This is a genomic window from Nitrosomonas sp. (genome assembly GCF_019635155.1).
Taxonomy (GTDB): Bacteria; Pseudomonadota; Gammaproteobacteria; order Burkholderiales; family Nitrosomonadaceae; genus Nitrosomonas.
Genome location: NZ_JAHBZY010000005.1, coordinates 1 through 57,671 on the forward strand (window position 1 = coordinate 1; position 57,671 = coordinate 57,671).

Genomic DNA, 57,671 nt, shown 5'->3' on the forward strand with positions numbered 1-57,671 from the left:
GAGCCAGTCCTGCTTAGGTAAATCGCATTCCTCTAGCTGAAGCACAATTTGAGAGAAGATCAAGGATGAGTTATTGAACTCATCCTTATAAAGAGAATCCAACTCGCACGAATAAATTATAAATATTGAGGAAAAGACTGTGCAAAAAAAACAATTGTGTAGTTCCGATATTAAGAAAATTACGGTTTTTGTAGTACTTATGTTTTTGCTTTCAATATTATTCCAAGTGAATTCGGTAATGGCTCACGCGGCATTAGTCAAATCGGATCCACCGCGCCGAGCGACGCTTACTTTGCCGCCCAAGCATATTCAACTTTGGTTTAATGAAAAGATAGAGGGAGCATATGCATCTGTAACAATTAAGGACTCACAGCACAATGTAGTGACTACAAATAGTCCTGAATCTATTGTGGATGATCCTAAATCGATTGTGCTGAATTTACCTCAACTTGAACCCGGTCGTTATACCGTGCATTATCGTGTTATGTCGGTTGACGGGCATGTCATCGAGTCTAATTTTGATTTTAATGTTAAAAAATAAAATGTAGCAAAAATGCTTGAAGTTATTGCCACAATTGCACGTTGGTTTCAACTTGCGGCAAATCTGATTTTATTGGGTAGCTGTGTTTTTCTATTTATTTTAAGTACAGATAAATCCGCATTCGCAAAAAAATGGCTTGAAAAATTAGAATGTTCATTTCCCTGGCTTGCGATCACTATTCCCATAGGCTTATTGGTCATTGTTTTTACGACTATTCTACAGCTGACTGGAAATATGGGCAGCTTGGAGCAGCCTGACGTATGGTGGAATTTTCTGAGTGAAACCAGAGTTGGGCAAATCTGGATAGGTCGTTTCGCATTTGCAGTTTTACTCCTTATATTCGTAATTTATCTTAGCAAAGTATCCCGTGTTCGCTGGCACTATATGGCCTGTGCTGCGGTTGCGACATTGCCGCTCATTGCAAATTCATTTGTTAGCCATAGCGCTGCTGAAGACTTTTCCCTAATTACCATTGCACCTTACGCTTTTCATCAGATTCTTGCAGGTATATGGTTTGGGGCTTTACCAGCTCTGTTACTCCTATTACATACATCAAGACAATACGAGGATACCCGCACCTATTTATTAACCGCTGGTACAGTAAAGCGTTTCTCCGCAATAGCTTTCCCGACCATGATATTGATTATTCTAACCGGGATTATCGTGAGCGATCGCGTATTCGAAGATCAATATGCTGCTTTGGTTGCTACTCGCTACGGCTGGTTGTTAAGTTCAAAATTGGCTTTGCTTGGAATTATTCTCTTGATCGCCTGGCAAGTTCGTTCACATTGGTTACCTGCGCTGCTAGCTAATGAACAAACAAAAGATAAATTAGCTGACAGCCGGAACAAGATTTGGAAATGGGTGCGTATCGAATTTTTCCTGGCATTTGTTTTGGTACTGTTGGCGACCATTATTTCACATACAACACCGGCAAAGCATACTCCTATTGAGAATTGGCCATTTTCGTTTCGGTTCTCGATAGATGCAACTTGGAGTCAGCCAGGAGTCGCTACACAGGTTTGGATTGGCGCTGCAATCGTAATTCTTGCTCTTGTCGTATTTAAGTGGGGGCAATTTCGTAATTGGAGCAAAAGTCGTTTAATAATTATTCCGATGGTAATTTTGACATCAGGGTTTGCGATGGCGTTACCTCCTCTCACGATCAAAGCTCATCCAGAAACTTATCGTAGATCACCAGTTCCTTTTGATACGATTTCGATAGCTAATGGCGTTAAGCTCTATGGTCAACATTGCGTCGATTGTCATGGTATTCAGGGGAAAGGCAATGGAATTAAATCAAGAACATTATCAACCAAGTTGCCAGATTTACTAATGGAATTACATGTTAATGATCACACACCTGGTGATTTTTATCATTGGATCAGTTACGGAATGGTGAATACCGATATGCCGGGCTATGCTGATAAAATTCCGGAAGAAGATCGCTGGGATTTGATTAATTTTATCCATGCACTATCGAGAGGCTATCAGGCGCGTATTCTTTCGCCCGAAGTTGTGGTTGATAAAGCTTTTGCAAAACCACCGGTTTTTTCATATGCAACACATGATGGCAGTCATGGCGCATTGCAGGATTTTCGCAAAAATCAACCGGTATTATTAGTCAATTTTTCATGGCCGCAATCGCAGCAACGAATAGAACAACTCAAGCTTTTTTACGATAAATTGAGAGAACAGAACATCGCATTATTGGCAGTGCCAACAAGAGAGCTTACTTCTGAGGAATTGACGCAGATCACCGCCGATTTGCCTTTTCCAATTGTGATTCAGGGTGCGGAAGAAATTACGAGCAGTTATGCATTGTGGCGTAGGACTATGAATAATCCGGATATTATTGGGCGCGGCACGGTTCCGGATCACTTGGAGTTTCTGATTGACCGCAATGGTTATTTACGAGCACGCTGGATTCCATCTATTGACAAATCGGGTTGGTCGGATATCAATATGCTGATTCAACAAGTAAGTTTGTTGAATCATGAACGATTGGAAATACCTTTTCCAGAGGATTCTGTTTACTAATAGGCACACTCAACTGAAGCAATGTAACGAGTATTAAACCGTTACATCTGCGTCCATTTACTTCTATCCTAAGATGAGCAATGTTCTGATTGAGATTTAAGGCCGGAAATCAGTATTGCTTGAGATGACTGGTCGGAATCAATTTGAATTTGCATAATGCTGGCATGCTTAATTTCTAATTCCAGCATACGCTCGAGAGATAATTGCAAAATATGGCGGATTATGATTCGGATAACGCCGCTATGTGTTACGAGTAAAACTTTTTTCCCGTCAAATTGCTGTTGAATTGCATACCAAGCCGATAAAACGCGCGCCTCGAAATTGAGTAGATGTTCACCATTTGGCGGTGGGTGGTTAAGCGGATTCTGCCAGAAACTGACTAAAGCATCAGCATCGGTTTGCATCAATTCTGTTGATGACCGATCTTCCCAATCGCCGAAATGGATTTCCTGAATGTGCTCGTCGTAGGCAACGGGAATGGTATATCGTAGACCGATCACTCGGGCAAAATCCGCGCACCGTGCGAGTGGAGATGTGACAATTTGCTGCCACTGGGTGGGATGGTTTTCGATAGCTTGCCACATTTGCGTCCAACCGAAGGGAGTGAGTGGATGGTTGGTGCTGCCACAATAGCGGAATTTGCTTGCGGTTTCACCATGCCGGAGCAGATCAATAAAGGTTGACATGGTTACGATGCATCAATTTTTTGTGAAATCCGCGCTTCGGAAAAAGTCGCCATTTCGTTATGCAACTTGCATGCCATGCGCAGCAGATTGACCGCGACTGCGGCGCCGCTGCCCTCACCCAATCGCATGTCCAAAGCTATTAATGGTTTTCCCTCAATGGCTGCTAGCACAATACCGTGCCCAGGCTCCGCTGATCGATGAGAGAAAATGAACCAACGGATACATCCAGGTGAAATACGCTCGGCAGTTAGAGCTGCAACGGTACTGATAAAGCCGTCGACAAGCATGGGCATGCCGATTTGTGCGCCATGAAGATATGCGCCTGCTAAAGCGGCGATTTCAAATCCTCCAACGTAACGCAGTGCATCCAACGGTGAATGAATATGCGGTTTATGCAAGCCTAAAGCATGCGAAATGATACTGGCTTTCCGCATAACACCAGCGTGATCAAGGCCGCTGCCGGCGCCAGTTAATCGTATCGGCTGTTCATTGAGCAACAGGCAGGCCAGCGCGGTGGCGCTGGCGGTATTACCGATACCCATTTCGCCGCCAATGAATAATTGGTTATCAGTGTGACGGGCGCGTTCAATGGCGTCATAACCGGCAGCCAATGCCATGTTTAGTTGTTCTTGTGACATTGCCGGTTCCCGGGAAAAATTAGCCGTACCCGGTCCCAGAAAATAATGCTTAACACTATCATCCGGTGTTTGCACATCGAGCACGGTTCCCAAGTTGACTATTTCCAGTTCGGCATCCAGCATGCGGGCGAGCACATTGATGGCGCCGCCGCCTTGTTCGAAATTTTTAATCATCTCGCTGGTAACCGATTGCGGAAATGCCGAAACCCCTTCGGTTGCAATTCCATGATCCCCTGCGAATATTGTGATATGTACTTGCTTGACATCAGGCTTGACAGTATTTTGCATGGCTGCCAACCGGATAGCAACTTCTTCCAAGCGCCCCAAAGCTCCGGGAGGTTTTGTAAGTTGCATTTGACGCAGCTGCGCTAAACGGCCTATTTCCGCATTGGGGATGGCCAATGGAGCATTCAACCAATTGTATGCAATGAGTCGAGTCAAGTAGATTCTCCTTTGAGCGCGAGCGGTAATCCGGCGACGGTTAGAATCACTTGATCGCAATGCTGTGCGATTTCCTGGTGCAGCAAGCCGGCTTCGTCGCAGTAGCGGCGGCTTAATTCGCCCATTGGCATGATTCCCAGGTTGGTTTCGTTGCTGACCAGAATCAGTTTGCCGGGTACTGAGCGTAGTGCATTAAGGAATGCCGCGCGTTCGATCTCAAATTGCGTTGTATCCGGATGTATCAGTAAATTTGTCAACCAGAGCGTCAAGCAATCGACTAATAGACAACGCGTTTCATGTGCGTGTTGAATTAATACCGATGCGAGTTGCAAAGGCTCTTCCACGACTTGCCAGTGGCGTGGCCGCCGCGCTTGATGCACGGCAACTCTTGCACGCATTTCTTCATCCCCGATAGTGGCAGTTGCGATATACGTGATTGGAAATCCGCTTTCCGTTGCCAAACGTTCCGCCAAACGACTTTTGCCGGAACGCACACCACCGAGAATCAATGTTTTTGCCGCTATCATGGTGTATTCGGATGCAAGTTGAGTAAACGATACAATTGCGCGGTGTCCAAATATTGATCGACACAATCCGCTAAACGATTGATCTGGGCATCGCGTATGGTATGGTAATCAAAGGTGACGCCAGAGTCATCGGATCCGGCCCAGGCTAATAATTCATTGCACGCGAGGGGCGACTCAAAAATGCCGTGCAGATAGGTTCCCAGTATCAATCCATCGTCGCTGATTGCGCCATCATCTCCATGCGCCAAATGAAAGGCAGGTTGATAATGCGAATGGTGAGCGGAGACTCCCGTATGAATCTCGTAGCCTGTTATGGCGACCCCGTTGGCAGCAAATCTTCCCTGTGTGTTGCGGAGTATTTTATCGGCTTTCAGCGTTGTTTCCATATTAAAAAATGCGAATCCGGATGCGCTGCCGGCTTCACCTTCAAGACCGTCAGGGTCATGTATCAACCTGCCAAGCATTTGAAAACCGCCGCAAATGCCTATCAATTTCCCGCCATAGCGTAAATGGCGATGGATTGCTTGCTCCCAACCTTGTCGACGCAACCAATTCAGATCTGCACGAACGCTTTTCGAGCCCGGTAAAATGATGAGGTCCGCAGATGGGATCGTTGCGCCAGGACCGATGAATTGCAAATGAACATGCGGCTGTAAACGCAGCGGATCAAAGTCGGTATGGTTGCTGATACGTGGTAGTGCGGGAACAATAATGCGGAAATGTTTTTGTTCCGGCGATACCGTAGAAGCGCTGAAATGGGGTAAAGCATCTTCGGCTTCAAGGTGTAAACCCTGCAAGTAAGGGATGACACCCAGTACCGGTTTGCCGGTATAGTGTTCCAGCCAATCCAATCCGGGGTCGAGCAATGCTTTATCCCCACGAAAGCGATTGATGACAAAACCTTGAATGCGTGCTTGTTCGCTTTCATTTAATAGCGCTAATGTACCCGCCAAATGCGCGAAAACGCCGCCGCGATCGATATCGGTAATGAGGATGACCGGGCAATCGACCGCTTCGGCAAAGCCCATATTGGCAATATCATGGGCGCGCAGATTGATTTCCGCCGGCGAACCCGCGCCTTCGGCGATGATCCGGTCGTATTGATTACTGAGCCGTGTGTGCGATTCAAGCACCGCTCTTAATGCCACCGATTTATAGTCGTGAAAAACACCGGCATCCATATTGGCGATGGCATGACCGTGAATGATGATTTGCGCTTTTTTGTCGGTATTGGGTTTCAGCAATACCGGATTCATGTCGGTGTGCGGCGCCAATCCGGCGGCCAAGGCTTGCACTGCTTGAGCCCGACCGATTTCCCCGCCGTCGGCGGTGACGACACTATTGAGCGCCATGTTTTGCGGTTTGAATGGCGCGACGCGGATATCTTGACGCGACAGCCAGCGGCACAATGCCGTGACCAGCATGCTTTTGCCGGCATCCGACGTAGTACCCTGGATCATCAGTGTTCGCGTGTTCAAGGTGGCGCCTGATTACAGATCGATTCCCTTCTGTGCCTGGATACCGGCGCGGAAGGCGTGCTTGACGTCGGTCATTTCAGTGACGGTGTCCGCAGCTTCGCACAGCGCATCGGGTGCGCCGCGTCCGGTAATCACGACATGCTGCATGGGCGGGCGGTTTTTGAGATCATTTAAGACAGTATTCAGATCCAGCCAGCCGAATTTGATCGGATACGTCAGTTCATCGAGGATAATCAAATCGAATGCCGGATCGTTCAATAGGGTTTGCACCACTGCCCAGCCGTGACGGGCTGTTTCCGTATCGCGCTCCAGATTTTGCGTATCCCAGGTAAATCCTTCACCCAGAACATGCCATACCACATGATCCTGCTTGCGGAAAAAAGCTTCTTCACCGGTATCCGAACGGCCTTTGATGAATTGCGCCACGCCGACGCGCATGCCGTGTCCCAGTGCTCGCGCCATCATGCCGAAGGCCGAGCTGGATTTGCCCTTGCCGTTACCGGTTAGGATGAGCAGCAATCCTTGCTCACGGTCCGCGCGCGCAATGGCTGCATCAATCACTTCTTTTTTGCGTTGCATGCGCGCGCGATAACGTTCGGCACGTCCGGAATCGGTCATGTCGTTATCCCGCGGAGGTGTTGCGTGAATTGAATTGCTGGTCAATCAACGTAAACAGCACGTGAATTACGGCAGCGATTCCGGCGTAAAAAAGGAATGTCTCGATATAGAGCGGGAAGTATTTGAGCAATTGCTCACCGAATTCAGCGAAGCTGGTTTCCGCGATGCGGCCAGAGAAGAAATAAAATCCGCCACCGGAGAATAGTTCGCACAGCGTTAAGCCCGTCAGTATGCTGATGAAAAGCGGTGTGATGGTGCGCCATGCGAATTGATATCGTTTTGCGTACCAACGTCCGGCAAACCATAATGATGCATAGGCTGGCAGTAAAAAAAGATAGGCTGGCGTCATGCAAAAATCACTGACGCCACCCCAGGTGGTGGCAGCAATGTCCAACCCCCAGCCCAAAGCGAATAATCCCAGCAAGGGCCATGCGGAGCGTAGATAAATACCGGCCAGAAAGAAAATTGCCCAAGACGCATCGGCGAGGTTATGGATTGTGGCGAAATGATGACTGCGCGTAAGCATCATCAGGATTACAAGCAGCAAGCCAATAGCAATTTGATGGCGAGTGGATAAAGTCAGCATATGTAATACTCCTTTTAAGGTTGATAACGGATCATGGCAAAGAAGCTTCGTCCGGCTTGATTATAAAACGCCGCGGTTTCGTAGTGTTCATCGGAGACATTGTCGATGCGGCCTTGCAAACGCCATTTTGGCGCGAGTAGATATTCTGCGCGTAAATCCAATTTTACGTATGCTGCCAGTTTACGTGTATTCGCTAAGTCGTCATAGCGTTCACCTTCCACCAGTAACATGCTGCCGATGGCATACTTTCCGTATTGGCGGTTTAAATCTAACCGGAATGATTGTTCTGCGCGTCTTGGCAAAATATTACCGCGTTCGGATCCCGATCCGCGATTGACGGGCTCCATCAATGTTAGATTGGTATTGATTTGCCATTCCTTGATTTGTGCGGACACAATACCTTCGATACCGCGAATGCGCGCCTGGTCAATATTGTTCGGCGCAAAAATTCTCGCATCGTACGTGATCAAATTGTCGATATGCGTTTCATACGCATTGATCGACCAGTTTCCCCAACTTGCATGACCGCGGGTACCGAACTCAAAGCTGCGGGAATCTTCCGGTTTGAGAGTAGCGTTACCGAAGCCGGGAAAATACAATTCATTAAACGTTGGTGCTTTGAAAGCACTGCCGAAATTGGCAACCAATAAAAATTTGTCCGCTAATGGATAACTCCATCCGGCATTGCCTGTGACACGGCTACCGAACTGCTGATTATTGTCATGCCGGATCGAAAATTGCAAATTATGCGAAGCAATATTGGCTTGATGTTGCGCGAATACCCCCCAATTGTTACGTGACATTACGGTATAGGCTTCGGTGCTTTTGATGTGGTCGCGCTGATAATCCATGCCGACTGTCAGTTGCTGATCTTTGGCGACAGTGAAAGTATTCAATACCGACACGGTATCACGGGTAGTGTTAAACCGCGTCTGGAAGGTGGTGTTCAGGAAATTGTCGCTATCTTCCCGGCTGCTGCCCGCAATCAAATTGAAATTCCAGAATGTAGTCGGCGCATAGCGGATGACACCACCGACAACCTGTTGCATCAACACGGTTTTGTTGACAAAACTACCATCGAAATATGTTTTTCCGGCGGATTGCATGAAATTGGTTTCGATTTCCAGGCCGTTCTGAAAACGATAGCCGCCGCGCATACTGCCTGCAACATTGCGATAACCATCGCGATCAAAGAGTGTAGGATCGGATGTGTCGACAAAGCATCCAGCGTTGCTGGTGCCGTTACAAGCATTGAAGCCTTGGGTGCCGATGCCGCTGGCGGTCAGATTGAGCCAGCCTTGTGTACCGTTATACGACATGCCGGTTGCACCCTCGAACGTGCCGAAGCTGCCGCCACCGAAATTCAAGTGTTGCCGGAAGCCGCTACCAGTGCCTTTGCGAGTGATGATGTGAATCACGCCGCCGATCGCTTCGGAACCGTACAGACTGGAACGTGGGCCGCGTACGATTTCGACGCGTTCGATTTGATCGATGGGAATATTTTCAAATGCCGTGGTGCCGGAAGTGGCCGAACCGACTTTGATGTTATCGACCATGACCAAGACATGATCGGATTCGGTACCGCGCATAAACACAAACGACGATTTACCCATACCGCCATTATTCGAAATGCTGATTCCTGCAACACCGCGCAGTAAGTCTTGTACCGAACGTGCCTGTTGCTGTTCGATGTCCTTGCGGGAAATAACCGTCACCGAAGCCAACGCGGTGTCTGCTGTTTGTGCTGTCCGGGATGCGGTAATGATAATCGGTTTTTCCTGATGCTCGATAATCGTGGCGAAACTATGAGGGATAGCGCCTATCCATAGCGATAACACTGCCGCTAAACGGCATTTCTGCATGATCAGATTCCTTCGCGCACACCCGCGCGTCGTTAAATTCTAAAATTGGAATGCAGAAGGAATCCGGAATAGGACAAAAAAGCGGTTCTGGAAAGAGTACCGCTCAACTGCCGCATATCGCCCTCCGCAATACCGCTGTGAGTTTACTTCGGGCCGGTCTCCGGACTCATGAGTGGAATGGATTCCTAATCTGCGCCTTCCCGTGTCAAACACAGTGGCATTGTGCGGATTATAAGAGGTTGTTTGAAAAGATAATCTTGTGGCTCTGCTACAAGAATGATCCATTACAATCGACCTCTGCTCATTTACCGTTGCGGGGGCAGTGCCGGCTTTGCACGCCGATTGAATGGGTGCGCACCAGCTTCCCGTTTAACTTTCAAAAAAATAAAATTGAAAGCACCTGAGGTAAGTGGGGCGAAGACTACAGAAATGAAAATTGGGTGTCAAGTTGGATGCTATTTAAAAACCCAACGTTTAGCGTTTAACGCAAACTAATTGTTTGCGGCGTATTTGTTTGCAATATTATTTGTAGCGCCTATCTGTTTCGGTTAGAATCCGATCTTCTTAGGCGCGTAGCTCAGTTGGTTAGAGCATCACCTTGACATGGTGGGGGTCGTTGGTTCGAATCCAATCGCGCCTACCAAAGAAGTGCGGGAAGTGAGGCTTTCAAATTGCCAGGAAACTTTCTGATGTCACTGAAATATAGCAATGGCAACTGCCTCGCGTGGGTAAGTTCACATTTCCTTAGCTGCTCATTCTATCCGCTTATTCTCCCTTTCTTGTTGAGCACTTCTCATTATTCCGGTGGTGATCATTCAAAATTGCCGGCGATCGTTGATCGCCATCCGCGCCACACAAAAAAATCTGATGTTGAGTCAGAATTAAAGTGATTGATTTATAAATTACATTCCTGATAATCTTCTATCGCTGCCGGATTAGTCATGAAACTAATTGGTCTGCCATAACTCCATCGCATAATCGTGAATTTGTAGAGTTGCCTGCATGAACGGGAATGGATGGTATCGACAGTACGGTATCGTAATTTTATTAAGAGCTTTTCAAGCTGCATTGAGAAATTTCATGTGGGCTTTAATGGAGAATAAGAAAATGAATACTTTGAAATCTTTGTTAATTCCGGTTGTGATGATGCTGGTATCGCATGCCTCATGGGCGGAAGAAATCGGAAGTGTCTCAACCAAGTTTAAAATGCTCGGTGCCAACGATAAAATTGTGATTGAAGCCTTCGATGATCCGCAGATACCTGGTGCAACGTGTTATCTCAGCCGGGCGAAAACTGGCGGAATTAGCGGAACAGTGGGAGTAGCTGAAGATACATCGGATGCATCCATTGCGTGCCGCCAGATCGGCCCGATTTCCTTACCGGAAAAAGTAAAAAATGGTCATGAAGATGGCAAAGAAGTTTTCAAGAAGAGTACCTCATTGTTATTTAAATCGTTGCAGGTAGTCCGGTTCTACGATCCTAAACGTAACGTTTTGGTTTATTTGACATATAGTGACAGGATTATTGAGGGTTCGCCTAAAAACAGTATTTCCATTATTCCGGTCACACCTTGGCATTAAATGCCGTGGTATGGATGGCAATAAATAAATTTTCCGAATGATGGTAATAAAGAGTTCCTACTATTATAATTAGCGGTTATTTCTTACCATTAGTTATCGATAGTTAACATTAACATTCATGCAGTTATTTGCTTTCGGCATTAATCATAATACAGCGCCGCTGGGTGTGCGCGAGCAGGTTACATTTCCCGAAAATACAATGGAACATGCATTGCGGGATCTCGTTGGACGCAATCCGATCAAAGAAGCCGCGATTGTATCCACTTGTAATCGCACGGAAGTTTATTGCTGCACGGATCAACCGGAAGAAGCGGTCGTATGGCTTGCCGACTTTCATCATTTGCCGACGCGTGATCTGGATCCTTATTTGTACAAGCTGCCGCGCGAGCAAGCGGTTAAGCATGCCTTCCGCGTAGCCAGTGGATTGGACTCCATGGTATTGGGAGAACCGCAAATACTCGGACAGTTAAAGAATGCGGTTAAATCCGCAGAGCATGCCGGTACGCTGGGTTTATTGTTGCACAAACTTTTCCAGCGAACCTTTTATGTTGCCAAGGAAGTCCGGACTTCAACCGAAATCGGCGCTAATTCCGTGTCGATGGCGGCTGCGGCAGCGCGTCTGGCAGAGCGGATCTTCGGTGAGATCGACGAACAGCGCGTGTTATTTATCGGCGCGGGCGAGATGATCGAATTATGCGCTAATCATTTTGCTGCGAGGAATCCCAAAAAAATTACCGTCGCTAATCGCACGACGGAGCGTGCCGAAGCATTGGCCAGCCGCTTTAATGCGCAAGCGATTACGCTCAGTGATTTGCCGGAGCAATTGGCGTTGCATGATATTGTGGTAACTTGTACGGCAAGCCCATTGCCGATTCTGGGTAAAGGCATGGTCGAGCGCGCCATCAAAATACGCAAGCATCGTCCGATTTTTATCGTGGATCTTGCGGTGCCGCGTGATGTGGAATCCGAAGTGGCTGAACTCGATGACGTGTTTCTTTATTATGTGGATGATTTGGCCGAGATCGTCAAGGAAGGATTGGATTCGCGTCAGAGCGCCGTCGCCCAGGCGGAAACGATCATTGATTTGAATGTGGTCGATTTCATGCGTTGGTTCGCCACCCGCGAGGTCGTGCCAACGATCCGCGCATTACGCGACCAAGGCGAACGATATCGCCGCCACGAACTGGCTCGTGCCAAAAGATTGCTGGAAAAGGGGGAAGACCCCGATAAAGTTATTGAAGCATTAAGTAATAGTCTTACCAATAAATTCCTGCACATGCCTTCCAGTGTGCTGAATCACGCCACGACAGATGAACGTGAAGAATTAGTCGGGTTGATTAACCGGCTATACCAACTGCATCGCCCACAATGAACAAAAACATCACGGACCGGCTCACTCGTTTGAGTGTGCGTTTGGACGAACTAAACCATTTACTGAGTAGCGAATCTGCAACCGCCGATCTGGATAACTATCGCAAGCTGACTCGCGAACATTCGGAAATTGTTCCGATTGTGGAGCTGTATCGCGAGTACCAGCAGTGCGAACAGGACATACAGACAGCGCGGGAAATGCACGCCGATCTCGAAATGCGGGCATTTGCCGAAACTGAAATCCAGGCCGGGAAAGAAAAGCTCGTTAAAATCGAAGCGGAGATTCAAAAACAGTTGCTGCCGAAAGATCCCAATGATGAGCGCAATATTTTTCTGGAAATCCGCGCGGGAACCGGTGGCGATGAATCGGCTTTGTTTGCCGGTAACTTATTCCGGATGTACTCCCGCTATGCGGAAAGAAGAGGCTGGCAGGTGGAAATCATCTCGCAAAGCTTATCGGATATCGGTGGTTACAAAGAGATTATTGCCAAGATTATCGGTCAAGGTGCGTATTCGCGATTGAAATTCGAATCCGGCGGCCATCGCGTGCAGCGGGTGCCTGTGACCGAAACGCAAGGGCGCGTGCATACCTCGACCTGCACCGTGGCGGTGATGCCGGAGGCCGATGAAGTCAGCGAAGTGGTGTTGAATCCCGCAGAATTACGCATCGATACCTTCCGTGCTTCCGGTGCGGGCGGGCAACACATCAATAAAACCGATTCCGCCGTGCGCGTGACGCATTTGCCGACCGGCATCGTGGTGGAATGCCAGGATGGGCGTTCGCAACACAAAAATAAAGCGCAAGCATTGAGCGTGCTCGCTGCACGTATTCACGACAAGCAAATGCGTGCGCAACATGCGGAACAAGCAGCGACGCGGAAATCGCTAGTGGGGACCGGAGAACGGTCGGAGCGGATTCGCACTTACAATTTTCCGCAAGGCCGGGTAACCGATCATCGTATCAATCTGACGCTCTATAAAATGGATCAGATCATGGACGGCGATATCGATGAACTCTGCTCGGCCTTAGTGGCTGAGCATCAAGCGGAATTATTGGCGGCTTCGGTGCAGGAGTAGTGATCGCTTGATTGCCGATCCGGTTTGTTCCTCGATGCAACCCGCAACCATTGCACAAGCATTAGCCGCCGCCAACCGGTTGATTGACCCTGTGGATGCACGGCTACTGCTGGAATATGTACTGCATGTTTATCACGTCTATCTGTTGACACATCCCGAACATCAGTTGACCGAACAGCAAGCGGCAAACTTCTCGCAATTAATTCAAGAACGTGCCAAGGGACTTCCGGTGGCCTATTTGACTGGCGAACGGCCGTTTTATGATTTGACTTTTCATGTCACAAACGCAGTTTTAATTCCTCGGCCTGAAACCGAGCTGCTGGTCGAGTGGGCGCTACAACTCATTCCTGCGGACCGGCCAGAACGAATCCTGGATCTGGGAACCGGTAGCGGCGCAATCGCGATCACCCTTGCCAAGCATCGCCCCCGGTCGTATGTCGTTGCGGTGGACTTATCACCGGATGCTATCACCGTTGCGCGACAGAATGCCAAGACGCTGAACGTAACTAATCTGGAATTTGTAACCGGAAATTGGTTCGATGAACTTTCCAGAGAGAAATTTGATCTGATTGTTTCAAATCCGCCGTATGTCGCAGAACACGATCCACATTTGCAGCAAGGCGATTTGCGGTTTGAGCCGGAAATAGCATTATCGGCGGGTAACGATGGTCTGGCCTGTATCGATCATATTATTGCAGCTGCACCCGGCTATCTGGCTGCTAATGGTTGGCTGCTGTTGGAACATGGATATGATCAAGCGGAAGCTTGCAGAAGATTGCTCCAGCAAGCGGATTTTAATAATATTTGTTCCAAGCCGGACTTGGCTGGCATAATGCGCGTCAGCGGCGGTCAGTTGAATTTTTCAGTGTTGAGCTTATGTAGTGTACCCGGTGCAACAATGAAAGACGCTTGAGAAATCCTGAATCCGGCATCTGTGAAAAACTTTTGGAATGATCTATTGGAGAAACTAACGCTATGAACGTTGAAGATTTAATCGAACAGCAAGTGACCACACACCCGGTCGTACTGTATATGAAAGGCACACCGGATCAACCGCAATGCGGCTTTTCCGCAAACGCGGTGAATATCTTGAAGGCTTGCGGCATTGATAATATTTTTACAGTGAACGTGCTGGAAGACCCTGAAATCCGCCAGGGTATCAAGGATTATTCAAACTGGCCGACGATTCCGCAGTTATACGTCAATGGCGAATTCATCGGTGGTTCGGATATCGTTTCCGAAATGTATCAAAGCGGTGAATTGCAGAGATTGTTTGAGAATCAGGAGTGACTCAGTCATTGATTTTGATCCGGTTTATTCGGCGCAAAATGAATCAACCGGATCGAAGTTTTCCTTAGGAGCATCGCTCGTTAATTTTTAAAAGTGCTCTTAATTGATCGCGGTTGCGATCACCCAATAACGGGCAAATTTCCCTAAAGTAATAAATAGCAACGCCCATAACCAATTAGCGCGCAACCATCCAGCTGCCACGCACAAAATATCACCAATCAGCGGCGCCCACGATAGCAGCAAAATAGGCGCGCCATGTTGGCGTACCCATTCCAAGCCACGCGTTTTTCCTCCCAGTTTTTTATGCAATGCATCCTCATCCGGTAACAGACGGCCAATGAGATACGAACTCATGCCGCCCAAGGTATTACCGATGGTCGCCAAAATCAGCGCTTGCCAGTGCAAATCGGGATACGCCAGCAAAACCCCTACCAGCACCGCCTCCGATCCCCCGGGCAGCAAGGTTGCCGCTAAAAAGCTGCTGGTGAATAACGCAATTAAGCTTGATTGTTCGTCCATGGAGTAGTTTTATGTTTTCTGATTTGATGAAAATATGGCACGACGTGTTAGTGCGAAAGTTAATTATGATTGTTCTGATCGTTTTGTTTCTAGGATTATTTGATTTTTGAAGCAAATAGCAAAATCACAAGGGATGATAATATAACTTTTGCTTATACAATGTCTGTATTAAGCATTTAAAAGTGGAAGTGCCGATATGATCGACCAACTAGTAAAGAGATTTGATTATCTTGAACGAGATATTCAAGTAGTAACATACGTCTTGATTGTTTTCTTCCTTATCTTGGCATGCCGAGCTGCTGTTTTGATAAGCGAAGGTGATTACAATGAGCTTTGGATACTGATTGCTCCAACTATTACAATACTTGCTGCATTACTAGTTGCGAGTGCTTCAAATCGGCTGATTGTGAACGATAGAATCAATCGAATGAATGATCAGAATCAGGAAATTATTAGAACAACTCATCATCTTATTGCGATTTGCAAGGATCTTGATGGAAAAATTTACTATGTGAAATTACTACTTAGTGATAATAGTACTCGACCTTCATTTATACTCGATAAAATTGCAACATCAATTGAAGATCGCTATGAGGTATTGCTTGAGCGGGATGCTTTTAAATATCTTCCAGGAAATTGTGTTGATATCATTACAAGGATTTCTGGAACTATATATGGCATTCGCATGTTAGCAGAAGGGGTGAAACATATAACCCGAGCAAATCCTCTTTTACCTCTAAAAATGGGGGCGGAAAAATCAGGAAATGATCAAATAATTTCTCAGCTTGATAAGCTACTGGATGATATAGAAAGTCTCGTTAATGAACTGTTTAAACTGCGTGAATCAATTGAAAGTAAGTAAACAAATTAGGTTTTTATAATTTAGTTTCTTCCGGGTTTAATTTTTCGTCCTTTGAGCGAAGGCTGGTTGAAAATCAGCAACCTGAACAGCGTTTAATACCTCTCTACTTACGACGGTGTGCTTTATTTTGGTGAGTGATTAGCGCGTTTATCGTGGTGTTACAATTATACTGTGTAACTTTCTGCTACCTTTTGTCCCACCCCAATAAACTGCCGAATATAAGTCACATCTTTTTCAGCTTCCCACAGCGCCAGATACAATTTCTGATCAAGCCCTTGGTCGCCGATTTGAATTTTTCTGAGATTCAAGTCCTTGTTTTTGATGTCGGAGAGCCATTCCGGCAGTACGCACACGCCGCGGTTGAGGGCGGTCATTTGCAGCATGATTTCGAGCGATTCGATGGGTTTCAGTTGTGCCGGTTTGAGGTGCGCGGGGGTGAGGAAATGCGTGAGAATATCGAGCCGTTCCAGCGGTACCGGGAAGGTCAGCAGGGTTTCTTTACTCAAAAGCTCGGGTGTGATTTGCGGCAAATCCGCCAGTGGGTGGTCGGGTGCTGCCAGCAGGACTAACTGATACTCCGCGAGGATTTCGTACGCGATGTTGTCTTTCCGCACCAGGTCGGGGGTGATGAGTACGTCGATGTGGTGATTCAGCAAGCCTTCCAGGCCGGAGAATTGAAATTTCTGCACGATGTCGACGTCGATGCCGGGCATTTGCCGCATGTACTGGCCGATCATGCCGGTAAGCCATTCAAAGCAGGGATAGCATTCCACACCGATGCGCAGAATACCTTGACGGCCTTCGCGGTAGGCTTCGAGCGTTTTTTCGGTTTGCGATAGAACCGGCAGCACTTGATTAGCGGTTTCCAATAACAGTAGTCCGGCTTGAGTCAGGCGCAAATTCCGACCTTCGCGCTCCCACAATTTGACGCCGAGTTTCTTTTCCAGATAACTGATTTGGTGCGATAAAGCAGGTTGGCTCAGACACAGCGCATTGGCGGCTTCGGTTAAGGTGCCATTGGTGTGCAGCGCTTGTATGATTTTGAGGTGGCTGTGTTCGATCATGTATGAGGAAACCTTATTGGAAATTTGAAACTTATCATTATTATTTATTATTTGAGGTTCGTACAATAGCACCACTTTGAATAACGATGAAGGGTGATGAAACAATGGTAACGACACATAACCTTGGATTTCCGCGCATCGGCAGAAACCGTGAACTAAAATTCGCATTGGAAACATACTGGAAAGGCGAGCAAACCGAACACGCCTTATTGGAAACGGCGGATACGCTTAGAAGGCGGCATTGGCAGGATCAGGCGCAATTGGATTGGATTCCGGCAGGGGATTTTTCATTGTACGATCATGTGCTGGACACCAGCTTCATGCTAGGTAACGTCCCCGAGCGGGTTGGTGCTTTGGCGGGGAGCGAATTGGACAGTTATTTCCGCGTCGCCAGGGGCCGCTCGCCAGCGGACAAAGCGGCTTGCGGTTGCGTTCACGCCGGTGAAATGACGAAATGGTTTGATACCAATTACCATTACATCGTGCCGGAATTTGCCAGTGATACGTGTTTTTCTTTGAATGCAGGCCGCTTGCTCGACCAGATTTATCAGGCGCAACGCATGCATCCAAAGGTCAAGCCGGTGATTCTGGGACCGGTCAGCTATTTGTGGCTGGGTAAATCCAAGGATGACAGCGATAAGCTTGAATTGCTCGACGCGTTGCTGGCGATTTACGCGCAATTGCTGAACGAACTCAAGATCGCCGGTATCGATTGGGTGCAAATCGACGAGCCGGTACTGGTTATGGAGCTATCGGAATCATGGAAACATGCGTTGCGGCAAGCGTATTATCAACTGCAAACGACACCGGTGAAATTGTTGCTGACAACCTATTTCGGCCAACTGCAAGACAATTTGCAGTTGGCGTGTGAACTGCCGGTCGCCGGTTTGCATCTGGATGCCGTCAACGCGCCCGATGAAGTCGCCAAAGTGATCGACTGGTTGCCGGTGCATAAAATTCTGTCGCTGGGTGTTGTCAATGGCCGCAATATTTGGAGAACCGATTTAACGGCAGTGCTCGATTGGCTGGAACCGGTGCATGTCCGGTTGCGAGACCGGCTGTGGCTGGCGCCGTCGTGTTCGTTATTGCACGTGCCGGTCGATGCCGCAAGCGAGACCAAACTGGATCGTGAGATTTATTCATGGCTGGCATTTGCAGTGCAAAAACTGGATGAAGTGGCGGTTCTGGCAAAAGCACTGAATCATGGTCGGGAGAGCGTTACGGATATATTGCGGGATAATCGGGCAGCGATCAGCAGCCGCAAACAATCGAGCCGTGTGCATCAGCCGCCGGTCAAAGCGCGTTTGCAGCAAATCACCAATGCAATGGGTAATCGCCGTTCGCCATATCCGCAGCGTGCTACTGTGCAGCAAAATCAATTCCGCTTGCCGTTGTTTCCGACCACGACCATCGGCTCGTTTCCACAAACGCAGCAAATCCGGCAAACACGCCGCGATTTTCGTGCCGGTCAATTGGCGGAAACGGATTATCGCCGGGCGATGCAACAAGAAATCGAACGCTGCGTGCGCGAGCAGGAAGCTTTGGGATTGGATGTGCTGGTGCACGGCGAGCCCGAGCGCAACGATATGGTGGAATATTTCGGCGAGCATTTGGACGGTTTCGCGTTTACCCAATTCGGCTGGGTGCAATCGTACGGTTCGCGCTGTGTCAAACCGCCGGTTATTTATGGCGATGTGTCGCATGGTCAACCGATTACCACCGAATGGATTCAATATGCGCAATCGCTCACCGGAAAGCCGATGAAAGGCATGCTGACAGGCCCGGTGACGATGCTGAACTGGTCGTTTGTGCGCGACGATCAACTGCGTTCGGAAACCTGCTTGCAATTGGCATTGGCGATTCGCGATGAAGTGTCGGCGCTGGAACAAGCCGGTATCCGCATGATTCAGATCGACGAAGCAGCGCTGCGGGAGGGCCTGCCGCTGCGGAAATCGCAGTGGAATACCTATCTGGATTGGGCGATCCGGGCGTTTCGCATCGCCGCCAATGGCGTTGCCGACCAAACCCAAATTCACACGCATATGTGTTATTCTGAATTCAATGACATCATTGAAGCGATTGCGCGTATGGATGCGGATGTCATTACCATTGAAACTTCCCGTTCGGCGATGGAATTGCTCGATGCTTTCGATCGTTTCCAATATCCGAACGAAATCGGGCCGGGGGTATACGATATTCATTCGCCCAATATTCCGTCCGTCGATTCGATCGTGCGGCTGCTGGAAAAAGCTGCACGCCGGATTCCGCCCGAACGGCTGTGGGTGAATCCGGATTGCGGATTAAAAACGCGTACCTGGGAAGAAGTGAAACCGGCGCTCAGCAACATGATCACCGCCAGCCGGCAGCTTGCCAATCAATTGAGCCGCGCGGCTGCCAGCTAAATTTGACTTGCCGGGGTTATTTAGCGATGATATGCAGCATCTTTATCCATCACGGTTTATAAGGAGTAATCATGACAACCAATACCTTGCTCAAACAAAAAATCAGCGCCATCATCAACGAGAGATACTTGCTCAAACATCCTTTTTACGTCGCTTGGACCGAGGGTAAACTGACCAAGGAGCAATTACGTCATTATGCCGAGCAGTATTTCTACAACGTTCTGGCGGAGCCAACCTACCTGAGCGCGGTGCATTTCAACACCCCGCATATGCACTCTGAAACCAACAGCGGCGACATCAGCGTACGCCAGGAAGTATTGCGTAATCTGATCGATGAAGAGCACGGCGAGAAAAATCACCCGGCGTTATGGAAGAATTTTGCGTTTGCATTAGGTGCGAACGATCAGATTCTGGCCAATGCAGCCGCATTGCCGTCCACCGAGAATCTGGTCAACACATTCCGCGACATTTGCCTGAATCGCCCGTTCTATGCAGGTTTGGCGGCATTGCATGCGTTTGAATCGCAAGTACCCGATATCGCGGCAGTGAAAATCGACGGTCTGGCTAAATTCTATGGCATGAACAATGCGGAGGATTACGAGTTCTTTTCGGTTCACCAAAAAGCCGATATTTATCATTCTCAAGCCGAATGGGCCATTATCGAACGTTTTGCCGATACCCCGGAAAAACAAGCGGAAGTCCTGGCTGCAACCAAAGAAGCGTGCGATGCGCTGTGGGGCTTCCTCGATGGTATCCATGAAACCTATTGCAGCAATCTGATTTGCGAAGAAAAAACGGCTGCAACTGTTCACTAAGTAGCGTAAAACCTGCGTGAGTTTTTCGGCAAGTCTGGCTTATCAGACTTGCCGCGACCAACAATCCTTTCTTAGATTAGTCAATATTGCGTTTCTCAAACGCTGTTTCAATCGCATCGATCATCATTGCCGCGACGTTGAATCCGGTTTGCCGGGTAATTTCCTGCATGCCGGTCGGGCTGGTTACGTTGATTTCCGTCAGATAATCGCCAATTACATCCAAACCCACCAGCATCAACCCGCGCCGGGCGAGTTCCGGACCGAGTGATTCGGCGATCTCCCGATCCCGTTGCGATAGTGGCTGCGTCACGCCGGTGCCGCCGGCGGCCAGATTGCCGCGTGTCTCACCGGGTTTGGGGATGCGTGCCAGGGTATACGGAACCGCTTGACCGGCAATCAACAGGATACGTTTGTCGCCTTGTGCGATTTCCGGAATGAAACGTTGCGCCATGATGGTGCGGGTGCCATAGTGCGTCAACGTTTCGATGATGACGCTGAGATTATGGTCGGTGCTATGCACCCGGAATACACTGGCGCCGCCCATGCCGTTGAGCGGTTTTAGGATAATGTCCTGGTGTACGCTCAAAAATTCCCGGATCAACTGCGGTTGACTGGTGACCAAGGTTGGCGTTATGAATTGCGGGAACTGTGCAATGGATAATTTTTCATTGTGATCGCGAATGGCGCTGGGGCTGTTGATAACCCAAGCGCCTTGGGATTCCGCCAGTTCCAGTAGGTAGGTGCTGTATACATATTCCAGGTCGAAGGGCGGATCTTTACGCATCAATACGGCATCGAAAGCTTGCAACGGCGTCGCGATAAGATCGCCGGTCCGGTACCAATGGTCGTTGGCTTGGGGTGTTCCGGATAACGTTAACGCGCGTGAAAAACCGGTTACGATCGTATCGATCAATGCGATGTCGTGTTGGTAGATCACATTGATCAGATGCCCTCTGGCGATTGCCTCGCAGATCATTGCGTAGCTGGAGTCTTTCCCGGTTTTGATCGAATCCAGTTGATCAATGATGAACGCGAGTTTCATGCCGGCACGGGTGTGGCTTGCAGGGAATGCCTGTCCGGGTCGGTTTGTTCAAGTTCCAGTGCGGCGGCCAATAAGGCGAGACGAGCGACCACACCGTAGGCATAAAAGCGGTTCGGGATGATATTGGGTTGTGCGGCATCCGCTTCCAGACAGGAGGTTTCAAACGCCAGCGGCACAAAATGCATGCCGGGTGCATTCAAGTTTTCATCGATGCCACGCCCCGTATGCACCCGGTAAAAACCACCGACGACATAGCGGTCGATCATATAAACGACAGGCTCCGCGACCGCTTGGTTAATCGTTTCAAAGGTATACACGCCTTCTTGCACCAGTACATGCGATACTTGCATACCTTCTTTGACGACCGCCATCTTGTTACGTTGTTTGCGATTGAGGCTATAGATATCCTCGCCATTTTTAACCGTCATGATGCCCATGCCATACGTGCCGGAATCCGCTTTGACGATCACGAAGGGGTCTTCTTTGACTCCATAATGCTGGTATTTCTTCCGGGTGATTGACAAAATGCGATCAATTGCTGCAGCTACGCATTCAACACCTTGTTTTTCCATGAAATTAATTTCACCGCATGAGGTGAAACGCGGATTGATCAACCAGGGATCGATACCGATCAATTCGGAAAATTCCTGAGCGATCCGATCGTATGCGAGAAAATGATTGGATTTTTTGCGGGTTGACCAGCCGGCATGCAGCGGTGGAATAACGGTTTGTTGCAATCCTTGCAGGATATCGGGAATTCCGTTGGATAAATCATTGTTGAGTAGTACGGCGCAAGGATCGAAGTTTTGGGTGCTCAGCTTATTATCTTTGCGCACAACCGGTTCCAGGGTGATCGATTGACCATCTGGCAGATCGAAGGCTGTCGCTTTTGTCACTTCGGGCAGGAGCGTACCGATGCGTACATGAAGCCCGGCGCGTTGCATGATGTTTTGCAAGGTTGCGATATTTTGCAAATAAAAAATATTGCGGGTATGGTTTTCAGGAATCAGCAAGATGCTATGCGTCTCAGGGCAAATCTTTTCGATTGCGCTCATCATGGCTTGTACGCAAAGCGGAAAGAACTCCGGATTGAGATTGTTGAAACCGCCGGGAAACAAATTGGTGTCAACGGGTGCGAGCTTAAATCCGCTATTGCGCAAATCGACCGAGCAATAAAAAGGAATGGCATGTTCACGCCATTTCTTGCGCAACCAGTGCTCTATCGTTGGCATGGCGTTGATGATGCGATTTTCTAATTCCAGGATGGGTCCGCGCAGCGCTGTGGAAAGATGAGGTACCGGCATGGTAATCAAGATAATTATAAGACTTTCATTATAGCATCTTGTCTTGCATCGATTGTGGACGACCCGTTCCTGCAGTATCGTTACGGCTTTATCTTATCGGCAGCTTTTCAACCATGTTCGATCCATTGCAACCTGTTCTGATTTTGCTGGCTGTTGCCGTTTTGGCTGTCGTGGTATTTCGCTTGTTGCGCTTACCGCCTATGCTAGGTTACCTGCTGGCCGGCGTCATGATCGGTCCGCATGCTTTAGGATGGATCGCGGATAACGATGGGACCCGGCATTTGGCGGAATTTGGCGTGGTTTTTTTGATGTTCAGCATCGGTCTGGAATTCAGTCTGCCGAAGCTCATCGCGATGAAACGCATTGTGTTTGGTTTTGGCACAGCGCAAGTGACTGTGTCGATTGCGGTTGTGATTGCCATTGCGTGGGTATTCCATTTGGATTGGCGTGTTGGTTTGATATTCGGCGGTGCCTTGGCGATGTCGTCTACCGCGATTGTGAGCAAACTGCTATCGGAGCGGGCCGAGCTTAATTCATTGCATGGTAAGCAAGTAATCGGTGTATTGCTGCTACAGGATCTAGCGGTAATTCCACTGCTGATTATGGTGCCTGCTTTAGCGGTTCAGGCAAACGCGGAAACCGATGACTTCACCGCAATGTTAGCGATGGCGATGCTGAAAGTAATCGTTGTTTTAATGTTTGTTTTTTTTATTGGCCGGAAGTTAATGCGTCATTGGTTTCACTTGGTTGCCCGGCAGAAATCATCGGAACTGTTTGTGCTCAATGTATTGCTGATCACATTGGGGCTTGCATGGATCACTCAGATGGCGGGCTTGTCGCTTGCCTTGGGAGCATTTTTGGCTGGTATGCTGATTTCCGAAACCGAGTACCGCTATCAGGTGGACGATGATATCAAGCCTTTCCGGGATGTGCTATTGGGGTTGTTTTTCGTCACCATTGGCATGCTGCTGGATATGCAAGTGGTTTTGGAAAGTTTTGTTTGGGTGTTTGCCATTTTACTGGCATTGACGGTTTTAAAAATCGTAGTTATCGCCGGTCTGTCGCGCTTATTTGGAGCCAGTACCAGTGTCGCGCTCAGGACCGGACTCAATTTGGCGCAAGCAGGCGAATTTGGTTTTGTGTTATTGGCGCAGGCGAACGAATTTGCATTAATTGAAAATTCGGTATTGCAGCCGGTGTTGGCGGCAATGGTGATTTCGATGTTCCTGGCGCCATTTTTCATCGAATATAGCGATGCGCTGATCCAACGGTTTTATAGTTCCGACTGGATGCATCGCGCCATGCAGGTTACTTCGATTGCCGCACAAACCATGGCGGCGCAAAGTCATGTGATTATTTGCGGTTATGGACGCAGCGGTCAAAGCATTTCCCGGATTTTGGAGCAGGAAAGTATTCCTTTTATCGCATTGGATCTCGATCCGCATCGCATTCAGGAGGCAAGCCGTGCCGGTGAGTCGGTGGTGTATGGCGATGCGGCGCGGCGCGAAGTATTGATCGCGGCCGGATTGATGCGTGCAAAAGTGCTCGTGGTGAGTTATTCCAATACCGTGTCCGCGCTGAAAATACTGAAACATGTACAGGAATTGCGTCCGGATTTGGCGGTTGTGGTTAGAACGCAGGATGATGCCCATATTGATTTATTGAAAGAAGCGGGTGCAACCGAAGTCGTTGCCGAAATCATGGAAGGCAGTTTGATGCTGGCTTCGCACGCACTGATGTTTGTCGATGTGTCGACCGTGCGGATCTTGCGCCGTATACGGGAAATTCGTGAGCAACGCTACAATCTGTTGCGCGGATTTTATTATGGTTTGGGCGGGATGGAAGATGACAATGAAAAGAATTTTCCCCGGCTGTTAACGATTACGATACCGCCGGATGCCGCTGCCATCAACAAAACATTAAAGGACATCGATCTTACCAGTTTGTCCGTTGAAGTAACCGCAGTACGGAGGCGTAATATTCGTGGACCGTTGCCGACGGATGCAACGCGATTGGAAGCAGGGGACGTAATCGTGCTGAGAGGAACACAAGAAAATCTTGCGGCTGCGGAAATTAAATTATTACAAGGTTAGACAATATTTTAAATAGAAAAAATGAAATGAAAATTAAGAAATCCCTATTTCCATTGTGACTTTTTGTGAAAAGATTTCAGTCATTTACAGTATTTAAAAATGGACACTGCAGTGAAGAAAGTGTATATTCGCCGTTCCGCCCTTTGCTCTTTTTGAAGGGCAGGTGTTGGCGCAATCAGCGATTGCATCAACAAAATAGAATGGCGCATAAATTAAGCGCAAAGTTCATCATTTATGGAGGGAGATATGATTAAAGCTGTTCAAGCAATTGTTGGTTTAGGATTGCTTTGTTTTGCGGCATCGCAAGTAGCGGTAGCGCAAGACATTTCTAAATTGCCGCGGGTTAAACAAGAATTAGTGGCTCCGCCAAACGTTCCTGTACATGACCAAGTTTCCAAAGGTCCGAAAATTGTTGAAGTAACCATGGAAACCGTTGAAAAATTGATCGAAGTTGCTCCAGGCGCGAAAGTATGGGCACTGACCTTCAATGGTAGCGTTCCTGGTCCGCTAATCGTTGTTCACGAAGGCGACTATGTTGAATTGACATTAAAAAATCCAAAATCAAGCACATTGGCGCATAACGTAGACTTCCATGCTGCTACCGGTGCATTGGGCGGTGCAGGTTTAACTCTGGTTCAACCAGGTGAAGAAGTTGTATTGCGTTGGAAAGCAATTAAACCAGGCGTATTCGTTTATCACTGCGCTCCTGGTGGAACCATGATTCCGTTCCACGTTATTTCTGGTATGAACGGCGCGATCATGGTATTGCCAAAAGGCGGCCTGAAAGACGAAAAAGGCAAACCATACCGTTATGACCGTGCATACTATATCGGTGAACAAGATTTCTATTTGCCTAAAGACAGCAGCGGCAAATTCAAAGAATACGGTTCGCCAGCTGAAGGCATGGCTGATATGCTGGAAGTTGCTAAAGGACTTATCCCGACTCACGTAGTCTTCAATGGCGCGGTTGGTGCAATCACCGGCGATAACGCACTGAAAGCTAAAGTAGGTGAAAAAGTTCTGTTTATCCATTCTCAAGCTAATCGCCCATCTTATCCGCACTTGATCGGTGGACACGGTGATCTGTACTGGGTAGGCGGTTCATTCAGCGATGTACCTCTGACCAGCCAAGAAACCTGGTTTGTACCAGCAGGTTCCGCAGTTGCTGCAGCCTATGAATTCCATCAACCTGGTCTGCATGTATACCTCAGTCATAACCTGATTGAAGCGGTATTACTGGGTGCTGCCGCTCATATGAATGTTGAGGGCACATGGGATGATAGCATCATGACTCAAGTTAAAAAGCCAGCCAGCTTTGATGCAAAAGCCGCAATGGACCACTAATATTTGATTTAGTGTAACTTCAGTTATCATCGAAGGCCTCAACCAATCCAGGTTGAGGCCTTTTGTATTTTCAGGTGCTTATATTCAAATCCTATCATGTCGATTAAAACGCATATCCGCACGGTTCCGCATTATCCGCATCATGGTATCATGTTTCGTGATATTACGACTTTACTGAAAGATCCGGTCGGGTTGCGCACGACGATACAAGAAATTGCGCATCGCTATGACACGATCGCAATTGATAAAGTGGCTGGTATCGAATCGCGTGGTTTTATTATTGGTGCGCCGGTTGCGTATCAGCTAGGCAAGGGTTTTATACCGATTCGCAAGCAAAACAAGCTGCCTGCGGAAACGGTTGGACGAGATTATCAATTGGAATATGGCAGCGACCGGATCGAGATTCATGTCGATGCCATTCAACCGGGAGACCGGGTATTGCTGGTCGATGACTTGATTGCCACAGGCGGTACCGCGGAAGCGGCTGCCGGTCTGATTACGGATATGGGCGGTATAGTGGTTGAATGCTGTTTTGTGATTGACTTGCCGGATGTTGGCGGCCGGGTACGTCTGGAGAATCTTGGTCATACAGTATTCGCGTTATGCGAATTTTCCGGTGGTTAGTTACCCGAAGTGCACGCAACAAAAATTCACCCAAACTCAAGCTTGCCGCAAAGCAGTTAACAATTTTTCGTGAATGCCGCCGAACCCGCCATTACTCATAATTAAAATGTGATCGCCTGGTCGTGCAATGGCCGCGATGTTTTGAATGAGGAGATTCAGATCATCGATGCAATCCGCCTTTTTATTTAATGCGGCCATTGCGGTTGTCGCCCACTGCGAATCCCGCGTAAAGCAAAAAACATGATCGGCCGCTTGCAGGCTGGCAGCGAGTTGATCCTTCCAAATCCCCATTTTCATGGTATTTGAGCGCGGCTCCAAGACTGCAATAATTCTATCCTCATTGACATGTGCGCGCAGACCATCCAAAGTCGTTCGAATGGCAGTCGGATGATGTGCGAAATCATCATAAATCGTAATGTCATTCACCGTGCCGCGTATTTCCATGCGGCGTTTTACGCTTCTGAATTGCGCTAACGCTTCGAGTCCGATATTGACCGATACGCCCGCATGCCGGGCAGCGATCAGTGCTGCGAGCGCATTCATCCGGTTGTGTTCGCCCAATAAATCCCATTGCAGCAATCCTTGATAACCGGTATTTGAATAAACTTCGGTATTAGTTTTCAATGATCGCGTGTGCCAACCGGATTCAGTTCCAAAGTATTCAATCGGCGTCCAACATCCTTGCTCCAACACGTGCTTCAGATTACTGTCTGTTCCATTGACGGCAATCAAACCATTATTGGGAATAATCCGTACAAGATGATGGAATTGTCTTTTTATTGCTTCAAGATTCGGGAAAATATCGGCATGATCGAATTCAAGGTTATTCAAAACGACTGTTCTGGGATGATAGTGAACGAATTTTGAACGTTTATCAAAGAATGCCGTGTCGTATTCATCCGCTTCGATGACAAAGAAGGGGGAAGCTTCGGTAGCATTCGACCCAACCTGGGTTGAAGGTGGTGATAAGTTTCCAACGCATGCTGATATACCGAAATTTTCCGGTATGCCGCCGATGAGAAATCCGGGATTTAAACCGGCGTACTGCAATATCCAAGCCAGCATGGAGCTGGTCGTGGTTTTGCCATGTGTGCCGGCAACCGCGAGTACCCAGCGTTTTCTAAGAATATTGTCCGACAGCCATTGCGGACCCGAAACATACGGTAAGTTCCTGTTGAGAATTTCCTCCATTAAGGGATTGCCGCGCGAAATTACATTACCGATTACAAATAGGTCCGGTTGCATAGTAATTTGCTCGGGTGAATAGCCTGCAATCAACTGAATGCCCTGTGATTCAAGCTGCGTGCTCATGGGCGGATAAACATCCTGATCGCAGCCGGTAACGGTGTGTCCGGATTCGCGGGCAATGGCGGCGATGCCGCCCATGAAAGTGCCGCAGATCCCAAGAATATGAATATGCATGCTTGGATTTTTTGTAAGAATGATTACATCAAGTAAAAAATATGATTGTGAATGCCAATCGTTCGGAATTATAGTTTATCTATTGAGTGCCTAGAGGATGTTTGGGAATATTGTGGTGGTATAAACTGAATCATTCCGCCGGTATTGATCATATTTCTATTTTTTGTAATTCTTTCTTGAAAATATGCGATTAGCCGAACAATCTTATCGTGGACGATTTGCACCCTCGCCGACCGGACCTTTACATTTCGGTTCTTTGGTTGCGGCAATGGGGAGTTATCTCGATGCGAAGTTCCACAATGGTAAATGGCTGGTCAGGATTGAAGATGTTGATTGCCAGCGGGCGATGCCTGGAGCGGTAAGTGAAATTCTAACGGTGCTGGAAAGCTTTGGATTCGAATGGGATGAAGAAGTGGTTTATCAGAGTCGGCGTTCGGATGCGTATCGGTATGCATTGAGTGTTTTGGAACAACGTAATCGTATATATCCTTGTGCTTGTTCAAGAAAGGAAATTGCGGATTCCAGTATCCGAGGGTTAGGCGGTCTCATTTATCCGGGAACATGCCGGGATCATCCGCCTCGCGGAAAAGAGTCATATGCAATGCGAATTCGAGTAACCGATGAAATAATTTTGTTTCACGATCGAATCAAAGGTTCTTATTCGCAGAAACTGAGCAGTGATATCGGTGATTTCGTCTTGCGCCGGGCGGACGGCATCTTTTCTTATCAATTAGCTGTCGTGACGGATGATGCGCTGCAGAATATTACGCATGTCGTACGTGGCGCCGATCTTCTTGACTCAACGCCGCGCCAGATTTTCTTGCAGCGCCTGCTCGGTTTTCCGACGCCGCACTATCTGCATCTACCGGTTGTAACCAATGCATTCGGCGAAAAACTCAGTAAGCAAACAAACGCTGCGCCGATTCAAGTCGAAAACGCTTTGCCGCAACTGATTAAATCGCTGCAATTCTTGGGGCAACCAACACCGGTTGAAATGATGGAAGGTGATATCGCTTCTTTCTGGCAATGGGCTCAACAAAACTGGCGAGTGCATCGTGTTCCAAGTTCATGAAAATGACTGGCCGCGATGAATCGAAGCTATTCAAGCGCTATTTGTGCTAGTCTGTACACTGGATGGATAAGTGACCGAAGCTGTCTTTTTGGAAACATAGAAAGCCCGGCGATGCTGTAATGACAAGGGCTTGTATTTTTCTGTTTGGTTGAGGAAGGAAATATTGTGGTTTTTTTGCCGTTTAGTTTCACGCAACAAAAAAAAATAAAAGTAGTGATTGTAGGCGGTGGCTATGCCGGATTGGCGGCATTAACGAATCTCTTGCAGTTTGCTCCGGATACGGACATCACAATCATTGACCCGCGGTCGTATCATATCAAGATGACGCATTTGCACGAAACGTTCCGGTATCCCTTATCGGATCTGCTGGTTCCTTTTGAAACAATAGAAAAACGTTACGGTTGCCGGCATATTCAGGCATCTTTCCAGATTGATTCGGAAGCTTTACGGATCTGCCAGGATAATAAGCGATTGGTTGTCAATGATGAGATGGTCGATTTCGATTATTTGATCATTGCTTCCGGTTGTGAAAGTAAAGCCATTGATTCTGCCGGAGCTTCGAATATTTTGACGCTGAGCAATTTCACAACTGTCAGCGGTTCCGATTTGCTGCCAAATAGATTGAGTGACTACGATCAGCCGGTGCCATCGATTTCCGTTGTTGGCGGAGGCGCAACGGGCATACAATTTCTTTTTGAGATTCAGCAATTTCTTCTTCGTATTAATAAAAGAGCCAAATTATCTTTAATCCATTCAGGGAATCATGTGCTTGAGCAATTCCCGGCCGGTTTCGGCACCTATGTCGAATCGCGTATGGATGACATGGATATTGCCTTCTATCCAAATATTTATTATTGTGAACAGCAAGTGGATCAAGTTTTATTGATCGACAAAGAAACGAAAGCGCAAAAAATGCTGCCCTCCGATCTGGCTATTTTATTTTTGGGCAAGAAACAGCAACATACTCTCTCTGCCAATGCGTTTGGCCAGATTCTTGTTGATCAGAAACCCTTGCATAACATTTTTACAGCCGGGGATTGCTCGCATTATCAATCACTTGGATCGAATACACTGACGGCGCAATCAGCGGTTCGGAAAGGTAAACTGGTGGCGCGCAACATTCTAAGGCACGCCGGTATCCCAGGATTGCTTGAACCGTATCTTCACCATGAATTAGGATATGTTGTGAGTTTAGGAGCTTCGGATGCAGTGGGATGGCTGGTTGCGGAAAGCAATATGATCACCGGAATGCCAGCCTTAACCATTAAAGAGCTAGTAGAAGCGCAATATGACTTATTATTGGCAGGAATCGATACTTACGTAGTTTAGTGCATCCTGCGGGAGACAAATATGCTTGGTTTGTTCAAAGATAATCCGGTAATTGGCAAGGCCAGTACAATCATTCAGAGTCCGCCCGATAAGCTTTTTGATTTTATTGGGAATAATTTGCTCGTCAATTATCCCCGGTGGTCGCCGGAAGTTAAAGAGTTGGAGAAAATCACGGATGGTCCTATCAACTTAGGAACGATATGCCGGCAAGTGCGAATAGATCAAGGCAATCGCTCGGAATCGACATTTAAAGTCAAAGTGTTCGATAACGGATCGCGTATTTGTTTCGAAGGTGTTTCCAATCCTTACCGGTGCGATTATTTGATTGAGTCGATCAATCCGCTGGACAGCCGCATCACTTTTATTTTCGAATTGCTTCGTTTGGATTTGCACGTTAGGCCATTTGAAAAGTTGGTACGCATCGCGGTTCAAGATGGCACTGAAAGAACAGTCATAAATATTAAAAAATTAATCGAAGCAGATCAGGCCAGTTTAAATTAATCAGACATGATTGTGCCTTAGTAAGCGAATTGTTGGTTAACTTGGAGAAAAATCATGGATTTTATCGTTGAAAAAGACCCTGGACTCATTCCGCAAGTATTGTCCAAGATTCTTGATTCATGTGTAAATGGGGTAACTTTGGCGGATCCGGATCAAGATGACATGCCTTTGGTGTATGTCAACAAAGCCTTTGAACAAATCACCGGCTATACGCTGGAAGAAACGGTCGGAAAGAATTGCCGTTTTTTACAAGGTAATGAACACGATCAAGCAGGTGTTCAGCAACTGCGCGACGCGATAAAAAATAGAAAACCTGTTGAAGTGGTGTTACGCAATTATCGCAAAAACGGTGAATTATTCTATAACCATTTGTTGATCTCTCCGCTCTTCGATTCGCACGGCAATCTGCTTTATTTTCTCGGCGTGCAGTTCGATATCACACCGCGAATTCATGCGGAAGAAGAAATTAGGTCGCTTAAAGAACAGTTAGCTGCACTCAAGAAATAAGTTTCCAGGCGCATGCGCTCATTGTTCGTCAATGAACATGGTAATTCCGAAATGCCTCTGCATCTGATCCGAAGTTTTTCCGGATTTGTCCTTACTTTTTCATAAAAAAACCACTTCGGTGAGTTTCTTACGTATAGCATACCTTGCAGATATTAATTAAGAATAACGGAATGGATGATAGAAGGTGAGTATTGGACGGTTTTTAATTTTTTGGATAAGATGACATTCAATCTCGATGGCGGACATTATGCCTATCCTGTTTTAATATGCTTAGGGAGTTCTAATAATGGCAAAAATTTTGTGTGTTCTTTATCCTGATCCCGAAGGCGGTTATCCACCCTCATATGCCCGCGACGATATCCCGGTCATTACACATTATGCTAACGGCCAGACTGTTCCGAATCCGAAAGGACCGCTGGGTTTCAAGCCGGGAGAGTTGGTGGGCTGTGTTTCCGGTGAGCTCGGACTGCGTCCCTATCTTGAAAAAAATGGTCATGAGCTGATCGTCACCAGTGACAAAGATGCGCCTGATTCGGTTTTCGAGCAACATTTACCCGATGCTGAAATTGTGATCTCCCAACCCTTCTGGCCGGCCTATCTAACCAAGGAACGCATTGCCAAAGCAAAGAAGCTGAAACTGGCATTGACTGCCGGTATCGGTTCCGATCATGTCGATTTGGAAGCCGCGGCACAAGCGGGGGTTACGGTAGCCGAAGTCACGGGATCGAATAGTATCAGCGTGGCTGAACACGTGGTGATGATGGTGCTTTCGTTGGTGCGGAACTACCTGCCTTCACACGAAATAGCCGTTAAGGGCGGTTGGAATATCGCCGACTGTGTGCAGCGTAGCTACGATGTCGAAGGTATGCATTTCGGTGCCATCGCAGCAGGCCGGATTGGTCTGGCGGTGCTTCGCAGGCTCAAACCCTTCGGTCTGCACCTGCATTACACCGACCCGCATCGTCTGAGTCCTGACATCGAGAAAGAATTAGATCTGATGTTTCATCCGGATGTGGAATCGTTGATTAAGGTCGTCGATATCGTCAATCTGCAAATGCCGCTTTATCCTTCGACGGAGCATTTCTTTAATGATGCCATGTTCGCCAAAATGAAGCGTGGTGCATATCTGATTAACACCGCGCGCGGTAAATTGGTTGAGCGTGATGCAGTGGTGCGTGCGCTTAAATCCGGTCATCTGGGAGGATATGCGGGTGATGTATGGTTCCCGCAACCGGCGCCGGCCGATCATCCATGGCGGACAATGCCGTGGAATGGTATGACGCCGCATATATCTGGTACATCCCTCTCCGCGCAAACGCGCTATGCGGCAGGAACGTTGGAGATTCTGGAGAATTATTTCGAAGGTACGCCCATGCGTGAGGAGTACCTGATTGTTGACGGTGGCAAGCTGGCGGGAACAGGCGCTTCTTCCTATAAACTGACTTAGATTTTTTTATCGATCGGCGGATTGCCATCATCTGCATGCGATGCGATGTCTGGAGTTGCCGCATCCGGTGTTGATAGAATTTCTCTAAGGAAACTCTGAGTATCATTCGCGAGCCATCGCTTTAGCGCTATTTGCAGCGGCTTTTCTATTTATTGATCTATCGTTCGATATTGCTTACCAGCTTCATCCGTTCAGCTGACGTGAGCTATCTGGCTTTTTCTAACACTGCAGCAGCATAAACAACACCAAGGGAAAATGGTTTTTTCTTTGTTATGGATCTCATAGCGAACCGTCAATAGAAAGCGTAAAGCGATTGCTTGAATACAGGTTATTTGGTCGGATTTACCGGATTGTTGCGGAAGTATGCGGATTTATGGCGGAGGCGGTGAGATTCGAACTCACGGTAGAGTCACCCCTACGGCAGTTTTCAAGACTGCTGCCTTAAACCAGCTCGGCCACACCTCCTTGTTACATCAACTGCGCATCATACCTTTTAGCGCCGCTTTTGGCTAGTTGCATCAAGCGTAATTTTTTCTCTAAACGAAACAACTCGTAAGAAGATTCCAGAAAAAATCGCTGGATCCGTTGTATTACTGGCAATTAGCCTTTTACCGGTTATGCCGGTTCTTCAGATACAATTTCAATAAACCAGAGCGTATTCCAGAAGGGTAAATAACATGTGGTCGGATCCTGAGGTAGCACACCTTGAAGCGGTACGGATTAGCACCAATCAAGATATGGTGCAGCGTATGCGGCTGGGCGGTTTGTTTTATGTGCTGTGTTGCAGCGCCGCTCTCTTGACGTCTCCGGAACTAACGGTACAGCCCTATATTTTTATTTTTGACGTGCTTTTTATTGTATTGGCAATCTTTCGCCTGACTATTTACCGCTATGCATCCAAATTCAGAAATAATAGCGAAGCGACGCTCGAGTATTCGATTGCCGCAATTTATGTGGCAACAGCTCTGGTCTGGGGGGGCTTTCAGGTCTGGATTTTCTTTTCCGTTGAGGCAATTGACAATGGTGTCGCGCTGGCGATTATTGCCACAGTGGGATTTATCGCGGGCGGCATTGCGGCGACCGCGCCTCGTATTCGGCTGATGCTGGCTTTCGCTGTGTTGATTTATTTGCCGAGTCTTATCGGCTTAGTCATATTTATTCCCGATGAAGGCCGATGGGTATTAATGACGATCGGCTTGGCTTATTTTATTTTTCTGATTCACAATGGTAAGTTGCAGCACCGGAATTATTGGATAGCAAGGGAGCAGGCTGTTTTGTTGCAACAACAAGCTGTCGATTTGGAGCAGGCGCGCGTGCAAGCGGAGAATGCCAACAAAGCGAAATCGGCCTTTTTGGCGTCAATGAGCCATGAGATCAGAACACCGATGAACGGTGTTTTGGGAATGACTGAGATATTGGCGATGACTGCTTTAAATCCTGAACAGAGAAATTACTTGAATGTCATTCGCGATTCCGGGCGGACGCTGCTGCGCGTTATCGACGATATTCTGGATTTTGCAAAAATAGAAGCCCACAAGCTGACGATTGTTAATCGCACCTTTGATCTGAGTATTCTGATCAATGAAGTTGAATTGCTATTTCGCCAGAAAGCTAAGGAGACATCGTTAAATTTCATTGTGACTCGTGATGGTATTGATCAGAACCAGTTGACTGGCGATCCGGACCGGATTAAACAAATACTATTTAATTTGCTCGGAAACGCTTTTAAATTCACGCAGCAAGGCGAAGTTAAACTGTCGGTGCAATGTAAGCCGGTTTCCGGGCAGGATAGCGTGGAACTGGAATTAACGGTAACGGATACCGGAATCGGTATTTCCGCCGAGAATCAAACGCAGTTGTTCCAGGAATTCACGCAAGTGGGTGAATCCGCCCGGCATATCCAAGGAACCGGGTTGGGTTTGGCGATCACGCGTAATTTGCTGGTGTTGATGGGGGGTGATATTTTGTTGACCAGCGAAATCGGTAAGGGGTCTCAATTTTGTGCGCGAATTCCGTTGAAATACGCGACTATTGAAACAGCGGTAGCAAAGGAAAACGATCCGGCGGATATCGAGTCTCAGGCCACCAGCGAGCACCGTTTGCGGATATTGGTGGTGGAAGATAATCAGGTCAATCAGATGATCAGTAAAGCGATGCTGGAGCGGATGCAATGTGACGTGGTGATGGTTGATAACGGCGCTGAAGCAATTCGCGCCTATCAGGCACAGTCTTTCAATCTGATTCTGATGGATTGCAATATGCCGGTGATGGACGGGTTTGAAGCAACGCGGCAAATACGCGTACTGGAGCAACAACAAAACAAGGCGCCGATTCCTATTGTGGCGCTGACGGCACATGCCTACGAACATATCCGGAATGAATGTTTTGATGCAGGAATGAACGCGCATCTCAGCAAACCTTTTAGTTATGAACAATTGGAAAAATTACTGCAGCAATATGCTTCAGTTCATTCGCCGCCACCGGAAAAATTGCCATAGCGGCAATTAATCGCAACGGGAACGGTACATCAATGCGATAATCACTATCTTGCTTGTATATACGCTGCAGTAACGTGTAGCTTGCCTACTTTTTTCATTTCGTTAGAAGCTATGATTTGGAAACCTAATGTGACGGTTGCAACCGTCGTTGAACAAAACGGAAAATATTTACTGGTCGAGGAAGAACCGGAAGCCGGGCTCGGTTTGTTTTTCAATCAGCCGGCGGGACATTTGGATCCCGGCGAGTCGATTATTCAAGGAGCTATCCGGGAAACACTCGAGGAAACCGCGTATACCTTCGTACCCGAGTACTTATTGGGTATTTACCAATGGCATTCGCAGCGAGCCGGGGTTACTTATATCCGATTCGCATTCGGTGGCCGGGCGACGCATCACGATCCGCTGCGAGTGCTTGATACCGGTATTGTCCGTGCGGTTTGGTTGAGTTTTGATGAAATCATGAAGGAAAGCCATCGGCATCGCAGTCCGCTGGTCATGCAATGTATTCGCGATCACCAGGCCGGTAAGCGTTATCCATTGGAATTGCTGACACATTATGAATCCTAATTCGGCGAAGAAATACCGGGTTGTGGTGGGGATGTCCGGCGGTGTTGATTCTTCGGTTGCCGCTTATTTGCTGAGGCGGCAAGGCTACGATGTGGTCGGTTTGTTCATGAAGAACTGGGAAGATGACGATACCGACGACTATTGCTCGTCCCGCCAGGACTTCCTGGACGCAGTGTCGGTTGCGGATGTAATTGATATTCCTATCGAAGTTGTGAATTTTTCCGCGGAGTATAAAGAGCGGGTGTTTTCACATTTTCTCGCAGATTACCAGGCCGGGCGAACCCCGAACCCCGATGTGTTATGCAACGCGGAGATTAAATTCAAGGCTTTTCTGGATCATGCGAATAAACTTGGCGCCGATTACATTGCAACCGGGCATTATGCGCAGGTACGCAAAACCGACAAATCTTTTCAGTTGTTGAAGGGCGAAGATGGCAGCAAAGATCAAAGCTACTTCCTGTATCGCTTGAATCAAACGCAACTGGCGAATACGCTTTTTCCAATCGGGCATCTGTACAAACGCGAAGTGCGAATCATCGCGAAAGAGGCGAATCTGCCCAACTCTTCGAAGAAGGATAGTACCGGTATTTGTTTTATCGGCGAGCGTCCGTTTCGCGAATTCCTCAATCGTTATTTACCGCATGAACCTGGAGAAATCCAAACCCCCGATGGTCAAGTGATTGGCCGGCATCTCGGCTTGATGTATTACACCATCGGACAGCGGCAAGGATTGGGTATCGGCGGTACACGCGATGGTACCGATGAACCGTGGTTCGTGTCCGCCAAAGATATGACTCGAAATGTGCTAATTGTCGTCCAAGGTCATAATCATCCGGATTTGTTAAGATCATCGCTTATTGCAACGGATTTGACCTGGATAAGCGGGAAAGCACCCCATTGTAATTGGGTTTATGCGGGTAAGACCCGTTATCGCCAAGCGGATGCTCCATGCGCAATTAGCGCTTTGACGCAAAAGCACTGTCAAGTTGATTTTGCGCAAAACCAATGGGCTGTGACGCCCGGTCAATCGGTTGTGATTTACGAAAGTAGAGTGTGCTTGGGAGGCGGGATTATCGCCGATGAAAACGCTATTGGATTTTTTTGATATCAAGCATTTTCTCGGCTTGCGGCGCTCATCGACTGTTTTACGGGGTTTTTGCGAGTTATAGCTAATCGCGTAGTAGCTTTGCGATACTTCTTTTTTACAGTAATTTAAGTTCTTATATTATTATTGACTTAACTGCTGCTTCAATTCGATTCGCTATTATAAATAAGGAAATTTTTATGAAAACACGAATAATACTTATGATTCCAGCAATTATCGCAACATTAGGTGGTTGTGCAACAATGTCCGAGTCGCAACGCGGGACGGCTCAAGGATCCGCGATTGGTGCCGGTGCCGGTGCTGCGATTGGTGCGCTCATCGGTGGTGGAAAAGGTGCTGCAATCGGCGCAGGTTCGGGAGCGTTGCTAGGGGCAGGCGCAGGTTATTTATGGTCGAAAAAAATGGAAGAACAGAAACAGCAAATGGAAGCTGCTACAGCAGGTACTGGCGTACAAGTTTCACAAACTGAAGACAATCGGCTCAAACTGAACATTCCCAGTGATATCTCTTTTGATTCTGGCAAATCTGATATCAAACCGGGCTTTAAGCCGATTCTCGATAACTTCGCAACAAGCCTGACTAATAATGCGAACACAATCATCACAATTGTGGGCCATACAGATAATACTGGCAGCGATGCGATTAATAATCCCTTATCAGTTAATCGGGCTGCCAGTACACGCGACTATCTGGTTGGACGAGGTGTATCCATCAATCGTGTCCATATTGATGGTCGTGGTTCTCATGAACCAATTACATCAAATGACACGACGGAAGGAAGAGCGGAGAATCGCCGTGTGGAAATCTTTGTAACGGAACAACAGGCATCACCGGAAGCGTCTCCTGCGTCGCATAAACACTAAGATTTTAAGTCAAATGCCGCTGCCAAGGTCGTGGTGTTTGACTTATATAACAAACTATGTAACTCAAAGCCGGTTTTAATGGCACAATTCAGTTGTGCAAGTTAGACTTGCAGAATCAGGTTGTCTGAAACCTTCTCCGTTACCGTTACTGATTGATAATAATTCCGAAGTTGTTTATTTTTTTATTCCGGTTTTATTTCCTTCCTTGCAAATAAGTTTTAAATCTAAGAGGTTGTAAATTGGGTCGTAAATTTTTTTACTATCTGCCCTTGAAATTCTCAAGCACAATCCCTAATATCAGCACTCATGGTTAGAGAGTGCTAAAATAAGTATTATTAACGATTGATACCCTGATTATTTCGTAATTCCAAGAAAATTATGTGCTGTTACGTGACGGCATAGATTTTAAATCCATTATTTTTACAGGAGAAAACAGTATGAAAATTCGCCCTTTGCATGATCGTGTGGTTGTCAAGCGGTTGGAAGATGAACGTAAAACCGCCTCAGGTATTGTTATTCCCGATTCTGCGGCTGAGAAACCGGATCAAGGCGAGATATTGGCTGTCGGCAAAGGAAAAATCGGTGACGATGGTAAACTGTGTCCAATGGAAGTGAAAGTGGGCGATAAAGTATTATTTGGGAAATATGCCGGTCAGACAGTAAAAGTTCATGGCGAAGAGTTATTAGTCATGAGAGAAGAAGATATCATGGGCGTGATTGAAGGTTAATCGCGTCGGTTCGGCGACTCGCTAAAGATAATGTGTTGTTGAGAGATTAGGAGAGAAAAGTTATGTCAGCAAAAGAAGTGAAGTTTCATGATTCAGCGCGCCATAAAATGGTGGCAGGTGTCAATATTCTGGCCGATGCGGTTAAAGTAACATTGGGTCCTAAAGGTCGCAATGTGGTGTTGGAACGTTCTTATGGCGCTCCCACCATTACTAAAGATGGTGTTTCAGTTGCCAAAGAAATCGAATTGAAAGACAAATTCGAGAATATGGGTGCGCAAATGCTGAAAGAAGTTGCCAGCAAAACATCCGATGTGGCAGGTGATGGAACGACAACAGCGACGGTATTGGCGCAAGCGATTGTTAAAGAAGGCATGAAGTTTGTTGCCGCCGGTATGAATCCAATGGATCTGAAACGGGGAATTGATAAGGCCGTAGGGGCGGCGGTTGACGAATTGAAGAAACTGTCCAAACCATGTGCAACAGCGAAAGAAATTGCGCAGGTTGGCAGTATTTCAGCTAACTCCGATACCGAAATCGGTAAGATCATTGCCGATGCCATGGATAAAGTGGGCAAGGAAGGCGTAATCACGGTGGAAGACGGTTCCGGATTGCAGAACGAATTGGAAGTTGTGGAAGGCATGCAATTCGATCGCGGTTACTTGTCGCCTTATTTCGTTAGCAGCGCAGAAAAACAGATCGCGCTGTTAGATAATCCGTTCATCTTGTTGCACGATAAAAAGATTTCTAATATTCGCGACTTGTTGCCGGTGCTGGAGCAAGTTGCCAAAGCAGGAAAACCACTGTTGATCATCGCAGAGGATGTCGATGGCGAAGCATTGGCTACGCTGGTTGTTAATAATATACGTGGGATCCTCAAAACCTGCGCGGTGAAAGCTCCGGGATTTGGCGATCGTCGTAAAGCCATGCTCGAAGATATCGCGATTCTTACCGGTGGTACCGTAATCGCTGAAGAAGTCGGTTTAACTTTGGAAAAAGCGACTTTGAACGATTTGGGCCAAGCTAAGCGGGTTGAAGTGGGTAAAGAAAATACCACGATCATCGACGGTGCCGGCGATGCTGCCAATATTGAGGGCCGTGTCAAACAGATTCGTACTCAAATTGAAGAAGCAACCAGCGACTATGATAGAGAGAAACTGCAAGAACGCGTGGCTAAGCTTGCCGGAGGTGTTGCATTGATCAAAGTCGGCGCTGCAACCGAAGTTGAAATGAAAGAGAAAAAGGCTCGTGTTGAAGATGCATTGCATGCAACGCGCGCAGCAGTTGAGGAAGGCGTTATTCCAGGTGGTGGCGTCGCTTTATTGCGTACAATCTCGATTGTTAAGAAACTGAAAGGTGACAATCACGATCAAGACGCCGGTATTAAAATCGTGTTGCGTTCTCTGGAAGAGCCGCTGCGCCAAATCGTGACCAATTGCGGTGATGAGCCATCGGTTGTTGTTAATAAAGTAGCTGAGGGACAAGGCAATTTTGGTTACAATGCAGCTACCGGCGAATATGGTGATTTAGTTGCAATGGGTGTGCTTGATCCAACGAAAGTAACTCGCTCGGCATTGCAAAATGCGGCATCGGTTGCAAGTTTGATGTTGACGACTGATGCAATGATTGCCGAACTGCCTAAGGAAGAAGCTGCTCCTGGCGGTGGCATGGGCGGTATGGGTGGCATGGGCGGTATGGGCGGCATGGATATGTAACGAAGCAGTTCATAACTGAGTACCCAACTCTATGATATTAAACAGACCCCGATTATTTTGGGGTCTGTTTTTTTATAGATACTGCTTATTGATCGGAGGAATATCGATGATTTTTCGACTGTTATTTTTGATTGAAAAATAAATTAACGTGATAAATTCTAAATTATGGATGCATTGGAAAATTATTCTGCGCCTGAAGATCTGCTTAAGGATCGGGTGATTCTTGTTACAGGCGCGGGACAGGGGCTGGGTCGCGCGGCAGCATTAGCATATGCGCGCCACGGAGCGACAGTGATACTGCACGGTCGCAAGGTTAAGAAATTAGAGAGTGTTTACGATGAAATCGAAACAATCGGTAAAGCTCAGGCATTAATTTTTCCATTAGACTTCGAACGTGCGGAAGAAAAGGATTATGCCGTGTTAAGCCAGGCAATCGAACAGCAACTGGGGCGGCTTGATGGGATCCTGCATAATGCGGCTCTTCTATATAATTTGAGCCCGTTAGAGTATCAGACACCGGAGCAATGGCGAGTGATATTCCAAGTTAATTTAATCGCGCCTTTTGCAGTGACGAGGGCATGTTTTCCATTGCTTAAAGCATCACCCGACGCAAGTGTCATCATGACCTCAAGCACACAAGGTAATCAACCTGCAGCCTATTGGGGTGGTTTTGCAGTAGCTAAGGCTGGGATTGAAGCATTGACAAAGATTCAGGCAGATGAATGGGAAGCAATGCCTAACCTTCGCATCAATAGCATTGTGCCAGGCATCGTAAATTCACCTCAACGAATAAAAACACATCCGGGTGAACTCAAAAAAATCATGCGGCAACCCGATGACTTAATGAGAACTTACCTGTATTTGATGGGCTCCGATAGCAAGGGAATCAGCGGCAAAACTTTTTATTGTTAGCACACTACCTCTATTAAATGATCGGGCTGCGGTTGGCAGGATTAATAGGTATAATCGCTTAAAATATCGGAAAATGCGAAAGTGGCGGAATTGGTAGACGCACCAGATTTAGGTTCTGGCGCCGAGAGGTGTGGGGGTTCGAGTCCCCCCTTTCGCACCAAATGGGATAATTGCTGAGAGCTTGGCTTTTTAAATGAGTGGTTGTCAGTAAAGAATTGAATATTTCTAAAAATAGTTAATCAGTCAGGAATTTGAATGGGATCAAATGTAGAAAATCTTGGTGCGCTGGAACGCCGTTTTGATATCACGATTTCTCGAGAAGGTTTGCAGAATGAGATTGATGATCGATTGAAACGAATTGCAAAAACAACTAAGTTGCATGGCTTCCGGCCAGGAAAAGTTCCTTTGAAAATAGTCACGCAAATGTACGGAGCGCAAGTACAGCAAGATGCGTTAAATGATGCCGTGCATAAGGAGTTTAAAGAAGCGATCAAGGAGCATAATTTGCAGATCGCAGGTTATCCACGCTTTGAGGAAAAATCATCTGACGGTGATGCTACGCAATATACTGTTAGTGCTACATTTGAAATCTATCCTAAAGTTGTCCTGGGTGATTTAAGTCAACACAACATTGAGCGGCCTAAAGTTCAAGTGTCAGAGGGAGATATTGATAAAACTCTGGAGATGATTTGTAAACAGCGTACGATCTATCAGTTTGTTGACCGAGCGGCAAAATCGAGTGATCGGGTCAAGATAGATTATCATGGCACAATTGATGGAGAGGGCTTTGCTGGTGGAACGGGTAACGATGTTCAATTGGTTCTTGGGGATGGAAAGTTTCTTAAAGATTTCGAGAATTCATTGATTGGTATGAAACCAGGAAATAGTAAATCATTTGATGTCATTTTTCCGGAAGATTATCATGGTAAAGATATCGCAGGAAGAACCGTTACTTTCGAAGTGAAACTTATCTTGCTTGAGGAACCAGTAATACCTACAGTAGATGTTGAGCTTGCTAAATCATTGGGTATCGCCGATGGAGATCTGAAAAAGCTTCGTGAAGGGATACAAAAAGACCTTGAGCGAGAGGTTTCCAGAAGAATCAGAACAAAACTTAAAGAGCAAGTTATGCAAGTATTGCTGGATAGTACTCCACTGGAAGCGCCCAATGCTTTGGTTAATCAAGAGATTGAACGGTTAATGCAGGATGCGAAGAATGACCTTGAAGCACGTGGAATGAAATCCAAAGAGATCCCGCTAGCGGCTGATTTATTTAAAGGAAAAGCAGAGTACCGTATTAAGTTAGGTCTTATTTTGTCAGAGCTTGTTAAAGAACATGCGCTTAAAGCTACATCCGAACAAGTTCGCAGTATTATCGAGGATGTGGCGCAGAGTTATGAGAATCCGGAACAAGTAGTGAAATGGCATTATGCCTCTTCAGAGCGCTTGCAGGAAGCGGAAGCGCTTGCATTAGAAGAAAATGTTGTAAATTGGGCTTTGGAGAAAATAAAGCAAAGCGACAAATCAGTAACTTTTGATGAGCTCATGGGGATCTCCTGAAATGATTCAACTCAATAATGATGTGAGAAATATGGAACCAATGAATCTGGGATTAATTCCAATGGTCATTGAGACGAGCGGAAGGGGTGAACGGGCGTACGACATCTACTCACGATTACTAAAAGAAAGAGTTGTGTTTTTAGTGGGTCCAGTTACGGAAGCAAGTGCAAATTTGGTGGTTGCACAGTTATTATTCCTTGAATCTGAAAATTCAGAAAAAGATATTTATTTTTATATTAATTCTCCTGGAGGGATGGTGTCTGCTGGTATGGCGATATACGACACCATGCAGTATATAAAACCGGATGTTAGTACCTTGTGTATTGGGCAGGCTGCAAGTATGGGAGCATTGCTACTAACTGCCGGAGCGAAAGGAAAAAGACATTGCTTGCCGAACTCGCGCGTCATGATTCATCAGCCGCTGGGAGGTTTTCAAGGACAAGCATCGGACATAGAGATACATGCCCGAGAGATTTTATACCTTAAAGGTCGTTTAAACGAAATTTTAGCAAAACATACAGGACGCCCTGTTTCAGATATTGAAAAGGATACGGATCGTGATAACTTTATGAGTGCAATTGAATCAGTTAATTACGGTTTAGTTGATGCAGTATTGTCGCATAGAGATGAAAGTGCTTCTTAAGTAGTAGGATTTGCTTGTTTCAATTTTATTTAGGATACGGGTCGTTAAACTCGATTACGATGGGAAAAGAATATGCCAGACAAAACGAGTGGTGAAAAACTTCTTTATTGTTCTTTTTGCGGCAAGAGTCAGCATGAGGTGCGAAAGCTCATTGCAGGTCCTTCGGTATTTATTTGTGATGAATGTATTGATCTTTGTAATGACATTATTCGTGAAGAAATGCAGGGTGATGAAGCTACGAAATTAGTTAAATCTAATTTACCCGTACCACGTGAAATATGTCAGATACTCGATCAATATGTAATCGGACAAGAATCGGCGAAAAAGATACTTTCAGTTGCAGTCTATAATCATTATAAACGTCTGAGGAATGTCGTAAAATCGGATGAAGGTGATGATATCGAGCTATCCAAAAGTAATATATTACTGGTAGGGCCGACAGGGTCTGGCAAGACATTACTTGCGCAAACGCTGGCTCGATTGTTGGATGTGCCGTTTATCATGGCCGATGCAACTGCATTAACGGAAGCTGGTTATGTTGGTGAAGATGTCGAAAACATTATTCAAAAATTGTTGCAGAAATGTAATTATGATGCCGAGAAAGCACAGCGAGGTATTGTATACATTGACGAGATTGATAAAATTTCTCGTAAATCCGATAACCCTTCAATAACACGCGATGTTTCTGGTGAAGGTGTACAACAAGCGCTTCTGAAACTGATCGAGGGAACAGTTGCAATGGTTCCTCCGCAAGGTGGTCGGAAGCACCCTAATCAAGAATTTATTCAAGTCGACACCACAAACATTTTATTTATTTGCGGTGGCGCATTTGATGGATTGGATAAGGTGATCAGGGCACGCACTGAGAAAGGTGGAATCGGGTTTGGTGTTGAAGTAAAAAATACTACACGTAGTAATGTAAATAAAGTCTTGCAACAGGTTGAACCCGAAGATCTTGTGAAATTCGGATTGATACCTGAATTTGTTGGACGTTTACCTGTGGTTGCTACATTGGAAGAACTTAATGAGGCGGCGTTAATTCAGATTCTTACAGAGCCAAAGAATGCGCTTGTTAAGCAATATTGGAAGATGTTCAACATGGAAGGAGTTGATCTTGAATTTAGGGAACCAGCACTTAAAGCTATTGCAAAAAGCGCTTTGTCCCGCAAAACAGGTGCTCGTGGCCTTCGTTCTATTTTGGAGGAGATACTGCTGGATATCATGTACGATTTGCCATCGCTAGACAATGTCTCGAAAGTTGTAATTGATCACAACGCATCAAGTAATGATATTAAACCGATCTTAATCTATTCGGACCAACCCAAAGTAGCTAAGCGTTCTAAATGAAAGTCAGCTAGTGAAGTTGTGTAAAAGTTATATTAGGGTATTACTAAGCTTTTTCATAACGTCTTTTACAGAAATTGCGATAAAGGATAATTATTGCGTATTTACACGTCTAATTGCTCGATTATAACCGGTACTTATATGCTAGTGTATTTTGCGTATTCTATGTTTCTCAATAGCGCAAATTTTTCCAAACAGTTATAAATTTTATTAAGCCGATATGAATTCTTTATTAGAAAATTCCGAGCAGTTGATATTGCCGTTGCTTCCCTTGCGAGATGTGGTGGTTTTTCCACATATGGTCATTCCACTATTTGTCGGAAGACACAAGTCGATTAAGGCGCTTGAGTTGGCAATGGAATCAAATAAAAATATTCTTCTCGTTGCTCAGAAAGTCGCATCGAAGGATGATCCTGCTCCTGAAGATCTCTATGAAGTGTGTAGTATTGCCAGCTTACTGCAGATGCTCAAACTTCCCGATGGAACGGTCAAGGTTTTAGTTGAAGGCAATTATCGCGCACGTATTCATGAGTTGATTGATTCCGAGACTCATTATTCAGGAAGGGCTACACGAATCGAAGTTAATGTGGCTGATAATCCGGAAGCGGAAGCGATGCGGCGTGCTATCCTGACACAGTTCGATCAATATGTGAAACTTAACAAGAAGATACCTCCAGAAATCATTACATCAATGGGTGGTATTGACGATGCAGGACGTTTAGTCGATACAATTGCGGCTTACTTACCACTTAAGCTGGAACAGAAGCAGGAGGTTCTTGAAATATTTGATGTTTCGAAACGTCTTGAACATTTGTTAGGCTTGCTCGAAACAGAGCTTGATATTCTTCAAGTGGAAAAAAGAATACGTGGTAGGGTTAAGCGGCAAATGGAGAAAAGTCAGCGTGATTATTACCTGAATGAACAGGTAAAAGCCATTCAGAAGGAACTGGGTGAAGGCGAAGATGGCGCGGATATTGAAGAGATAGAGAAAAAAATAAAAGCCGCTCAGATGCCTAAAGAAGCACTCACTAAAGCGGAATCCGAGTTAAAAAAACTGCGGTTGATGTCGCCGATGTCTGCTGAAGCGACCGTTGTGCGTAACTATATTGATGCACTTGTTGCTTTGCCGTGGAAGAAGAAAAATAAAATCAATCAAGACCTAAAAGCAGCAGAAAATGCATTGGAAAAAGATCATTACGGCTTGGAGAAAGTTAAAGAACGAATTGTAGAATATCTGGCTGTTCAACAACGTGTAAGCAAAATGAAAGCCCCCATCCTTTGCTTAGTCGGCCCTCCAGGTGTTGGTAAAACATCACTGGGACAATCCATTGCACGTGCGACGAATCGGAAATTTGTACGCATGTCGCTTGGAGGGGTGCGCGATGAAGCGGAGATCCGCGGACATCGACGGACATACATTGGGTCCATGCCGGGAAAAATCTTGCAGAATATGAGCAAAGTGGGGATCAAAAATCCATTATTTCTGCTTGATGAGGTGGATAAAATGGGTATGGACTTCCGAGGTGATCCATCATCTGCATTGCTCGAAGTACTTGATCCTGAACAGAACAATACTTTCGTAGATCATTACATCGAAGTGGAATATGATTTATCAGACGTAATGTTCGTGGCAACTGCTAATACCTTAAATATTCCTCCCGCTCTTCTTGATCGCATGGAAGTGATCAAATTATCTGGCTATACGGAAGACGAAAAATTAAATATTGCCACTCGCTATCTGCTAACCAAGCAAATGCATAATCATGGACTTAAAGATAGTGAATTGACCGTTTCAGAGTCTGCATTAAGAGATATTGCTCGATATTACACGAGAGAAGCAGGTGTTCGGGCAATGGAGCGAGAAATTTCAAAAATCTGCCGAAAAGCTGTAAAAGCATTATTACTTAAGAAAGGGAAAGGCAAAGTAGCTGTGACATCAAAGAATCTTGATAAATTTCTGGGTGTGCGCCGCTTTACCTATGGCATTGCTGAAGAAAAAAATCAAATTGGGCAAGTTACTGGTTTGGCATGGACGGAAGTCGGGGGCGAATTATTAACTATCGAGGCAGTGGTGCTGCCTGGTAAAGGGAAGACCATCACAACAGGTAAGTTGGGTGAAGTGATGCAGGAATCCATACAAGCGGCATTATCAGTGGTTCGAAGTCGTGCCCATATATTTGGATTGCCGGAAGATTTTTATCAAAAGAACGATATTCATATACATCTACCGGAAGGCGCAACGCCGAAAGACGGTCCAAGCGCAGGAATTGGGATTTGTGTTGCAATGGTATCGGTCCTGACAAATATAGCTGTGCGGGCAGATGTGGCTATGACCGGGGAAATCACTCTAAGAGGTGAGGTGCTTCCAATCGGGGGGCTGAAAGAGAAATTACTTGCAGCCCATCGTGGAGGTATCAAAGTTGTTATTATTCCTGAGCAAAATGAAAAGGATTTGGCTGACATACCAGCAAACGTAAAAAATCAATTAACGATCCACCCTGTTAAATGGATCGATCAAGTACTTGATTTGGCATTGGAACACAAACCGGAGCTGCTCCCGGCATCTATTTCCCAACCGTCATTGCCATCCGGCCCTGAAGAGCAGATTATCGAAACTGTTATAAAGCACTGAGTGAGAATGTCAACAGGATGAAATCTTGTTGACATTCTTCTAAGTCAATTTGAACTCGGCAAATAACGGGATATGGTCAGACATGCGGCGCCATGGCTGACCATGCAAGAAATTGCAATTGATAACATCGAGACCACGGAAATAAATACGATCCATTGATAATACTGGAAGCCAAGAGGGAAATGTGCGGGCATAAGTGCCATTGGTAGTTTTGAAAACCTCTTTTACGCCCAAATCACGATACAGATAGTGCTCCGCCCGACCGCGCCAGTCGTTAAAATCTCCCGCAATTATTAATGGTTCATCAGATGGTACATGCGAATTGATACGTCTTGCCAATGTGGAGAGTTGATGTTCTCTTTCCAGTCCAAATAAACCGAGGTGTACACAAATGATATGAACTTTCAGGTTGGTGCCGGGGATTTGAATTGTTCCATGCAGCAAACTCCGGCTGGCCGATCGTAATAGTGATACATTGATATTATCCCATTCGATAAACGGATATTTACTTAGAATGGCATTTCCATGATGCCCTGATTTATAAATGGCATTCTTACCATAAGCGAAGTGCTGCCAAACTTGATCTGCTAGAAATTCGAATTGCCGGTTATTTGGCCAATCGTCAAAACGGTTGTCGGAGATATTGCGTTCACCATGAACTTCTTGCAAGAAAACTATATCGGCATTGATATGCCGCAGGGAACTCTTAATTTCATGAAGAATAAAGCGAAGATTACTCGCACTGAATCCTTTATGAATATTATAGGTGAGCACTTTCAGAGATAAGCCGGTCATACGGTTCCTGAGTCATTAATTCTCAAACGGATCAAAAGACCGAGCGAAAAAAAGCATATTTCTCAAAATGGATTATTGATATTGCCGATCGAATTTTTACAATTGCTGTTTTTAATTATAACCGCAAATGGTGCGCCAGTATTGGTACGGTTGCTACTGAAGGATCATTTAGACCTTGCAATAGATTTTGGTGCAAAATTTGTAGACGGCAATCGTATTTTTGGGTCTTCAAAAACCTGGCGAGGAATTATAGCTGCATTACTGGCAACATCGATTGCGGCTTTTCTGCTAGAGCATTCTCTTGAGACGGGTTTTCAAATTGCAGTATTCGCAATATTCGGCGATTTGCTATCGAGTTTCATAAAACGCCGTTTGGGAATGAAATCAAGCAGCAAGGCATTCCTGCTTGATCAAGTGCCGGAATCGTTACTCCCGGCTGTAATGATGAAGCATAGTTTTGCTCTTGCGCCAGTAGACATACTATTTCTTGTTTTTATTTTTGTTGTCATTGATCTTGTAATGACATACATTCTTTATCACTGGAGGATTTTAAAGAATAAATCTTAACTTTCAGGGAAGAGTCATGAATCATACAAAGAATCAGATAATTAATATTCCTAATCTGGTAAGCTTGATTCGCATTTTGACAATACCGTTTTTATTTTACTTTGCGCTTACTCATCAACCTCGTTGGTTTATAGGTGTATTGTTATTCGCAGTATTTACAGATGTACTGGATGGTTTTTTGGCCAGATTGCTTAATCAAATAACTGCGGTGGGTTCACGTCTCGATAGCTGGGGAGATTTCTTTATCTATACCACCATGGCGATTTGTGCCTGGATTTTATGGCCGGAAATTGTTGTCCGGGAAAAATTTTATTGGTCGATCATCGTATTGAGTTTCACGCTGCCAGTGGTTGTCAGTTTCGTCAAGTTCCGCACAATCAGCAGTTATCATACGTGGAGTGTAAAGCTGGCGGTGGCGATATCCGTAGTAAGCTATGTTTTGCTTTTTACGGAACTATTGGATTGGCCGATTAGAGTGGCTGCTATTTTTTGCTTATATGCTGCAATCGAAGAGATTGCTATCACCTTGCTGATTCAGCATGAACTGGTTGATGTTAGAACTGTTTGGCAAGCACTACGTTATAAAAAGAATAACCGGTAGGTATCGTATTAAACTCTGAGGCTGGCTCGAAGCAAGCTTTGTCGACTGATTATTTTTCTAGTGTGATTTTGTTTATGATAAAAAAAGTTCAGGCTAACGAAGTTCGATTAGGAATGTATATCCATGAATTGCGTGGAAATTGGCTGGAGCATCCCTTCTGGAGAAAATCATTTAAGCTGGAACAACAGAAGGATTTGGATAAATTGCTCGGTTGCAGTTTCGACGAGATATGGATTGATACCGCTAAGGGATTGGATGTCAAAAGTCTCGAACGCAATCCGGAGCCCACTAAATCCATCGCAGAGCCTGCGAAGCCGGTCAAAAAACTTCAGGCGCCGGTTTCGATTGAGGAAGAAATGCATGAAGCAAAAAAAATCCATAGTAAAGCGAAAGAAGCGGTCACCAGCATGTTTACCGATGTTCGCATGGGTAAAGCGCTGGAGATCGAGGAAGCAACTGTATTGGTGGATGAAATTAATCAATCCATGGAACGCAATCCGAATGCTTTGTTAAGCTTGGCACGGTTGAAAACTGCTAACGAATATACGTATTTGCATTCTGTGGCGGTCTGTATGTTGATGGTCGCGCTTGGAAGACAAATGGGATTGCAAGGTGAGCAACTCAGGCAAGCGGGTGTTGCCGGATTGCTGCATGATGTCGGGAAAATGGTGATTCCTAGCGAAGTATTGGACAAGCCGGGAAAATTAACCGATGAAGAATTTGCGATTATGAAAAGTCATCCTCGGCGTGGTTGGGAAATTCTCAAGTCATGCTATCAGGTGAAGGAGTCGGCACTGGATGTATGTTTACACCATCATGAACGAGTGGATGGGAAAGGTTACCCGGATAAGTTGTCTGGTGACGCGTTAACGTTGTTTGCCCGCATGGGGGCGGTTTGTGACGTCTATGATGCCATCAGCTCGGAACGTTGTTACAAAAAAGCTTGGTCACCCGCGGAATCTATCCATAAGATGGCTTCATGGAAAGACGGGCATTTCGACGAGACCGTGTTTCATGCTTTTGTAAAAACTATCGGAATTTATCCGAATGGTACACTCGTCAAATTAAAATCTGGGCGCTTGGGTGTGATTATCGAACAATCGAAAAAAAATCTGACAACACCGATTATCAAGATATTTTTTTCCACGCGCGCTAACGCTCATATACCTATTGAAATTATGGATTTATCAAAAGGATCGGATAGCGTTGTCAATGTTGAGGATCCACTCAAATGGCAATTCGATATCAATAAATTGCAGGGAATATAGCTGGTGCAATGAAAATTGCCAGCGATATTTGTAAACGTCTAATGAAAATACCCCGCAATCGCGGGGTATTTTTTTAAGAGCGAGCAACTGGCAGCAGCTAACAAAGCCGCTACGGTGCTTAGCTTAGTAAAACTCAGCCTTCAACCTTACGACGGTGTGCAAATGCACCGACAACACCTAATCCGGCTAATAGCAGCGCGTAGGTTTCAGGTTCTGGAACTAATGATACATTGATACTATCGATCGAGTAATCTCCAAAGGCACCGGAACTATTCATCCCCGTGATCGTTACAGACACCAAGTTCGTCCAGCCGATGGCTTCCGATTGAAAGTCGTTGACTCCACCCACGCCATCGCGTATCCCGTCTAAATGAATGGTGGTGCTGAGTACCCCACCTCCAAACTGATTGCCGGTTAGGATCACGTCAGAGAAGTCGTTTAACGATTCGCTAGGTAACCATAGCTCACCCACTTCGAGTCCGATCAGGTTGAACAAGCTGCCACCCGCGTGCGACATTGTGACTGATCTGCCTAGACCCAATGCTGCTTCGGCTGAGAGATAATTTGAACCGCTTGATACTACTCTCGAGTCAGGGGTATCGATGATATGGAAATGATCGCCAACAAAATTAAAACCATCCGAAGTGACGGCAGTAGAAATGCCATTACCGGTAGGCGCGAGATCGTCAAAGGTGATGGTGGCGGCTTGAGTTATTCCGGACAGGGCGAGAACGGCTGTACCGAAGATGGTTGCGTATGTAATATTTTTCATTTGAATATATCTCCCATTAAATTGTGATAAGACTAAGGATACTAAGCCGAATGTTGATTTTTACGGCGTCGAACGATTGTGCCAATGGCGAATAAGCCTGTTAGCAGCATCAGATAAGTTTCAGGTTCGGGCACAGCGGTAATGCTTGCAATCCAGTCTGCATTTGGCAGTAAATAGGTATCGCCGCCGAGTTCACCGAAAGAGGAATTCAAATCATTGTCAATGTCTCCGAAGCCCAAGCCAAACGTGGCGCCGAACGAATGCACGCCCACCAGTTTGAATTCACCGCCTTCGATAATAAAGCTGGGGCCGCCGGAGTCGCCGGAAGCAATCATTGCTTCATTGGGAAACGGCAAGCCAACGTCACAAGTTCCGGATATGATGCACAACACATCATGTGCTGCGGTACCATCATCGAAGTCATACGCCAAACTGCCGCCGCTCCAAGCGGCGTCATAGACATTATAGCCGTAATGCAACGTGCCAAAAGTACCAGGGATGGCGCCAGTTAAACCGTCTCCGATCAGTCCGTAACCGGCATGCAACACCGGTTGGAAAAGCGGGTTATCGGTTGCGAGTCCGAAACCGGGAATAGAATCAACAGGCGTATCCAGCTTGAGAATCGCGATGTCGTTATTGTCCCCTAGCGAATGTCCATTCCAGGTGGGAAAAACAAAAGCCTCGGAAGAAGTGGTGGTTACCGCGCCGCCCTTGAAAGAAACGGTGGCGGAATTGAGCACATTGTTACCGTTCTCGTCGGTGACACAGTGGGCCGCGGTCATCAGAAAAGCGCCACCGCCCAGCAACGAACCACTGCAGCCAAAATCACCGTCGCTGCGGCTTAACAACAGCTTCGCCACGCCATCAAACGGCGAGCCCAGCGGCGCGATCCAATTATCAGGATCATCGCTGGCAACCATCAATGGTGCATATTCCTTAGCGCCTTCAAGTTCAAGCACCGGTAAAGTCGTTGCCTGAGCCGATACCGATATCCCTACGGTAGCGGAAAATAAAATAACCAAGTGATGTAACTTATTATTCATAATTTTTATTCCTACAGGTATACATTTATTCAGGTAAAAAATCTGTTTATTAAAAAGAGCTATACTTAAAAAAATGATAATCGTAACAAGTGGATCGGATTGTTGTCGCTATATAATGGTTTTAGTTTAATCTATCGTATCATTGCGCTAGCGTTCATAATTAATCCGATACATGAATTGTTTTTTTGTTATCTAAGTAATTGATTTATCAATTAGCTCAATTCAATAGATGGCATTATAACGAATTTCTGAGAAATGAAAATGCATCATTGCGCAATGAAAGAGTCAGTTAAAAAATAACCGATATTTGGACTGCAGCCATTGATCCATTGTCGGCAATCCAAAAAATATAAATTCATGAATGATCATGACAGCCAAAATAACCCCAAATAATCCGATTCAAGATTTACTTAATTTCATCGATCGCAGCCCGAGTCCCTGGCATGCTGTCGCTGCGGTTGAGGCAACCGTACAAGCCTTTCAATTTGTCAAACTCGATGAAACCTTTAAATGGCAGTTGCAAGCAGGCGGGCGCTATTATGTGAAGCGCGATGATTCGTCGATCGTATTGTTTGTGCTGGGCAATCAAGCACCGGCTGAGGCGGGTTTTAAAATTGTCGGCGCGCATACCGATTCGCCGGGGTTTCGCATCCGGCCGCATGCAGCTACCGTGAGCAATGGCTTTGCCCGGCTCGGTGTCGAAATTTACGGCGGACCGATCCTGGCGACATTCACCGACCGTGATTTAAGTCTTGCGGGCCGCATCAGTTATCTCGATGAGCACGACAAGCTATCGTACCGGATGGTGCGTTTTGATCAATCGTTATTGCGCTTGCCGAATCTGGCGATTCATATGAACCGCGGCGTCAATGAGGATGGCTTAAAGCTTCATAAGCAAAATGAATTGCCACTGCTACTCGCGCAGCTAACCGGCGAACAATTACCGCAACCGTATTTTCTGGCATTGCTGGAGCAAGCCAGTGGTATCGCCGCCGCGCGAATCCTGTCGTGGGATCTGGCGGTTTACGATACCCAGAAAGGTGCGGTATGGGGCGCTAACCGGGAGTTCTATGCCGACAGCCAGATCGACAATCTGGCGTCGTGTCACGCCGGGTTGCAAGCGTTGCTTAGCGATGCCGTGATGAGTGATGCACAGAGTACGCTGGTATGCGCGTTTTTCGATCACGAAGAAGTCGGCAGCGAGAGCCATGTCGGCGCCGCCGGCAGTTTCCTTGCCGATACTTTGCAGCGAATTTGCATCGCCACCGCGATGGATCGCGAAGATACCGTGCGCGCCTTGGCGAATAGTTTTTTGATCAGCGCCGATATGGCACACGCTTTTCATCCGAATTTTCCCGCCTCATACGATGCCGATCACCGCGTGTTTGTCAATCAGGGACCAGTGATTAAATCCAATGCCAACCGGCGTTACAGCACCGAAAGCGTATCCGCCGCGCAATTCATCCGTTGGTGCGAAGATGCGGAAGTGCCTTATCAGCGCTACTCGCACCGCAGCGATCTGCCGTGCGGCAGCACCATCGGACCGATTGCTTCAGCGAAACTCGGCATCCGCAGCGTCGACGTCGGTTGTCCGATGTGGGCGATGCACAGTGTGCGCGAGAGTGCCGGAGTGAGCGATCATGATTTCATGATCCGCGTGCTGAAGCGATTTTTCAGCGACTGAATCCGGTGAATTTTTATTTCAACAATGAATGAATATCGACCGGTTCCCATTGCCTGTCAGCATTCATTCGAATAGCGCCGGCTGCTTCGCGTAACAGCAGCGGATAAATTTTATGGCGGACGTCGGACGGGATGTTCTCGGTGTCTGATGAATGCGGGTCGAAATGCAGTTTTTCGATATGACTGTGATAGTGACCGCTAACCGGGAAACCGTACTTGCTTAAATGATGAAACGTATGTTCCAGCTCTTCGTCACCGGCTAGAACCAGCTTATGGATATTCGCCTTCAACCAGTTGACATTGTGTTGGTCATAACCGATCTTGGAATAATCGAGATGATTGGCAAGGCAGAATGACAGAATACGCATGCATTTCTGGCAGGTGCCGCATGGCATGATTCTGTCGCTACCTTTGTGCGCATGGTGGCACGATACCTGCAATTCGAATAGCTCCGGATAATGCTTGGCCAGTGTTTTTTGCACTTGATAACCGGTAATTGAACGGATTGGCGCCCACTGCCGGATACCATAACCGGCATCGCCAAACCAGCGGGTCATGTAGCGGTCGTATTCCTGGCTTTGATCGTAAATCCCCGGAAAGAAATCGACATCGTTGATGCGGTTGCGGCCGTCGAGTATCTTGGTCGGTTCGATATATTCGTTGCCGACGCAGACATTACCGATTTTTTCCTGCTCCATCAACGGCAACGACGAGAAAATGAAATAAGCGAAGCTGAAGAAATGCAGCGGATCGGTGATCGACTTGATGCCGCGGATATTGGTTTCGACCAGCGGTGAATGCCTCACCATGAATGCCCACAGCCGGTCGGCATTGGTCCAGATGCGGCGGGTGCGGATATCGTTCTGCTTGAACGAACGATAAGCGGTTATCGCGGTGCGCCAATGCCCGCCGGATTCGTTGATATATACCGGATAGACATCCATCCCGGCTTCCTTGAGCAAACCGTAGCACAGCAAGCTCTCTTTGCCACCGGACGATAGCACCACTATCTTGTTCGGATCGGTCTCGAAACCGGTCAAGTCGTGCCCGCTGCCGGCAATCAGTCGGGCTTTGCACGAGGCATTGGCTAACGTGACATCCGATTCCGATGCGGCGTATTCCGGTTTGATAAACACCGGGTCTTGATAAAAACGGCTGACAAAAATTTCGATGCTCGTTTTCTTTAACATATCCTCAAAAAAGCGGATTTCCTGCGGTCCGAGATCGAACTCAAACACGATTTCCCGGGTATAAAGCCCATAATTGACCGCCGTAAGACCGCACGTCAGATTGGCGAAGTGCTGCGCATTGTCACTTTCGATGCTGTCTTCGTACTTGTTGCGTAATTCGCAAGCGCTACGCTCGCCGTCTTTCTCCAGGATATAGTGGGTATGGAAGCCATATTTTGTAACAGTGGGTTTCTCGACGATGATTTTATCGAAGCAAATCAGATCGTTCATGATTGTCAGTCCTATGAGCGGTTAAAGTGTTCGCAGTGCCTGTTGGGATTTGTTACTAAACGGCGGCTTGTGGCAGTCGATAGTTTGCATAAAACACCGGATAGGTGATTTTGGTTGACACGAAGCGGCGCAAATGCCGGGCGTAATGCCAAGCATATGAAAAGAATGATCCGGAATGACTTGGTATCGGCGTCGATCGGAAATTCGTCAGCGTTGCCGCTGATAATGTCCGACCAATTCCGTCTGCGCCAGGATATGGCCGTGCATTGCTTGTTCGAGTTTTGCTTTGGTAGGCTGGTGCAGATCCGGCAGCATTGTATCTAAAGCGTAGAGTTTGTGAAAATAGCGGTGCGTGCCAATGGGCGGACACGGGCCGCCGTAGCCGGTCTTTTTCCAATCGTTGAGTCCTTGCAGAGTACCGGTTGGAAGATCTTTTTCCTGGATGCCTTCCGCTAGACCGCTCGCGCTGGGAGGAATATTGTAAAGTATCCAATGGACCCAGGTCATTTTCGGCGCGGCAGGATCGGGCGCATCCGGATCATCGACGATCAGCACCAGACTCTGCGTACCTTCCGGTAATCCGTTCCACGACAACGCTGGTGAGCGATCCGCGCCGTCGCAGGTGTAGCGCGACGGGATCGCGGCATTATGCGAAAATGAAGCTGAAATGAGAGTAAACATGGCTATCATCAAAGCAGACATAATTCCTCCTTTGGAAATACCGATCAATTGCTACGCAAGTAAGGTAACAAATTCAATTATCACATCAAATGACAATGGAGGTAACCGATGCGGGCGATATTTTTTGATTTCGGTTCAATCACTCGCGGTGACATGGATTGTAACGCACTGGAGCGGACGATTTCGCCGTGGCAGTATCATCACGATTCCACCGAAACGGAGGTACTGGAACGGATTTGCGAAGCCGAAGTAGTGGTTAGCAACAAAGTGTTTATCGGGCGTGAAGCCATTGCAAACGCTAAACAGTTGAAGCTGATTTGCGTGGCGGCGACCGGGTATAACAATGTCGATCTGGCCGCGGCAGCAGAATACAACGTACCGGTGTGCAACGTGCGCGGTTATGCTACACCGTCGGTGGTGCAGCATGTGTTGATGCTGATGCTGAACATGGCGCGGCATTTTTCCGACTATCAGGCATTGGTCAAACGCGGTGGCTGGCAGCAAAGCCGGTTTTTTTGTCCGCTCGATTATCCGATCATGGAATTATCCGGGAAAACGCTCGGCATCATCGGTTATGGTGAGCTTGGGCATGCGGTAGCGCAGGTTGCGCAGGCATTCGGCATGCAAGTGCTGATCGCCGAGCACAAAGGCAAGCTTTCGCGTCCGGGCAGAATCGCGTTTGATGAGGTATTGCAGCAGGCGGATTTTATAAGCTTGCATTGTCCGTTGTCGCCGGACACGCATCATCTGATCAGCCGCCGCGAGTTCGAATTGATGAAACCATCGGCGTATCTGATTAACACCGCGCGCGGCGGGCTGGTGAATGAAGCCGATTTGCTGGCATTCTTAGCCAGCGGCCGCATTGCCGGTGCCGCGACCGATGTTGTCCAGGGCGAACCGCCGAGTTATGACCAACCGCTGTTGCGGCACCAACCACCCAATTTGATCATCACGCCGCATATCGCTTGGGCCAGCCGCGAGTCGCGCCAGCGTTTACTCGATCAACTGGCTGGTAACATCGGTAATTTCTTTCAGAACAAACCGTTCAATCAAGTTAGCGATGCGCTTTAGCAATAGCGTTGCGTGATTAACCAAGGAGTCAACCAATGCAGTCATGGATTTTTCTGGCCGTCGCCATCGTCAGCGAGGTGATC

General features: G+C 46.8%; 52 protein-coding genes, 3 tRNA genes and 1 riboswitch (1 of these 56 running past the window's edge). Of the genes, 37 read left to right on the forward strand and 18 right to left on the reverse strand.

The genetic code is table 11. The features are described from left to right. Positions 1 to 139 precede the first annotated feature (139 nt). Positions 140 to 541, forward strand: coding sequence for a copper resistance CopC family protein (locus KF839_RS04765; RefSeq protein ID WP_292916695.1), 402 nt, complete (start codon positions 140 to 142; stop codon positions 539 to 541). A 12-nt stretch (positions 542 to 553) separates the two neighbouring features. Beyond that, positions 554 to 2,581, forward strand: coding sequence for a CopD family protein (locus KF839_RS04770; protein ID WP_292916696.1), 2,028 nt, complete (start codon positions 554 to 556; stop codon positions 2,579 to 2,581). A 68-nt stretch (positions 2,582 to 2,649) separates the two neighbouring features. Here KF839_RS04770 and cobC read toward each other — a convergent pair whose 3' ends face one another. The 7 genes from cobC to btuB are packed head-to-tail and all read right to left on the reverse strand — an operon-like array spanning position 2,650 to position 9,417. Then, positions 2,650 to 3,267 (reverse strand): alpha-ribazole phosphatase family protein, encoded by a 618-nt coding sequence (gene cobC, locus KF839_RS04775; protein ID WP_292916697.1) that lies wholly within the window; start codon positions 3,265 to 3,267, stop codon positions 2,650 to 2,652. A 2-nt stretch (positions 3,268 to 3,269) separates the two neighbouring features. Beyond that, positions 3,270 to 4,346 (reverse strand): nicotinate-nucleotide--dimethylbenzimidazole phosphoribosyltransferase, encoded by a 1,077-nt coding sequence (gene cobT, locus KF839_RS04780; protein WP_292916698.1) that lies wholly within the window; start codon positions 4,344 to 4,346, stop codon positions 3,270 to 3,272. Continuing rightward, complete coding sequence (gene cobU, locus KF839_RS04785) at positions 4,343 to 4,873, reverse strand: bifunctional adenosylcobinamide kinase/adenosylcobinamide-phosphate guanylyltransferase (RefSeq protein ID WP_292916699.1); 531 nt, start codon at positions 4,871 to 4,873, stop codon at positions 4,343 to 4,345. Before cobU ends, cobT begins: the two co-directional genes overlap by 4 nt. After that, entirely contained in the window at positions 4,870 to 6,333 is a 1,464-nt protein-coding gene (locus KF839_RS04790; protein WP_292916836.1) for a cobyric acid synthase, read from the reverse strand. The genes cobU and KF839_RS04790 overlap by 4 nt, the downstream gene beginning before the upstream one ends. 30 nt (positions 6,334 to 6,363) lie before the next feature. Continuing rightward, complete coding sequence (cobO, locus tag KF839_RS04795; RefSeq protein ID WP_292916700.1) at positions 6,364 to 6,969, reverse strand: cob(I)yrinic acid a,c-diamide adenosyltransferase; 606 nt, start codon at positions 6,967 to 6,969, stop codon at positions 6,364 to 6,366. A 4-nt stretch (positions 6,970 to 6,973) separates the two neighbouring features. Continuing rightward, positions 6,974 to 7,555: a hypothetical protein gene (locus KF839_RS04800; RefSeq protein ID WP_292916701.1), complete on the reverse strand. Its 582-nt coding sequence runs from the start codon at positions 7,553 to 7,555 to the stop codon at positions 6,974 to 6,976. Between the two features lie 14 nt (positions 7,556 to 7,569). Continuing rightward, entirely contained in the window at positions 7,570 to 9,417 is a 1,848-nt protein-coding gene (gene btuB / locus KF839_RS04805; protein ID WP_292916702.1) for a TonB-dependent vitamin B12 receptor, read from the reverse strand. Positions 9,418 to 9,551: 134 nt separating this feature from the next. After that, a riboswitch (cobalamin riboswitch) is annotated at positions 9,552 to 9,836 on the reverse strand. Between the two features lie 147 nt (positions 9,837 to 9,983). Between btuB and KF839_RS04810 the strand changes: the two genes are divergently transcribed. The 6 genes from KF839_RS04810 to grxD all read left to right on the forward strand — a co-directional run bounded on the left by KF839_RS04810 (position 9,984) and on the right by grxD (position 14,736). Then, a tRNA-Val gene (locus tag KF839_RS04810) sits at positions 9,984 to 10,060 on the forward strand. Between the two features lie 464 nt (positions 10,061 to 10,524). Next, positions 10,525 to 10,998, forward strand: coding sequence for a CreA family protein (locus KF839_RS04815; protein WP_292916703.1), 474 nt, complete (start codon positions 10,525 to 10,527; stop codon positions 10,996 to 10,998). 118 nt (positions 10,999 to 11,116) lie between these two features. Beyond that, the gene (gene hemA, locus KF839_RS04820; RefSeq protein WP_292916704.1) at positions 11,117 to 12,370 is read left to right on the forward strand and encodes a glutamyl-tRNA reductase; all 1,254 of its coding nucleotides are present in this window, start codon (positions 11,117 to 11,119) and stop codon (positions 12,368 to 12,370) included. Further along, positions 12,367 to 13,446 (forward strand): peptide chain release factor 1, encoded by a 1,080-nt coding sequence (gene prfA, locus KF839_RS04825; protein WP_292916705.1) that lies wholly within the window; start codon positions 12,367 to 12,369, stop codon positions 13,444 to 13,446. Before hemA ends, prfA begins: the two co-directional genes overlap by 4 nt. 7 nt (positions 13,447 to 13,453) lie before the next feature. Beyond that, on the forward strand, positions 13,454 to 14,359 hold the full coding sequence (prmC, locus tag KF839_RS04830) for a peptide chain release factor N(5)-glutamine methyltransferase (protein ID WP_323802045.1): 906 nt from the start codon (positions 13,454 to 13,456) through the stop codon (positions 14,357 to 14,359). Between the two features lie 62 nt (positions 14,360 to 14,421). Beyond that, positions 14,422 to 14,736: a Grx4 family monothiol glutaredoxin gene (grxD, locus tag KF839_RS04835; protein WP_292916706.1), complete on the forward strand. Its 315-nt coding sequence runs from the start codon at positions 14,422 to 14,424 to the stop codon at positions 14,734 to 14,736. A gap of 99 nt (positions 14,737 to 14,835) precedes the next feature. Here the strand turns inward: grxD and KF839_RS04840 are convergent, their stop codons facing one another. Further along, positions 14,836 to 15,255: a YqaA family protein gene (locus KF839_RS04840; RefSeq protein ID WP_292916707.1), complete on the reverse strand. Its 420-nt coding sequence runs from the start codon at positions 15,253 to 15,255 to the stop codon at positions 14,836 to 14,838. 196 nt (positions 15,256 to 15,451) lie between these two features. Here KF839_RS04840 and KF839_RS04845 point away from each other — a divergent pair, with 196 nt between their 5' ends. Continuing rightward, the gene (locus KF839_RS04845) at positions 15,452 to 16,117 is read left to right on the forward strand and encodes a hypothetical protein (RefSeq protein ID WP_292916708.1); all 666 of its coding nucleotides are present in this window, start codon (positions 15,452 to 15,454) and stop codon (positions 16,115 to 16,117) included. Between the two features lie 164 nt (positions 16,118 to 16,281). On the opposite strand, the gene KF839_RS04850 is transcribed toward KF839_RS04845, so the two are convergent. After that, on the reverse strand, positions 16,282 to 17,181 hold the full coding sequence (locus KF839_RS04850; protein WP_292916709.1) for a LysR substrate-binding domain-containing protein: 900 nt from the start codon (positions 17,179 to 17,181) through the stop codon (positions 16,282 to 16,284). Between the two features lie 104 nt (positions 17,182 to 17,285). Here KF839_RS04850 and metE point away from each other — a divergent pair, with 104 nt between their 5' ends. Both metE and KF839_RS04860 read left to right on the forward strand, forming a co-directional pair. After that, positions 17,286 to 19,583, forward strand: a complete 2,298-nt coding sequence (gene metE / locus KF839_RS04855) for a 5-methyltetrahydropteroyltriglutamate--homocysteine S-methyltransferase (RefSeq protein WP_292916710.1) — start codon at positions 17,286 to 17,288, stop codon at positions 19,581 to 19,583. A gap of 71 nt (positions 19,584 to 19,654) precedes the next feature. Then, positions 19,655 to 20,398, forward strand: coding sequence for a 4-aminobenzoate synthase (locus tag KF839_RS04860; protein WP_292916711.1), 744 nt, complete (start codon positions 19,655 to 19,657; stop codon positions 20,396 to 20,398). Positions 20,399 to 20,474: 76 nt separating this feature from the next. Here KF839_RS04860 and gshB read toward each other — a convergent pair whose 3' ends face one another. Both gshB and gshA read right to left on the reverse strand, forming a co-directional pair. Beyond that, a complete protein-coding gene (gene gshB / locus KF839_RS04865; protein WP_292916712.1) occupies positions 20,475 to 21,440 on the reverse strand; it encodes a glutathione synthase in 966 nt (321 codons plus the stop codon). Continuing rightward, a complete protein-coding gene (gene gshA, locus KF839_RS04870; RefSeq protein ID WP_292916713.1) occupies positions 21,437 to 22,744 on the reverse strand; it encodes a glutamate--cysteine ligase in 1,308 nt (435 codons plus the stop codon). Before gshA ends, gshB begins: the two co-directional genes overlap by 4 nt. 113 nt (positions 22,745 to 22,857) lie before the next feature. On the opposite strand from gshA, the gene KF839_RS04875 reads away from it, so the two are divergent. The 3 genes from KF839_RS04875 (at position 22,858) to KF839_RS04885 (ending at position 26,805) form a co-directional block, all read left to right on the forward strand. Continuing rightward, the gene (locus KF839_RS04875; protein WP_292916714.1) at positions 22,858 to 24,837 is read left to right on the forward strand and encodes a monovalent cation:proton antiporter family protein; all 1,980 of its coding nucleotides are present in this window, start codon (positions 22,858 to 22,860) and stop codon (positions 24,835 to 24,837) included. A 246-nt stretch (positions 24,838 to 25,083) separates the two neighbouring features. Further along, positions 25,084 to 26,181: a copper-containing nitrite reductase gene (gene nirK, locus KF839_RS04880; protein ID WP_292916715.1), complete on the forward strand. Its 1,098-nt coding sequence runs from the start codon at positions 25,084 to 25,086 to the stop codon at positions 26,179 to 26,181. Between the two features lie 96 nt (positions 26,182 to 26,277). Continuing rightward, a complete protein-coding gene (locus KF839_RS04885; protein WP_292916716.1) occupies positions 26,278 to 26,805 on the forward strand; it encodes an adenine phosphoribosyltransferase in 528 nt (175 codons plus the stop codon). Positions 26,806 to 26,841: 36 nt separating this feature from the next. Here the strand turns inward: KF839_RS04885 and mpl are convergent, their stop codons facing one another. Then, positions 26,842 to 28,227, reverse strand: coding sequence for a UDP-N-acetylmuramate:L-alanyl-gamma-D-glutamyl-meso-diaminopimelate ligase (mpl, locus tag KF839_RS04890; protein WP_292916717.1), 1,386 nt, complete (start codon positions 28,225 to 28,227; stop codon positions 26,842 to 26,844). Positions 28,228 to 28,411: 184 nt separating this feature from the next. Between mpl and gluQRS the strand changes: the two genes are divergently transcribed. The 5 genes from gluQRS (at position 28,412) to KF839_RS04915 (ending at position 33,083) form a co-directional block, all read left to right on the forward strand. Further along, positions 28,412 to 29,299, forward strand: a complete 888-nt coding sequence (gene gluQRS, locus KF839_RS04895) for a tRNA glutamyl-Q(34) synthetase GluQRS (protein ID WP_292916718.1) — start codon at positions 28,412 to 28,414, stop codon at positions 29,297 to 29,299. Positions 29,300 to 29,464: 165 nt separating this feature from the next. Continuing rightward, positions 29,465 to 30,628, forward strand: a complete 1,164-nt coding sequence (locus KF839_RS04900) for an NAD(P)/FAD-dependent oxidoreductase (protein ID WP_292916719.1) — start codon at positions 29,465 to 29,467, stop codon at positions 30,626 to 30,628. 21 nt (positions 30,629 to 30,649) lie between these two features. Beyond that, a complete protein-coding gene (locus KF839_RS04905) occupies positions 30,650 to 31,129 on the forward strand; it encodes an SRPBCC family protein (protein WP_292916720.1) in 480 nt (159 codons plus the stop codon). A gap of 54 nt (positions 31,130 to 31,183) precedes the next feature. Beyond that, positions 31,184 to 31,636, forward strand: coding sequence for a PAS domain-containing protein (locus KF839_RS04910; RefSeq protein WP_292916721.1), 453 nt, complete (start codon positions 31,184 to 31,186; stop codon positions 31,634 to 31,636). A 286-nt stretch (positions 31,637 to 31,922) separates the two neighbouring features. Then, positions 31,923 to 33,083, forward strand: a complete 1,161-nt coding sequence (locus KF839_RS04915) for an NAD-dependent formate dehydrogenase (RefSeq protein WP_292916722.1) — start codon at positions 31,923 to 31,925, stop codon at positions 33,081 to 33,083. A gap of 374 nt (positions 33,084 to 33,457) precedes the next feature. On the opposite strand, the gene KF839_RS04920 is transcribed toward KF839_RS04915, so the two are convergent. Next, a tRNA-Ser gene (locus tag KF839_RS04920) sits at positions 33,458 to 33,548 on the reverse strand. A 212-nt stretch (positions 33,549 to 33,760) separates the two neighbouring features. On the opposite strand from KF839_RS04920, the gene KF839_RS04925 reads away from it, so the two are divergent. The 12 genes from KF839_RS04925 to lon all read left to right on the forward strand — a co-directional run bounded on the left by KF839_RS04925 (position 33,761) and on the right by lon (position 47,647). Further along, complete coding sequence (locus KF839_RS04925) at positions 33,761 to 35,581, forward strand: response regulator (RefSeq protein ID WP_292916723.1); 1,821 nt, start codon at positions 33,761 to 33,763, stop codon at positions 35,579 to 35,581. Positions 35,582 to 35,692: 111 nt separating this feature from the next. Next, positions 35,693 to 36,148: an NUDIX hydrolase gene (locus KF839_RS04930; protein ID WP_292916724.1), complete on the forward strand. Its 456-nt coding sequence runs from the start codon at positions 35,693 to 35,695 to the stop codon at positions 36,146 to 36,148. Further along, positions 36,138 to 37,253 (forward strand): tRNA 2-thiouridine(34) synthase MnmA, encoded by a 1,116-nt coding sequence (mnmA, locus tag KF839_RS04935; protein WP_292916725.1) that lies wholly within the window; start codon positions 36,138 to 36,140, stop codon positions 37,251 to 37,253. Before KF839_RS04930 ends, mnmA begins: the two co-directional genes overlap by 11 nt. 179 nt (positions 37,254 to 37,432) lie before the next feature. Beyond that, positions 37,433 to 38,116 (forward strand): YiaD family glycine zipper/OmpA-like lipoprotein, encoded by a 684-nt coding sequence (locus tag KF839_RS04940; protein WP_292916726.1) that lies wholly within the window; start codon positions 37,433 to 37,435, stop codon positions 38,114 to 38,116. A gap of 437 nt (positions 38,117 to 38,553) precedes the next feature. Next, positions 38,554 to 38,844, forward strand: a complete 291-nt coding sequence (gene groES / locus KF839_RS04945; protein ID WP_292916727.1) for a co-chaperone GroES — start codon at positions 38,554 to 38,556, stop codon at positions 38,842 to 38,844. A gap of 62 nt (positions 38,845 to 38,906) precedes the next feature. Beyond that, positions 38,907 to 40,556 (forward strand): chaperonin GroEL, encoded by a 1,650-nt coding sequence (gene groL / locus KF839_RS04950; protein WP_292916728.1) that lies wholly within the window; start codon positions 38,907 to 38,909, stop codon positions 40,554 to 40,556. A 165-nt stretch (positions 40,557 to 40,721) separates the two neighbouring features. Next, positions 40,722 to 41,468, forward strand: a complete 747-nt coding sequence (locus tag KF839_RS04955) for a YciK family oxidoreductase (RefSeq protein ID WP_292916729.1) — start codon at positions 40,722 to 40,724, stop codon at positions 41,466 to 41,468. 75 nt (positions 41,469 to 41,543) lie between these two features. After that, positions 41,544 to 41,628, forward strand: a tRNA-Leu gene (locus KF839_RS04960). 95 nt (positions 41,629 to 41,723) lie between these two features. Continuing rightward, positions 41,724 to 43,028, forward strand: a complete 1,305-nt coding sequence (tig, locus tag KF839_RS04965) for a trigger factor (protein ID WP_292916730.1) — start codon at positions 41,724 to 41,726, stop codon at positions 43,026 to 43,028. Position 43,029: 1 nt separating this feature from the next. Continuing rightward, positions 43,030 to 43,671, forward strand: coding sequence for an ATP-dependent Clp endopeptidase proteolytic subunit ClpP (gene clpP, locus KF839_RS04970; RefSeq protein ID WP_292916731.1), 642 nt, complete (start codon positions 43,030 to 43,032; stop codon positions 43,669 to 43,671). Positions 43,672 to 43,743: 72 nt separating this feature from the next. Next, positions 43,744 to 45,018 (forward strand): ATP-dependent Clp protease ATP-binding subunit ClpX, encoded by a 1,275-nt coding sequence (gene clpX, locus KF839_RS04975; protein ID WP_292916732.1) that lies wholly within the window; start codon positions 43,744 to 43,746, stop codon positions 45,016 to 45,018. A gap of 217 nt (positions 45,019 to 45,235) precedes the next feature. Next, on the forward strand, positions 45,236 to 47,647 hold the full coding sequence (gene lon, locus KF839_RS04980) for an endopeptidase La (protein WP_292916733.1): 2,412 nt from the start codon (positions 45,236 to 45,238) through the stop codon (positions 47,645 to 47,647). 39 nt (positions 47,648 to 47,686) lie between these two features. On the opposite strand, the gene KF839_RS04985 is transcribed toward lon, so the two are convergent. Continuing rightward, a complete protein-coding gene (locus tag KF839_RS04985) occupies positions 47,687 to 48,442 on the reverse strand; it encodes an endonuclease/exonuclease/phosphatase family protein (protein WP_292916734.1) in 756 nt (251 codons plus the stop codon). An 81-nt stretch (positions 48,443 to 48,523) separates the two neighbouring features. On the opposite strand from KF839_RS04985, the gene KF839_RS04990 reads away from it, so the two are divergent. From KF839_RS04990 to KF839_RS05000, 3 genes are all read left to right on the forward strand, one after another. After that, on the forward strand, positions 48,524 to 49,009 hold the full coding sequence (locus tag KF839_RS04990; RefSeq protein WP_292916735.1) for a CDP-archaeol synthase: 486 nt from the start codon (positions 48,524 to 48,526) through the stop codon (positions 49,007 to 49,009). 16 nt (positions 49,010 to 49,025) lie between these two features. Beyond that, the gene (locus KF839_RS04995) at positions 49,026 to 49,610 is read left to right on the forward strand and encodes a CDP-alcohol phosphatidyltransferase family protein (protein WP_292916736.1); all 585 of its coding nucleotides are present in this window, start codon (positions 49,026 to 49,028) and stop codon (positions 49,608 to 49,610) included. A gap of 74 nt (positions 49,611 to 49,684) precedes the next feature. Beyond that, positions 49,685 to 50,878 carry an HD-GYP domain-containing protein gene (locus tag KF839_RS05000; protein ID WP_292916737.1) on the forward strand — a complete coding sequence of 398 codons (1,194 nt, stop codon included), beginning with the start codon at positions 49,685 to 49,687 and terminating at the stop codon, positions 50,876 to 50,878. 133 nt (positions 50,879 to 51,011) lie between these two features. Here the strand turns inward: KF839_RS05000 and KF839_RS05005 are convergent, their stop codons facing one another. Both KF839_RS05005 and KF839_RS05010 read right to left on the reverse strand, forming a co-directional pair. Next, complete coding sequence (locus KF839_RS05005) at positions 51,012 to 51,650, reverse strand: FxDxF family PEP-CTERM protein (RefSeq protein ID WP_292916738.1); 639 nt, start codon at positions 51,648 to 51,650, stop codon at positions 51,012 to 51,014. Between the two features lie 41 nt (positions 51,651 to 51,691). Further along, entirely contained in the window at positions 51,692 to 52,693 is a 1,002-nt protein-coding gene (locus KF839_RS05010) for a trypsin-like serine protease (RefSeq protein ID WP_292916739.1), read from the reverse strand. A gap of 367 nt (positions 52,694 to 53,060) precedes the next feature. Between KF839_RS05010 and KF839_RS05015 the strand changes: the two genes are divergently transcribed. Beyond that, complete coding sequence (locus KF839_RS05015) at positions 53,061 to 54,377, forward strand: M18 family aminopeptidase (protein WP_292916740.1); 1,317 nt, start codon at positions 53,061 to 53,063, stop codon at positions 54,375 to 54,377. 13 nt (positions 54,378 to 54,390) lie between these two features. Here the strand turns inward: KF839_RS05015 and KF839_RS05020 are convergent, their stop codons facing one another. Continuing rightward, the gene (locus KF839_RS05020; protein WP_292916741.1) at positions 54,391 to 55,836 is read right to left on the reverse strand and encodes a hypothetical protein; all 1,446 of its coding nucleotides are present in this window, start codon (positions 55,834 to 55,836) and stop codon (positions 54,391 to 54,393) included. A 207-nt stretch (positions 55,837 to 56,043) separates the two neighbouring features. Beyond that, positions 56,044 to 56,538: a YbhB/YbcL family Raf kinase inhibitor-like protein gene (locus KF839_RS05025; RefSeq protein WP_292916742.1), complete on the reverse strand. Its 495-nt coding sequence runs from the start codon at positions 56,536 to 56,538 to the stop codon at positions 56,044 to 56,046. An 87-nt stretch (positions 56,539 to 56,625) separates the two neighbouring features. Here KF839_RS05025 and KF839_RS05030 point away from each other — a divergent pair, with 87 nt between their 5' ends. Both KF839_RS05030 and KF839_RS05035 read left to right on the forward strand, forming a co-directional pair. Further along, positions 56,626 to 57,588 carry a 2-hydroxyacid dehydrogenase gene (locus KF839_RS05030; RefSeq protein ID WP_292916743.1) on the forward strand — a complete coding sequence of 321 codons (963 nt, stop codon included), beginning with the start codon at positions 56,626 to 56,628 and terminating at the stop codon, positions 57,586 to 57,588. Between the two features lie 35 nt (positions 57,589 to 57,623). Continuing rightward, positions 57,624 to 57,671, forward strand: partial view of an SMR family transporter gene (locus KF839_RS05035; protein ID WP_292916744.1) — the start only. 285 nt of this gene lie beyond the right edge of the window; 48 of the gene's 333 nt are visible here — the first part of the coding sequence; it begins with the start codon at positions 57,624 to 57,626; its stop codon lies off the right edge, out of view.

What these genes read in the sequence shown, in the direction of transcription:
- KF839_RS04770 (WP_292916696.1), top strand. Translation starts at nt 554, where the DNA reads ATGCTTGAAGTTATTGCCACAATTGCACGTTGGTTTCAACTTGCGGCA.
- cobC (WP_292916697.1), bottom strand. Translation starts at nt 3,267, where the DNA reads ATGTCAACCTTTATTGATCTGCTCCGGCATGGTGAAACCGCAAGCAAA.
- cobU (WP_292916699.1), bottom strand. Translation starts at nt 4,873, where the DNA reads ATGATAGCGGCAAAAACATTGATTCTCGGTGGTGTGCGTTCCGGCAAA.
- KF839_RS04790 (WP_292916836.1), bottom strand. Translation starts at nt 6,333, where the DNA reads ATGATCCAGGGTACTACGTCGGATGCCGGCAAAAGCATGCTGGTCACG.
- cobO (WP_292916700.1), bottom strand. Translation starts at nt 6,969, where the DNA reads ATGACCGATTCCGGACGTGCCGAACGTTATCGCGCGCGCATGCAACGC.
- KF839_RS04800 (WP_292916701.1), bottom strand. Translation starts at nt 7,555, where the DNA reads ATGCTGACTTTATCCACTCGCCATCAAATTGCTATTGGCTTGCTGCTT.
- btuB (WP_292916702.1), bottom strand. Translation starts at nt 9,417, where the DNA reads ATGCAGAAATGCCGTTTAGCGGCAGTGTTATCGCTATGGATAGGCGCT.
- KF839_RS04815 (WP_292916703.1), top strand. Translation starts at nt 10,525, where the DNA reads ATGAATACTTTGAAATCTTTGTTAATTCCGGTTGTGATGATGCTGGTA.
- hemA (WP_292916704.1), top strand. Translation starts at nt 11,117, where the DNA reads ATGCAGTTATTTGCTTTCGGCATTAATCATAATACAGCGCCGCTGGGT.
- prfA (WP_292916705.1), top strand. Translation starts at nt 12,367, where the DNA reads ATGAACAAAAACATCACGGACCGGCTCACTCGTTTGAGTGTGCGTTTG.
- grxD (WP_292916706.1), top strand. Translation starts at nt 14,422, where the DNA reads ATGAACGTTGAAGATTTAATCGAACAGCAAGTGACCACACACCCGGTC.
- KF839_RS04840 (WP_292916707.1), bottom strand. Translation starts at nt 15,255, where the DNA reads ATGGACGAACAATCAAGCTTAATTGCGTTATTCACCAGCAGCTTTTTA.
- KF839_RS04845 (WP_292916708.1), top strand. Translation starts at nt 15,452, where the DNA reads ATGATCGACCAACTAGTAAAGAGATTTGATTATCTTGAACGAGATATT.
- KF839_RS04850 (WP_292916709.1), bottom strand. Translation starts at nt 17,181, where the DNA reads ATGATCGAACACAGCCACCTCAAAATCATACAAGCGCTGCACACCAAT.
- metE (WP_292916710.1), top strand. Translation starts at nt 17,286, where the DNA reads ATGGTAACGACACATAACCTTGGATTTCCGCGCATCGGCAGAAACCGT.
- KF839_RS04860 (WP_292916711.1), top strand. Translation starts at nt 19,655, where the DNA reads ATGACAACCAATACCTTGCTCAAACAAAAAATCAGCGCCATCATCAAC.
- gshB (WP_292916712.1), bottom strand. Translation starts at nt 21,440, where the DNA reads ATGAAACTCGCGTTCATCATTGATCAACTGGATTCGATCAAAACCGGG.
- gshA (WP_292916713.1), bottom strand. Translation starts at nt 22,744, where the DNA reads ATGCCGGTACCTCATCTTTCCACAGCGCTGCGCGGACCCATCCTGGAA.
- KF839_RS04875 (WP_292916714.1), top strand. Translation starts at nt 22,858, where the DNA reads ATGTTCGATCCATTGCAACCTGTTCTGATTTTGCTGGCTGTTGCCGTT.
- nirK (WP_292916715.1), top strand. Translation starts at nt 25,084, where the DNA reads ATGATTAAAGCTGTTCAAGCAATTGTTGGTTTAGGATTGCTTTGTTTT.
- KF839_RS04885 (WP_292916716.1), top strand. Translation starts at nt 26,278, where the DNA reads ATGTCGATTAAAACGCATATCCGCACGGTTCCGCATTATCCGCATCAT.
- mpl (WP_292916717.1), bottom strand. Translation starts at nt 28,227, where the DNA reads ATGCATATTCATATTCTTGGGATCTGCGGCACTTTCATGGGCGGCATC.
- gluQRS (WP_292916718.1), top strand. Translation starts at nt 28,412, where the DNA reads ATGCGATTAGCCGAACAATCTTATCGTGGACGATTTGCACCCTCGCCG.
- KF839_RS04905 (WP_292916720.1), top strand. Translation starts at nt 30,650, where the DNA reads ATGCTTGGTTTGTTCAAAGATAATCCGGTAATTGGCAAGGCCAGTACA.
- KF839_RS04910 (WP_292916721.1), top strand. Translation starts at nt 31,184, where the DNA reads ATGGATTTTATCGTTGAAAAAGACCCTGGACTCATTCCGCAAGTATTG.
- KF839_RS04915 (WP_292916722.1), top strand. Translation starts at nt 31,923, where the DNA reads ATGGCAAAAATTTTGTGTGTTCTTTATCCTGATCCCGAAGGCGGTTAT.
- KF839_RS04925 (WP_292916723.1), top strand. Translation starts at nt 33,761, where the DNA reads ATGTGGTCGGATCCTGAGGTAGCACACCTTGAAGCGGTACGGATTAGC.
- KF839_RS04930 (WP_292916724.1), top strand. Translation starts at nt 35,693, where the DNA reads ATGATTTGGAAACCTAATGTGACGGTTGCAACCGTCGTTGAACAAAAC.
- mnmA (WP_292916725.1), top strand. Translation starts at nt 36,138, where the DNA reads ATGAATCCTAATTCGGCGAAGAAATACCGGGTTGTGGTGGGGATGTCC.
- KF839_RS04940 (WP_292916726.1), top strand. Translation starts at nt 37,433, where the DNA reads ATGAAAACACGAATAATACTTATGATTCCAGCAATTATCGCAACATTA.
- groES (WP_292916727.1), top strand. Translation starts at nt 38,554, where the DNA reads ATGAAAATTCGCCCTTTGCATGATCGTGTGGTTGTCAAGCGGTTGGAA.
- groL (WP_292916728.1), top strand. Translation starts at nt 38,907, where the DNA reads ATGTCAGCAAAAGAAGTGAAGTTTCATGATTCAGCGCGCCATAAAATG.
- KF839_RS04955 (WP_292916729.1), top strand. Translation starts at nt 40,722, where the DNA reads ATGGATGCATTGGAAAATTATTCTGCGCCTGAAGATCTGCTTAAGGAT.
- tig (WP_292916730.1), top strand. Translation starts at nt 41,724, where the DNA reads ATGGGATCAAATGTAGAAAATCTTGGTGCGCTGGAACGCCGTTTTGAT.
- clpP (WP_292916731.1), top strand. Translation starts at nt 43,030, where the DNA reads ATGATTCAACTCAATAATGATGTGAGAAATATGGAACCAATGAATCTG.
- clpX (WP_292916732.1), top strand. Translation starts at nt 43,744, where the DNA reads ATGCCAGACAAAACGAGTGGTGAAAAACTTCTTTATTGTTCTTTTTGC.
- lon (WP_292916733.1), top strand. Translation starts at nt 45,236, where the DNA reads ATGAATTCTTTATTAGAAAATTCCGAGCAGTTGATATTGCCGTTGCTT.
- KF839_RS04985 (WP_292916734.1), bottom strand. Translation starts at nt 48,442, where the DNA reads ATGACCGGCTTATCTCTGAAAGTGCTCACCTATAATATTCATAAAGGA.
- KF839_RS04995 (WP_292916736.1), top strand. Translation starts at nt 49,026, where the DNA reads ATGAATCATACAAAGAATCAGATAATTAATATTCCTAATCTGGTAAGC.
- KF839_RS05000 (WP_292916737.1), top strand. Translation starts at nt 49,685, where the DNA reads ATGATAAAAAAAGTTCAGGCTAACGAAGTTCGATTAGGAATGTATATC.
- KF839_RS05005 (WP_292916738.1), bottom strand. Translation starts at nt 51,650, where the DNA reads ATGAAAAATATTACATACGCAACCATCTTCGGTACAGCCGTTCTCGCC.
- KF839_RS05010 (WP_292916739.1), bottom strand. Translation starts at nt 52,693, where the DNA reads ATGAATAATAAGTTACATCACTTGGTTATTTTATTTTCCGCTACCGTA.
- KF839_RS05015 (WP_292916740.1), top strand. Translation starts at nt 53,061, where the DNA reads ATGACAGCCAAAATAACCCCAAATAATCCGATTCAAGATTTACTTAAT.
- KF839_RS05020 (WP_292916741.1), bottom strand. Translation starts at nt 55,836, where the DNA reads ATGAACGATCTGATTTGCTTCGATAAAATCATCGTCGAGAAACCCACT.
- KF839_RS05025 (WP_292916742.1), bottom strand. Translation starts at nt 56,538, where the DNA reads ATGTCTGCTTTGATGATAGCCATGTTTACTCTCATTTCAGCTTCATTT.
- KF839_RS05030 (WP_292916743.1), top strand. Translation starts at nt 56,626, where the DNA reads ATGCGGGCGATATTTTTTGATTTCGGTTCAATCACTCGCGGTGACATG.